Annotated in this window: 56 protein-coding genes (1 of these 56 cut by a window edge); 31 read left to right on the top strand and 25 right to left on the bottom strand. The window is 59.3% G+C overall.

Translation table 11 applies throughout. From position 1 onward, the window contains the following. From VWY60_RS00280 to VWY60_RS00245, 8 genes are all read left to right on the top strand, one after another. Window positions 1–728: the 3' portion of a LysR family transcriptional regulator gene (locus tag VWY60_RS00280; RefSeq protein WP_416539575.1), read on the top strand. 163 nt of this gene lie to the left of the window's left edge; 728 of the gene's 891 nt are visible here — the last part of the coding sequence; its start codon lies beyond the left edge, outside the window; the stop codon is at window positions 726–728. Between the two features lie 186 nt (window positions 729–914). After that, window positions 915–1,607 (top strand): glutathione S-transferase family protein, encoded by a 693-nt coding sequence (locus tag VWY60_RS00275; RefSeq protein ID WP_416539574.1) that lies wholly within the window; start codon window positions 915–917, stop codon window positions 1,605–1,607. Between the two features lie 528 nt (window positions 1,608–2,135). Further along, on the top strand, window positions 2,136–2,738 hold the full coding sequence (locus VWY60_RS00270) for a prephenate dehydratase (protein ID WP_416535440.1): 603 nt from the start codon (window positions 2,136–2,138) through the stop codon (window positions 2,736–2,738). 36 nt (window positions 2,739–2,774) lie between these two features. Further along, on the top strand, window positions 2,775–3,191 hold the full coding sequence (locus VWY60_RS00265) for an acyl-CoA thioesterase (protein WP_416539573.1): 417 nt from the start codon (window positions 2,775–2,777) through the stop codon (window positions 3,189–3,191). Between the two features lie 23 nt (window positions 3,192–3,214). Continuing rightward, a complete protein-coding gene (locus VWY60_RS00260; protein ID WP_416539572.1) occupies window positions 3,215–4,408 on the top strand; it encodes an acyl-CoA dehydrogenase family protein in 1,194 nt (397 codons plus the stop codon). A 41-nt stretch (window positions 4,409–4,449) separates the two neighbouring features. Next, the gene (locus VWY60_RS00255; RefSeq protein WP_416539571.1) at window positions 4,450–5,031 is read left to right on the top strand and encodes a hypothetical protein; all 582 of its coding nucleotides are present in this window, start codon (window positions 4,450–4,452) and stop codon (window positions 5,029–5,031) included. Then, on the top strand, window positions 5,028–5,714 hold the full coding sequence (locus VWY60_RS00250) for a M23 family metallopeptidase (protein ID WP_416535437.1): 687 nt from the start codon (window positions 5,028–5,030) through the stop codon (window positions 5,712–5,714). Before VWY60_RS00255 ends, VWY60_RS00250 begins: the two co-directional genes overlap by 4 nt. Before the next feature lie 86 nt (window positions 5,715–5,800). Continuing rightward, on the top strand, window positions 5,801–6,358 hold the full coding sequence (locus VWY60_RS00245; protein WP_416539570.1) for a gamma-glutamylcyclotransferase: 558 nt from the start codon (window positions 5,801–5,803) through the stop codon (window positions 6,356–6,358). Here VWY60_RS00245 and VWY60_RS00240 read toward each other — a convergent pair. The 5 genes from VWY60_RS00240 to tsaA form a co-directional block, all read right to left on the bottom strand. Then, window positions 6,355–7,854: an ABC transporter ATP-binding protein gene (locus tag VWY60_RS00240; protein WP_416539569.1), complete on the bottom strand. Its 1,500-nt coding sequence runs from the start codon at window positions 7,852–7,854 to the stop codon at window positions 6,355–6,357. The two genes, VWY60_RS00245 and VWY60_RS00240, sit on opposite strands and share 4 nt — an antisense overlap. Next, on the bottom strand, window positions 7,851–8,660 hold the full coding sequence (locus VWY60_RS00235) for an ABC transporter permease (protein WP_416539568.1): 810 nt from the start codon (window positions 8,658–8,660) through the stop codon (window positions 7,851–7,853). Before VWY60_RS00235 ends, VWY60_RS00240 begins: the two co-directional genes overlap by 4 nt. Next, window positions 8,661–9,701, bottom strand: a complete 1,041-nt coding sequence (locus tag VWY60_RS00230; protein ID WP_416539567.1) for an ABC transporter permease — start codon at window positions 9,699–9,701, stop codon at window positions 8,661–8,663. Between the two features lie 4 nt (window positions 9,702–9,705). Next, the gene (locus VWY60_RS00225) at window positions 9,706–11,136 is read right to left on the bottom strand and encodes an ABC transporter substrate-binding protein (protein ID WP_416539566.1); all 1,431 of its coding nucleotides are present in this window, start codon (window positions 11,134–11,136) and stop codon (window positions 9,706–9,708) included. A 207-nt stretch (window positions 11,137–11,343) separates the two neighbouring features. Continuing rightward, complete coding sequence (gene tsaA, locus VWY60_RS00220) at window positions 11,344–12,009, bottom strand: tRNA (N6-threonylcarbamoyladenosine(37)-N6)-methyltransferase TrmO (protein ID WP_416539565.1); 666 nt, start codon at window positions 12,007–12,009, stop codon at window positions 11,344–11,346. A 90-nt stretch (window positions 12,010–12,099) separates the two neighbouring features. On the opposite strand from tsaA, the gene VWY60_RS00215 reads away from it, so the two are divergent. The 4 genes from VWY60_RS00215 to VWY60_RS00200 all read left to right on the top strand — a co-directional run bounded on the left by VWY60_RS00215 (window position 12,100) and on the right by VWY60_RS00200 (window position 16,615). Next, window positions 12,100–13,557 (top strand): SLC13 family permease, encoded by a 1,458-nt coding sequence (locus VWY60_RS00215; RefSeq protein ID WP_416539564.1) that lies wholly within the window; start codon window positions 12,100–12,102, stop codon window positions 13,555–13,557. Between the two features lie 265 nt (window positions 13,558–13,822). Then, complete coding sequence (locus tag VWY60_RS00210) at window positions 13,823–15,016, top strand: vanadium-dependent haloperoxidase (RefSeq protein ID WP_416539563.1); 1,194 nt, start codon at window positions 13,823–13,825, stop codon at window positions 15,014–15,016. A 93-nt stretch (window positions 15,017–15,109) separates the two neighbouring features. Continuing rightward, window positions 15,110–16,168 carry a hypothetical protein gene (locus VWY60_RS00205; RefSeq protein WP_416539562.1) on the top strand — a complete coding sequence of 353 codons (1,059 nt, stop codon included), beginning with the start codon at window positions 15,110–15,112 and terminating at the stop codon, window positions 16,166–16,168. Window positions 16,169–16,174: 6 nt separating this feature from the next. Beyond that, on the top strand, window positions 16,175–16,615 hold the full coding sequence (locus tag VWY60_RS00200; protein WP_416539561.1) for a hypothetical protein: 441 nt from the start codon (window positions 16,175–16,177) through the stop codon (window positions 16,613–16,615). Between the two features lie 59 nt (window positions 16,616–16,674). On the opposite strand, the gene VWY60_RS00195 is transcribed toward VWY60_RS00200, so the two are convergent. Together VWY60_RS00195 and paaZ are read right to left on the bottom strand one after the other, a co-directional pair. After that, on the bottom strand, window positions 16,675–17,256 hold the full coding sequence (locus VWY60_RS00195; protein WP_416539560.1) for a flavoprotein: 582 nt from the start codon (window positions 17,254–17,256) through the stop codon (window positions 16,675–16,677). A 31-nt stretch (window positions 17,257–17,287) separates the two neighbouring features. Next, window positions 17,288–19,411, bottom strand: a complete 2,124-nt coding sequence (gene paaZ / locus VWY60_RS00190) for a phenylacetic acid degradation bifunctional protein PaaZ (protein ID WP_416539559.1) — start codon at window positions 19,409–19,411, stop codon at window positions 17,288–17,290. A 330-nt stretch (window positions 19,412–19,741) separates the two neighbouring features. Between paaZ and VWY60_RS00185 the strand changes: the two genes are divergently transcribed. Next, window positions 19,742–20,851, top strand: a complete 1,110-nt coding sequence (locus tag VWY60_RS00185) for an NAD-dependent epimerase/dehydratase family protein (protein ID WP_416539558.1) — start codon at window positions 19,742–19,744, stop codon at window positions 20,849–20,851. A gap of 6 nt (window positions 20,852–20,857) precedes the next feature. Here VWY60_RS00185 and VWY60_RS00180 read toward each other — a convergent pair whose 3' ends face one another. Then, window positions 20,858–22,099 carry a lytic murein transglycosylase gene (locus VWY60_RS00180; protein ID WP_416539557.1) on the bottom strand — a complete coding sequence of 414 codons (1,242 nt, stop codon included), beginning with the start codon at window positions 22,097–22,099 and terminating at the stop codon, window positions 20,858–20,860. Between the two features lie 94 nt (window positions 22,100–22,193). Further along, the gene (locus tag VWY60_RS00175; protein ID WP_340547613.1) at window positions 22,194–22,667 is read right to left on the bottom strand and encodes an Lrp/AsnC family transcriptional regulator; all 474 of its coding nucleotides are present in this window, start codon (window positions 22,665–22,667) and stop codon (window positions 22,194–22,196) included. Window positions 22,668–22,751: 84 nt separating this feature from the next. On the opposite strand from VWY60_RS00175, the gene VWY60_RS00170 reads away from it, so the two are divergent. Together VWY60_RS00170 and VWY60_RS00165 are read left to right on the top strand one after the other, a co-directional pair. Further along, the gene (locus tag VWY60_RS00170; protein ID WP_416539556.1) at window positions 22,752–23,777 is read left to right on the top strand and encodes a pyridoxal-phosphate dependent enzyme; all 1,026 of its coding nucleotides are present in this window, start codon (window positions 22,752–22,754) and stop codon (window positions 23,775–23,777) included. After that, on the top strand, window positions 23,770–24,897 hold the full coding sequence (locus tag VWY60_RS00165) for an amidohydrolase (RefSeq protein ID WP_416537960.1): 1,128 nt from the start codon (window positions 23,770–23,772) through the stop codon (window positions 24,895–24,897). Before VWY60_RS00170 ends, VWY60_RS00165 begins: the two co-directional genes overlap by 8 nt. Here the strand turns inward: VWY60_RS00165 and VWY60_RS00160 are convergent. The 5 genes from VWY60_RS00160 to VWY60_RS00140 are packed head-to-tail and all read right to left on the bottom strand — an operon-like array spanning window position 24,889 to window position 28,710. Next, complete coding sequence (locus VWY60_RS00160; RefSeq protein ID WP_416539555.1) at window positions 24,889–26,052, bottom strand: sensor histidine kinase; 1,164 nt, start codon at window positions 26,050–26,052, stop codon at window positions 24,889–24,891. The two genes, VWY60_RS00165 and VWY60_RS00160, sit on opposite strands and share 9 nt — an antisense overlap. Window positions 26,053–26,056: 4 nt before the next feature. Then, a complete protein-coding gene (locus VWY60_RS00155) occupies window positions 26,057–27,070 on the bottom strand; it encodes an ATP-binding protein (protein ID WP_340547609.1) in 1,014 nt (337 codons plus the stop codon). Beyond that, entirely contained in the window at window positions 27,067–27,474 is a 408-nt protein-coding gene (locus VWY60_RS00150; protein ID WP_416539554.1) for an ATP-binding protein, read from the bottom strand. The genes VWY60_RS00155 and VWY60_RS00150 overlap by 4 nt, the downstream gene beginning before the upstream one ends. Then, entirely contained in the window at window positions 27,471–27,833 is a 363-nt protein-coding gene (locus VWY60_RS00145) for an STAS domain-containing protein (protein WP_416535420.1), read from the bottom strand. Before VWY60_RS00145 ends, VWY60_RS00150 begins: the two co-directional genes overlap by 4 nt. Before the next feature lies 1 nt (window position 27,834). Then, window positions 27,835–28,710: an STAS domain-containing protein gene (locus VWY60_RS00140; protein ID WP_340547606.1), complete on the bottom strand. Its 876-nt coding sequence runs from the start codon at window positions 28,708–28,710 to the stop codon at window positions 27,835–27,837. Between the two features lie 216 nt (window positions 28,711–28,926). Between VWY60_RS00140 and VWY60_RS00135 the strand changes: the two genes are divergently transcribed. The 4 genes from VWY60_RS00135 to VWY60_RS00120 all read left to right on the top strand — a co-directional run bounded on the left by VWY60_RS00135 (window position 28,927) and on the right by VWY60_RS00120 (window position 32,981). Further along, window positions 28,927–29,424 (top strand): MgtC/SapB family protein, encoded by a 498-nt coding sequence (locus VWY60_RS00135; RefSeq protein ID WP_416539553.1) that lies wholly within the window; start codon window positions 28,927–28,929, stop codon window positions 29,422–29,424. Window positions 29,425–29,539: 115 nt separating this feature from the next. After that, the gene (locus VWY60_RS00130; protein ID WP_416539552.1) at window positions 29,540–30,910 is read left to right on the top strand and encodes a hypothetical protein; all 1,371 of its coding nucleotides are present in this window, start codon (window positions 29,540–29,542) and stop codon (window positions 30,908–30,910) included. Window positions 30,911–30,956: 46 nt separating this feature from the next. Then, window positions 30,957–31,724, top strand: coding sequence for an ATP-dependent Clp protease proteolytic subunit (locus VWY60_RS00125; protein WP_416539551.1), 768 nt, complete (start codon window positions 30,957–30,959; stop codon window positions 31,722–31,724). A gap of 108 nt (window positions 31,725–31,832) precedes the next feature. Next, window positions 31,833–32,981, top strand: a complete 1,149-nt coding sequence (locus tag VWY60_RS00120; RefSeq protein WP_416539550.1) for a lytic murein transglycosylase — start codon at window positions 31,833–31,835, stop codon at window positions 32,979–32,981. A gap of 87 nt (window positions 32,982–33,068) precedes the next feature. Here VWY60_RS00120 and VWY60_RS00115 read toward each other — a convergent pair whose 3' ends face one another. After that, complete coding sequence (locus tag VWY60_RS00115) at window positions 33,069–34,148, bottom strand: calcium-binding protein (protein WP_416535416.1); 1,080 nt, start codon at window positions 34,146–34,148, stop codon at window positions 33,069–33,071. A gap of 330 nt (window positions 34,149–34,478) precedes the next feature. Here VWY60_RS00115 and VWY60_RS00110 point away from each other — a divergent pair, with 330 nt between their 5' ends. After that, the gene (locus tag VWY60_RS00110; RefSeq protein WP_416592400.1) at window positions 34,479–35,528 is read left to right on the top strand and encodes a DUF418 domain-containing protein; all 1,050 of its coding nucleotides are present in this window, start codon (window positions 34,479–34,481) and stop codon (window positions 35,526–35,528) included. Window positions 35,529–35,563: 35 nt separating this feature from the next. Here the strand turns inward: VWY60_RS00110 and VWY60_RS00105 are convergent, their stop codons facing one another. The 3 genes from VWY60_RS00105 to VWY60_RS00095 form a co-directional block, all read right to left on the bottom strand. Beyond that, the gene (locus VWY60_RS00105) at window positions 35,564–36,217 is read right to left on the bottom strand and encodes an aspartate-semialdehyde dehydrogenase (RefSeq protein ID WP_416539548.1); all 654 of its coding nucleotides are present in this window, start codon (window positions 36,215–36,217) and stop codon (window positions 35,564–35,566) included. A gap of 14 nt (window positions 36,218–36,231) precedes the next feature. Continuing rightward, window positions 36,232–36,579, bottom strand: a complete 348-nt coding sequence (locus tag VWY60_RS00100; RefSeq protein WP_416539547.1) for a DUF3140 domain-containing protein — start codon at window positions 36,577–36,579, stop codon at window positions 36,232–36,234. A 75-nt stretch (window positions 36,580–36,654) separates the two neighbouring features. Beyond that, window positions 36,655–37,575: a metallophosphoesterase gene (locus VWY60_RS00095; protein ID WP_416539546.1), complete on the bottom strand. Its 921-nt coding sequence runs from the start codon at window positions 37,573–37,575 to the stop codon at window positions 36,655–36,657. On the opposite strand from VWY60_RS00095, the gene VWY60_RS00090 reads away from it, so the two are divergent. From VWY60_RS00090 to VWY60_RS00075, 4 genes are read left to right on the top strand one after another with little or no spacing between them, the layout of a single operon-like run. After that, a complete protein-coding gene (locus VWY60_RS00090; protein WP_416539545.1) occupies window positions 37,511–39,640 on the top strand; it encodes a YjbH domain-containing protein in 2,130 nt (709 codons plus the stop codon). The genes VWY60_RS00095 and VWY60_RS00090 overlap by 65 nt on opposite strands. Continuing rightward, entirely contained in the window at window positions 39,637–40,296 is a 660-nt protein-coding gene (locus VWY60_RS00085; protein WP_416536895.1) for a YjbF family lipoprotein, read from the top strand. Before VWY60_RS00090 ends, VWY60_RS00085 begins: the two co-directional genes overlap by 4 nt. A gap of 58 nt (window positions 40,297–40,354) precedes the next feature. Beyond that, window positions 40,355–41,728, top strand: coding sequence for a polysaccharide biosynthesis/export family protein (locus tag VWY60_RS00080; RefSeq protein ID WP_416539544.1), 1,374 nt, complete (start codon window positions 40,355–40,357; stop codon window positions 41,726–41,728). Window positions 41,729–41,763: 35 nt separating this feature from the next. Next, on the top strand, window positions 41,764–42,012 hold the full coding sequence (locus VWY60_RS00075; protein ID WP_416539414.1) for a hypothetical protein: 249 nt from the start codon (window positions 41,764–41,766) through the stop codon (window positions 42,010–42,012). On the opposite strand, the gene VWY60_RS00070 is transcribed toward VWY60_RS00075, so the two are convergent. Both VWY60_RS00070 and VWY60_RS00065 read right to left on the bottom strand, forming a co-directional pair. After that, entirely contained in the window at window positions 42,009–43,457 is a 1,449-nt protein-coding gene (locus tag VWY60_RS00070) for a UdgX family uracil-DNA binding protein (protein WP_416539543.1), read from the bottom strand. The genes VWY60_RS00075 and VWY60_RS00070 overlap by 4 nt on opposite strands. Then, entirely contained in the window at window positions 43,457–44,692 is a 1,236-nt protein-coding gene (locus VWY60_RS00065) for a putative DNA modification/repair radical SAM protein (RefSeq protein WP_416539542.1), read from the bottom strand. Before VWY60_RS00065 ends, VWY60_RS00070 begins: the two co-directional genes overlap by 1 nt. A gap of 188 nt (window positions 44,693–44,880) precedes the next feature. On the opposite strand from VWY60_RS00065, the gene VWY60_RS00060 reads away from it, so the two are divergent. Then, window positions 44,881–46,260, top strand: coding sequence for an NAD-dependent succinate-semialdehyde dehydrogenase (locus VWY60_RS00060; protein ID WP_416539541.1), 1,380 nt, complete (start codon window positions 44,881–44,883; stop codon window positions 46,258–46,260). A 76-nt stretch (window positions 46,261–46,336) separates the two neighbouring features. Further along, window positions 46,337–47,314, top strand: a complete 978-nt coding sequence (locus VWY60_RS00055) for a DNA topoisomerase IB (RefSeq protein ID WP_416539540.1) — start codon at window positions 46,337–46,339, stop codon at window positions 47,312–47,314. Between the two features lie 11 nt (window positions 47,315–47,325). Here the strand turns inward: VWY60_RS00055 and VWY60_RS00050 are convergent, their stop codons facing one another. Next, entirely contained in the window at window positions 47,326–48,660 is a 1,335-nt protein-coding gene (locus VWY60_RS00050) for an MATE family efflux transporter (protein WP_416539539.1), read from the bottom strand. 203 nt (window positions 48,661–48,863) lie between these two features. On the opposite strand from VWY60_RS00050, the gene VWY60_RS00045 reads away from it, so the two are divergent. From VWY60_RS00045 to VWY60_RS00025, 5 genes are all read left to right on the top strand, one after another. Next, window positions 48,864–49,877, top strand: coding sequence for a ligase-associated DNA damage response exonuclease (locus VWY60_RS00045; protein WP_416539538.1), 1,014 nt, complete (start codon window positions 48,864–48,866; stop codon window positions 49,875–49,877). Beyond that, complete coding sequence (locus VWY60_RS00040; protein WP_416539537.1) at window positions 49,877–51,433, top strand: cisplatin damage response ATP-dependent DNA ligase; 1,557 nt, start codon at window positions 49,877–49,879, stop codon at window positions 51,431–51,433. The genes VWY60_RS00045 and VWY60_RS00040 overlap by 1 nt, the downstream gene beginning before the upstream one ends. Window positions 51,434–51,509: 76 nt before the next feature. Then, a complete protein-coding gene (locus VWY60_RS00035; RefSeq protein WP_416592399.1) occupies window positions 51,510–52,232 on the top strand; it encodes a tryptophan-rich sensory protein in 723 nt (240 codons plus the stop codon). A gap of 41 nt (window positions 52,233–52,273) precedes the next feature. Continuing rightward, a complete protein-coding gene (locus VWY60_RS00030) occupies window positions 52,274–52,549 on the top strand; it encodes a ribbon-helix-helix domain-containing protein (protein ID WP_416539535.1) in 276 nt (91 codons plus the stop codon). Beyond that, window positions 52,533–52,901 carry a type II toxin-antitoxin system RelE/ParE family toxin gene (locus tag VWY60_RS00025; RefSeq protein ID WP_416535400.1) on the top strand — a complete coding sequence of 123 codons (369 nt, stop codon included), beginning with the start codon at window positions 52,533–52,535 and terminating at the stop codon, window positions 52,899–52,901. Before VWY60_RS00030 ends, VWY60_RS00025 begins: the two co-directional genes overlap by 17 nt. Here VWY60_RS00025 and VWY60_RS00020 read toward each other — a convergent pair whose 3' ends face one another. The 4 genes from VWY60_RS00020 to xylF form a co-directional block, all read right to left on the bottom strand. Continuing rightward, a complete protein-coding gene (locus tag VWY60_RS00020) occupies window positions 52,902–53,330 on the bottom strand; it encodes a MerR family transcriptional regulator (protein WP_416535399.1) in 429 nt (142 codons plus the stop codon). A gap of 123 nt (window positions 53,331–53,453) precedes the next feature. Then, window positions 53,454–54,236, bottom strand: coding sequence for an ATP-binding cassette domain-containing protein (locus VWY60_RS00015; RefSeq protein ID WP_416539534.1), 783 nt, complete (start codon window positions 54,234–54,236; stop codon window positions 53,454–53,456). Further along, window positions 54,233–55,534 carry a sugar ABC transporter permease gene (locus tag VWY60_RS00010; protein ID WP_416539533.1) on the bottom strand — a complete coding sequence of 434 codons (1,302 nt, stop codon included), beginning with the start codon at window positions 55,532–55,534 and terminating at the stop codon, window positions 54,233–54,235. Before VWY60_RS00010 ends, VWY60_RS00015 begins: the two co-directional genes overlap by 4 nt. Before the next feature lie 117 nt (window positions 55,535–55,651). Beyond that, window positions 55,652–56,677 (bottom strand): D-xylose ABC transporter substrate-binding protein, encoded by a 1,026-nt coding sequence (xylF, locus tag VWY60_RS00005; protein ID WP_340547579.1) that lies wholly within the window; start codon window positions 56,675–56,677, stop codon window positions 55,652–55,654. Window positions 56,678–56,770 lie beyond the last annotated feature (93 nt).

Here is a 56,770-nt window from a genome sequence, read left to right as displayed (position 1 = left end):
TGAGTGTCACCACCGACGGACAGCGGCTTCTGGTAGAGGCCAGGCAGCTGCTTGATAATCATCAGAAATTTCTGGAAGAGGCCTCCCGGTTGCGTGGGCGTTTGGCCGGCCAGCTGCGAGTCGGCGCCGGGCGCAACCTGGGGTCGACCGAGGTGAGCCGCCTGCTCGCTGATCTTTCAAAGAACTTTCCAGATCTCGAAGTTGCCCTGCAACATGGCACATCTTCAAGTGTGTTGGACGATATCCGCAATGGTCGCCTGGATGCAGGTTTCTTTATCGACCCTGACGAAGCCCAGAATGACCTTGAAACCCTCGAAATATCGCGTTTCAGCGTCTACCTTGCGGCCGCTCCTGATCTGGTCCCGCCGGGTCCGGACCTTGACTGGGACAAGCTGGAGGCTATGCCTTGGATCTACCCCACTTATAGTTCGTGTTGTGGACGCATCGCGGAGCGCCTGTTTAAGGAAAACCGCATTCAACCCGCCCGGATCATCAATGTCGATGATGAGACTATTACACGCGCCTTGATCGCAAGCGGTGCTGGCATCGGTCTGGTTCACGTCAGCAGCGCAGGAACCGAACCCCCGACTGGAGAGATCGCTCTGCTGCGAGAAGTCCGCAAATCGACACGCGTTCTCTTCGCTCATCTCGCCAACCGCACTCAAGACCCCATCATCAGCGCCGTTCGCGATCTGCTGGATACAGATAGGATGGCCATCTCGGCCTGACCAGCTCTATTGCCAGCCAAATGGTTTCACCCGTTGAGCCAGCATCACAAATAGAAGCCATGTTATTTCATCAAAATACTATATTGATGAAACCATAATGAGACGTAAGGTTTCATTATATATAGCAGCGCGATTCTAAATCAGCCGAAAATGTTAGATGCTAACTTCCCAGACAGGAGAACCCCAGTGGACCGCAAACTCTATAGCCTTTGTAGCGAAGATCGTAAACGTCACTACTCGCCACATGTCTGGAAAGTCATCATGGCTTTAGAGCACAAGAATTTGAAATATAATCTTGTCCCTGTTTCATTTGGCGACATCACTGCTATTGAGGATGGTCGCTTTACCAGTGTGCCCGTCTTGCGTGATGGAGAAACGGTGCTGGGAGAAAGTTTTGATATCGCTCGGTATCTGGATGAAACCTATACCGATACTCCCAATCTTTTTGATGGCAAGGGAGCGATCGCCCTGACCCGTTTTGTCGAAAGCTACTGCAAAACGGTCCTTCATCCCAGCCTTGCCACGATTGCTGTCATGGATATGCACAACCTGATGTCGCCCGATGACCAAGCCTATTTCCGCGCTGCCCGTGAGCGCAGGTTTGGCATGCCACTGGAAGCCATGGCCGAAGGCGCCGACGGCGAACGCGCAGCGCTGCCAGAGAAACTAGCGCCTGTCCGTGACTTGCTCGGCACGCAGGATTGGTTGTCAGGCACAACGCCTGCCTACGCCGACTACACGCTCTTTGGAACACTGCAATGGTGTAACGTCTGCACATCTAACCCGTTGCTCGAGCGTGATGATATCGTTGGCAGCTGGTTTGAGCGCTGTCTCGACCTCTTCGGCGGGATTGGTCGCGACCCGACCCGGTCCAGCTGAGACCGCAACCGGCTGTCGGCTTCCTCTCATCGACGACCGTCACCGCTATGATACCGCCTGCACGTCGGGAAGCTCGCCCGGCGTGCGAGATATGGCGCGCAGCTACAGCCTGTTTCCAGACCGTGGGATGGAGGCGGGCTGCTTCGGTTTTTATGCACCACCTTACTGGTCAGGCCTGTCTGGAAGATTTCCGCCTGTAGGTGATCGAGCCTCAGCTATAACCGCGTGAGCTGAGCGACCAGTTTCCTGCTTTTCATGTCATTATTCGAGTTATGGACTGTTCCTCACCATAGCTGAGGAACAGCATCAGTTTTTTCGAATTGTTCGGCGAAGCCATTGCCGCTTCGATGATGTCAGTGAAATGAGATTCGGCGAGCGCATATGAAGTAGAGTTGCCGCGATAAAAGGCAAAAATCAAAGTCACATATAAAATATAGTTCGAGTAGATGTTCAAATACTTATTTGAGCAAATGGATGAAATTTGGTCATTGCAAAGTTAGCATCGACACATAGCGGAAAAGATACGCAATGGATCTCCAAATCGAAAATAGCGTTAACGCTGATTATATTCCGCAATCTGAAACCTTTGGTTGGGTTAAACAGATCCATACGCTTGGCCCTACCGGAACGAATTGTGAGCGAGCAGCTATTTCCTGGGCATTACGTCGGTGTCACGGCGCCTCGGTTAAATTGCACCGGACGATGGAACAGGCCGCTGAGAGTGTAGCCTGCCAGGACGGAGCTGTATTGGTCGGGGTTGTCGCCTACCCCCATCTCCACTCCATCATCTACGCACACATCCAGAAAATGAAATTGCTGGATGTATTTATCATGAATACCGACAACATGGTTCTGGCCTCCCGCACCGGGGCTGAGCCAATGACCTGCGCGACCCATCCTGCGCCCGAAAAACTGCTCCCGGCCACGGTTGAGCGACGCTTCGTCTCCAGCAATGTCATCGCGGCACGCGACTGCGCGGCGGGCAATGTCGACGGCTGCATCACCACGCTTTGCGCGGCCGAGAAATTCGGCCTTTCCATCCTGCGGAAATTCGGCCCCGTCCCGATGGGCTTCACAATCCACGGACCGCTGGAAAAGCGGGCCTGCCAGGATTGCACCCAACACGCCTGAACCCTCGCTACATCGAACCCCAATAGGAGAGACCCCATGTCCAACAAAGCCTTCGAAACACCCGTAGAAATTCGTTACCGCGATACCGACTCGATGGGTCACGTCAGCAGCCCCGTCTATTATGACTACATGCAGTCGGCATATCTGGAATACATGCACGACCTCCTAGAGCTGCCCAAATCCGAAAAGCTGCCGCATATCATGGTCAAGACATCCTGCGATTACATCTCGCAGGCGCTCTACGGTGACAATCTGGTGGTTTGCAGCCGTGTGGTCAGCTTCGGCGGCAAGAGTTTCGAGATGGAGCATGTGATGCACATTGATGATGCAGATCGTCGCGTGGTCGCCAATGCCAAGTCTGTTCATGTCATGTTCGACTACGACAAGCAGGCCACCTACCCCGTGCCGGATGCTTTCAAAGAAGCTGTTGCTACGTTTCAGGAAAGCGCCTGACCCCCTGTATTGAGGACGATGATATGAATTTGGAATGGACAGCCGAACAGCAGCAGACCCGAACTGCCTTTGCCGCGATCGGCAAAATGGCCGACCGGGACGAACTGCACCTTGGCCGCCGTGCGTTTGACCAGCGGACCTGGGATCGGCTGACCGCCGCAGGTCTGTGGCGGATGATCGTACCACGCGAATATGGTGGCGATGGCCGGGACTGGTGGGGCTTCACCGCTGCGTTGGAGGGGCTTGCCGCCACTCTGCGCACCCCTGGCATGTTGCTTTCGGTGATCGCCCAGGCAGGCATGGTCCGGGCGCTCGATCTTTACGGCAGCGACAGCCAGAAGCGCGAATATCTGGGCCGTATCCTCAATGGAGAGCTGAGCGCTACCGCGATTGCTGATCCGGATACTGGCACCGATGTACGTGCGACTTCCTCCTTGCTGACCCCCGGCCCGAATGAGACATTCCGTCTGAGTGGGGCAAAATACAATATCGCACATGCGCCGGTCGCAAGTTTCATTCTTGTGGTCTGCAAGCTGAGTGATCACGGCCGTGAAGGTATCTCATTGGTCCTGCTGGATGCCGACAGCCCCGGCCTCAAAATTGGCGCACAGGATCGCAAGCTTGGCAATCTGGACCTGCCGACCGGTCAGATGACTTTTGACGATGTTCCGCTGCACTACGGCCATCTTCTGGGAGAACCGGGAGCCGGGCTTCGCAATCTGGTCAGTATCGTCTCGATGGGGCGCCTCTACTACGGGTTGGTGGCGGCCTGGCTCATCGAACCGATGCTTGCCGAAGCCTTTGATTTCTCTAAGAAACGCAAGACCTTCGACGTGCCGATTATCGAACATCAATACATCCAGAAGAAGCTGACGGATATCCGTATCGGCACGGAAAGTGCAAAATGGGTGTCCTACGCTGCCCTGCACCAGCTGCTGAGCGGTGCGCCTGAGGCCGCGATGACCTGCTCGATCTCGAAACTGGTCGGTGCAGATACGATCGTGGAAGGCGCAATGGAGTTGATGAAGCTCTATGGCAGCAAAGGCTACCACGAGGGCCAGGTGACCACATTCCTGCGGGACGCACTGGCCTTTTGCAGCGTTGGCGGCACCGAGGAAATGCACCGTCGCAACATATTTGGCCAGATGACGCGGCTGCATGCAAAAGCCCGGAAAGTCGCAGAGTCTACGACGTCGAAAACTCTAGAGCCCGCATAGCTGCGGGTGACTATTCAATGCACACTACTTGGAGAGAGATGATGCCCTCATCCACCTGCGCGACCGGCCTGCGCGTGTTCCCGTCTGCCGCCCTTGCCCTGGTCCTGATGTCTCTACCAGCCTTAGCGGTTGATAAACCGCAGGAGCAGGCCGTAAACCGCGTCGTCAATACCATTGATTGGGGCGCGGCCAATACCGCGCAAGCGGAAGGAAGCAAGAGCGACCAGCGATTGATCGCCGCATTTATCGACACCGCTCCTGCCGGACTGGACGATGTGACCTTGCCCGTCCTTATCCTCGGTACCGATGCAAAGGTTGAACTGCCCGCGTTTCGCGGCCAGGAAAATGCCTATAGCGCCTACTATCGGCTGGATGGCGCCCAGCTCAGTGTGATGGGCGCTCGTACACTTCTGGCAGAGGTTCCGGGCCTGTCATTCAAACATGAGGCCCGTACATATGAGTCCACCGGCGACGGTGCAGATCATATGTTCAGCCGATTTGGCGGTTTCTATACCTTGCGGATCACCTGTGATGCCCCAACCGAAGATGTACGCTGTATTGAACCCGGTTATCTCGCCGAACTGGCGCAGACCGTCACTGTCGTGAAGGGGGCGGTACAATGATGCTTCGCGCAAATAGGCTGGCGGCTGCCGCCTTCGCCATTGCAATGCTTGCCGCCGTTTCACAGGCACAGGCGGACGATCGGTTCAAGGCGCCGGGCGACCTGATCAAAGATACCGGGGTTGGCCTGTCAATTGGTGCCGTTCTTTATCCAGAGATGCGTTTCCCGCTGGAGGATGGCCCGGCCTATGCCAACTCCCATGTCTACGCACCCGGTGGTTTCAAGGGCAACGGCGGAAGCCAGTGCGACACTGTCAACTACAGCTATCCCTGGCGCGACAATTTCTGTGAACTGCGCCGGTCAAATCTGCCGGTCTGTGCGTCAGGCGGTCATCAGGGCCAGGACATTCGTCCTGCCAGCTGTCAGGCCGACACCCATTGGGCTGTTGCGGTTGAAGATGGTGTGATCGCCCATGTCGGGCGGTTTGCCCTGACCCTGCAAACCCCATCCGGCACTCTCTATCGCTATGTCCACATGAATATGGACGATCTTGCCGTGGCCCCGCTGGACAAAGTTTCCAAAGGAGATCGCCTTGGAAAAGTGTCGAATGCCTGGATTTCGGATTTGCCGATCCACCTGCATTTCGACGTCAAGGACACCGTAAAGATCGGCGATGAAACGCGTTCAGTCTTTGTCCCCCCTTACAGCAGTCTGGTGACCTCGTATCGCCAGCTGACAGACTGATCTGCCTGGCGGAAGAGGGGGCCCCTGACCTCTTCCGCCGTTTCCAATTCAGGGGTCTCAGCGCGACCGCTTCAAGGAATAAGAAAATGTCCGATACACTTTGGGTCTTTGCCTATGGATCGCTGATCTGGGACCCCGGATTTGAACCTGCCGAGCAACTGCCGGCACAGCTGGCCGGATATCAAAGACGGTTCTGCCTGAACTCTCTGAGATATCGCGGGACTTTTGCACGACCGGGTCTGGTCCTCGCATTGGATGCAGCGGATGATGCGATCTGCAACGGCGTCGCTCTCGCTGTGCAATCCGGCCAGGAAGCCGAGGTTCTGAAGGACCTTCGCGCACGTGAGCTGTTCAACCCCGCGTATCGCGAGATTACGGTCCCGCTGACACTCGTCGACGGCCGCGTGGTTGAAGCGCTCACCTATGTCGTCAATCGTGACCACGAGCAATATGACAATCACAGCCTGGCCCGCCAGGCCGAAATCATTGCTGAGGCAGCCGGGGAACGCGGCCCCAACTGCGACTACCTGTGGAACACTGCCGATCATTTGCGCGCGCTTGGTATTGCCGATGAACACCTCGACTGGCTGTCAGCCGAGGTCAAAACCCTGCAAGCACAGGGCGCCGGCAGCCACCTGCCCTAAGCCACCGCTCCCATAGGGCTGATCCGCAGCTGACCCTCCGATAGAAACCGAATGTCGTGACCCAGGGCTGCCGCCACCTTGGGATCATGCGTAAACACGACCAACGCAAGCCTTTCGGTCACCATCAGACTTCGAAACAGGCGCACGATAGTGTCGCGGCTACCGCTGTCCAAGGAGGCAGTAGGTTCATCGGCAATCAGACAGAGCGGCCGCGCCAAAAGCGCGCGTGCAATGACCAGGCGCTGTGCCTCACCTCCGGACAAATCCGCCGCGCGCTGCGACAGAAATCGATCGCTGTGCGGAAGGCCGACCTTATCGAGCAGAGCCTGCACATCGTACCGGTCGCCAACAGGTCTGGTCCGCAGATAGAGCCGGACAGCGTCTTGCATGACCTGATCAACAGTCATGTGGCGGGCCAGCGCCCGATGGGGATGCTGCGACACCAACGCCAGTTCACACATCCGGCACGCTCTGGGCTGCGCGGCGTTTGCCTCGCGCCACATGACGCGACCCGCCTGCAGCGGCTCATAGCCAGAAATCAGACGCGCCAATGTGGATTTGCCACAACCGCTCGGACCTGAGACAGCCAGACAATGACCCGGTCTGACCAGAGTAGAGATGCCGCGCAACAGGGGCGTTCCGTTGCGCCAGTAGGACAGGTCCTGCACGACCAAGCCCGATGGATCCGCTGGAAGCGCCTGAGGACGTGGGACCAACGGAGCAACTCCTCGACCCTCAGGCCGTCGTGGAACGGAGGCCAGATTACGCCGCCGTCCGCCGACCCTGGATCCAATAATCACCCTGTCCTGATCACGCAATTTGCCATTTTGCAGCGTCACCGTCCGGTCTGCCATTCTTTCGGCCAGATACAGGTCATGGGTTATGAGCAATTGGCTTCGTCGCGGTCTGCCCTGCTCCAGCGCGGCTACGGCCAACCCCATATTGCCATGATCCAAGGCCGCTGTAGGCTCATCGAGTATCAGAACCGATGGATCGCGGGCCAGCGCAAGCACTGTCAGCACGCGCTGAATCTCTCCGCCGCTGAGATTGGCCGGATAACGATGCAAGAGACGCTGAGGAATATTGAATCGCTTACAAAACCTTATCGCCAGCGATCTCCGATCGCGAGAACGCGGCAGCAGCTCCGCAACATGTTGCAAAACTGTCTGATGAGGGTTCAGCGCGTCAGACAGCGCCTGCACAATGAGGCCTATGTCTGTCTGGCGCAGCCGACGCCGCTCGGCCACCGTCGCTCGCAGCATATCGACGCCCAGGACTTCAGCCCGTCCCGACCAACGAAATCCGTTGCTGTTGCGGACGGCCTGCTCGACGTGACACCCGGGAAGGATCCCCACCAGCAGCCGCGCCAGACAGGTCTTGCCGCTGCCAGAAGCCCCCAGAAGCGCAAGCGTACGTCCGCGTGGCACCTCAAAGGAGATACCCTTGAGGATTTCCCGACCATCGTGCCAGAGGCAGAGATTTTCGACCCGTATCACAAGGAAAACTCCGGCACAGCAGCGGAGCGTAGACTCCTGTCGCCCATGGTCAGCGTGACATGCAGCAGCAGCGACAGGAGTGCGGCCGGCGGCAACAGAAGCCAGACCCAGGCGCCACTATAAAGTTGGTCCATAGCCGATTGCATCATGCTGCCCCAGGTTAACAATCGCGGATCCGTGAGACCGAGGAACGCCAACCCGGACGATTTTAGTGCCGCCTGCCTTATGTTCTGGACCATCAATACCCCGCATAAGGGACGCAGCGCGGCAAACAGATGCCAGCGCCAGCAATAGAGCCACCCTGCCCCCATAGCGCGCGCATATTGAATGTTTTCGCGCTGTCGCTCCCTGCGCAAGAGTGCAGCGGCGACACGCACGTCATCGCTCCAGCCCGTTATAACCAAAAGCAAAAAAAGAGATGAAAACCCAGGGTTTAACAAGGCTGCGAAGAGCAGAAGAACCAGCATTGTCGGCACGACCTGCACCGCATCAACGATCCGTAGCACCATTCCAGACAGAAACTGCCCGGAAAACACCACAAGGCTTGCTGCACCAATCGCAACAGTGGAGGTAGCCATGGCTGTTGCCACAGCTAGAACGAGAGTCGTTGGTGTGGCGAGTATCAGCCCGGTCAGTACATCCTGCCCGAGCTCGTTCGTACCCAGCCAATGCGCTGATCCGGGAGCAATCAGAACATCACGGCTGCTGCGATAATCAAGAAGTCCTGCCTGCCCAGCAAACCAGATGCCAAGGCAAACCACCATGACGCTGGCGGGTAACCACCATTGCCGAAGGACCAACGGCATTCAGCCACGCCTCGCGAGATGGATCACCAGACCATCGACAATCCAATTCGCCAGAAGCACGAAAGCCGCCATGAAAACAACTGCGCCCTGCAGCAGATCATAGTCACGGTCCAGGATCGCACTGTAGATGAGATAACCTGTACCAGGATAGGAGAAGACGATTTCCACAAAAAACACAGCTGTGATCAACCCGGTCAGCGTGTCGCTCAACCGTGAGAGACACGCCGGTATCAGGCTGAGGCCAATATAGGCCCATCTCAGCCTCCATGGTGAAATGCCCCGCGCACGCGCATTCAGCACGAAATCCCGTTGCGCCAGCGTCAGCGTTTCGGCCCGAGCTAAGAAATAGAACCGTGCCAGTTCATGCAGGGCCAGCGCAAGCGTCGGAAGGATGGCGTGGCGCATAATGTCCAGAGCGTGGCCCACAGGTCCGGCAGCAGGAAGCAGCGGCTCAGCCCCGGCGGTTGGCAGAACCGGCCAGAGGATGCCAAAGGCCAGGAGGAGCAGGACCGCACCGGTGAACGGCGGCAGGCTCGCCAATAGCGTGACCACCGGTGTGACCCACCGATCAACAGTACCACCCGGCAACCGACCCGCTTCGATCCCCGTCAGGACACCCCCGATAACGAAGATCGGAGTTGCTCCGAGGATCAGCAATCCGGTCCAGGGCAGTGCCGTGAGCAGAAGTTGCAGAACCGGAGCCGCATGGGGCATTGAGTAGCCCAGATCACCAGCCCAAAGGCCCTTTGCATAACGCCAGACCTGGGAGGCGATATCTCCGGTCAGGCCCATACGCCCCTGCAACCGGTCCAGTTCGCCCGACCCAAGACCGCGTGCCAGATCCGTTGACAGCATGACCTCCAGCGTATCGCCGGGCATCATCCGCGCCAGGATCGCGCATAGTACCAAGACAACGCAGAAAATCAGAAATCGCAGCAGAAGCCCGCTCAGAAGCCGCGTGATTATTCCAGCGGCCGACGGTCCGGCATCCAACGACTCTGCCGGTGCCAACTCCAGCGGCATGGAAAAGACATTGGCCACCTGATCACTCCAGGAATATGGACTTATGCAAAGCCGACGGAATCCCGATTGCCACACCGCCGGGCATGAATGGCGCAGACAGTTTGTCATTAAAAACAGTTGCCATCAGCGGGTTCACCAGCATGTAAGAGGGAAGATTATCGGCGTAGAGTTGCTGGAACTTAGCCAGCACTTCGCGGCGTTCATCCTGACTCTGTGCTACGGCTTGCGCCTTGATCAATGCCGCCATTTCAGGATCCGCCGCAAAGCGGTCGCTGTTCCAGCCCCGGCCAAAGACGCGGCGCTTGATATTGCCCGGATCTCCCAGCGTACTGGACGAGAACACCGTCAGGTCATAGTCCCCGTCAGCAACGAGGCTGTGCAAAGAGGCAACCTCCATAACCCGCAAATCGACTGAAAACCCAAAAGCTTCCAGCTGTTCGGCAATCACTCTGGCCGGTTTCACCTCGCGCCCATCAGTGATCAGTCGCAGGCGAATTTCATCCCCCTGAGCCAGCCACCTGCCTGCACCGTTACGGATCCATCCCGCCGCCGTCAGCATCTTGCGGGCCAGAGCCGAATCATAGGTGTAGGCAGCGGTGGTCTCATCGCTGTGCCACCTGGAGCCGGATTGGAAGTATCCCGTATCAGCAAGATCCGCGCCGCCCGGATATGCGATGGCGAGCAGCGCGTTACGGTCAAGCGCATAGGCAATCGCCTGACGCAGTTCCTTGGATGCAAACCGGCCGCGATGATTGAAACCCAGCCGCAACACATGATGGCTGGGTGCTGTTGCGACATGGAAGCCAGCAGTTTTCGTCTCGTCGACCCTCTCGGGAGGTAGGTATGAGATCACGTCAACTTCACCGGCACCCATCGCCTGCAGCGCGGCATCTGGCCCCATTCGGACGATCCGGATCTGCGAAAACCGGGGCTTACCAAGAGGATGCTCTTCGGTCGCCTCAAGCAGGTAACGCCCCTGCGCCTTGTCATAACCTGTCAGGCGATAGGGGCCGCTTCCGATCGCAGCCTCTGGCGCTGCAAACCGGAAAGGATCCGCGACACCTTCATAGATATGCTTGGGCAGGATCGGCACTGCGGAAAACAGGCCCTCAATCAGACCGTATTCTGCGCGTTTGACGTGCACCCGCAGGTCGTGCGGTCCGCTAACGTCGACCCGGTCAACGGATTTGACCGATCCAAATATATAAGGATGTTCAGCCATATAGCGGAAAGTAAACGCAACATCCTCAGCTGTGACCGTGGTGCCATCGTGCCATGCAGCATCCCGCTGGAGGTCGAAATGATAGCTTAATCCATCTTCGGATCGGCTCCAGGCTCTGGCGAGGCCCGGAGCCGGATTTCCGTCCGTGTCTTGCCCGATCAGCGTATCGAAGATGTAACTGGTATAGAGATAGCCGATGCCATTTTTGCGATGAACATAAGGCGCCAGCATACCGCGATCACCTTTACTGTCAGTGATGACCAGGTGCCCAAGCCGCTCCGGCTCCGCGGCCTTCAGCTCTCCCGCGACAAGGGTAGACCAACATGCGAGCGCGAGCCCGATCGCGGCAATACGAGCAGGGCAACGATGGCGTACAATTCGGTAGACTGAAAACATGGCATCACTTTCTTCGTTACCGAAACACTCGCAGGAGACGCGCTACCAGCCGATGGTCGCGTCTGGGCGGGCATCTTCTTCGGGAACAACAGGTTTCAGGTCGATAACCGGGGTTCCGTCAATGCAGTCCAGTCCGCTGATCGTCAGCACGCCATCGGACTGATCCAGCAGTTGCACCGCGCTCAATCCAATGGGATTTGGCCGGTTTGGCGCGCGGCTGGCAAAGATCCCCCTTGCGACCTGACTGCCTCGCGCCTGGCGTACCAAAGCGCTGCGGTCGGACTTATGCAGCCAGTAGAGAACCCAAAGATGAGAGGCGAGCTCGATGTTATGCAATGCAGCCTGATACTCGGGCGCCACTTCAATCCGGCTGGTTGCCGGGTTGCGACGTCCTGACATCGGGCATTCTTTGACCTCTGCAAATCCAGTGCGGATCACACCGATCGGTCTGATTTGAAACGTGTCGGATGGCACAGTCAGTAATTGCATCACATCAGTCATGGCGTCTCGCAATCGGTCTTGGGGAGGGAAAGGGCTGGCGGACCTGAGAGCACAGGTCTGGGCGGGCCACCATCGAACGGTTTCCTTCTGATATGACGCAGTCCGGGCATCGTAAAATCGAAAGACCGGATGCGTGACCTCCATTTTTCTGAGGTCACGCTCTAGTTGTTGAGGAACCTTGAGGTCAGCGGAGCCTTTGGAATTCATGAGACCCCGTCTCCGATAAAACGATTGGCTTCGCACCCTGATCCGGCGGCATATCGTGTCCTGATAAGCGACCAGAGGACCCTCAGACGCATGACCGATCAAAGCCACCCCGAAGCCCCGAAATCCACACCGCCAATGCCGCCGACAAGCCACACGCTACCGCAGCTGCTTCGTACGGGGCGATCACTGTGGACATTGCTGCTGATCTTCGCCTGTGCCGGACTCGCGGCGCTTGCGACCTGGGTCCACCTCGCCCCGGACCTGGCCATCGTCGCGGCACTCGCGGTGAGCGCAATCGGTTTGTGGGCGACTGGCCTCGTCCCTGAATATTGGACCGCTCTGGCGTTCTTTCTCGTCGCCGTCGTATTGGGAGTTGCTGCACCTGAGACGATATTCTCGGGCTTTCACTCTTCTACGTTCTGGTTGCTATTCAGTGGCCTGGTCCTCGGTGCCGCGATCAAGCACACGGCCCTCGACAAGCGGGCCGCCGGCGTGCTGGCCCTGTTGCCCCTGCGCAGCTATGGCGGCCTGCTGAGTGGCATTGTCGTCTTCTCGGTCGCGCTGGCCTTTGTCATGCCATCCTCGATTGGGCGGATCATGATCCTTCTTCCGATAATCTCCGCCTTGGCTGAGCGCGTGGGTTTTGGTCCGGCATCAAATGGCCGGACCGGGATGCTGGCGGTTGCTACATTCGGCACCTTTGCTCCGGCCTTCACCATCCTGCCTGCAAATGCTCCGAACATGATCCTCGTCGGGATGGCGGAAACCATTTACGGACTCAATATCTCCTATTTCGATTATCTCCTGCTGCATTTTCCGGTGCTTGGCGTTGTGAAATCGGCAGTCTTGGTCGGGCTTGCGCTGATGATGTTCCCCGACCGGATACCGCCCCATAGCGCCGCGCCGACAACCACATCTGAACCATTCAGCCGGCAGGAGAGGGCGCTGAGCCTGGTACTGGCGCTTTGCCTGTTGCTGTGGCTCACGGACCAGATCCATATGGTGTCACCCGCATGGGTGGGTATGGCAGCTGCACTGATCTGCCTGCTGCCTGGCGCGAATCTCACACGCAAGGGGTGCATCAACACCGATCTGAGCTATGGGGCCTTGCTGTTTGTCGCCGGCATCATGGGGCTGGGCGCCGTCATTTCGTCGGCGGGGCTGGGCGAAGCCGTGGTTGGTGCGGTCACTGGAACGGTTGCCTTTGCCGCGGATTGGCCGGTCTGGAACACATCTATCCTGATCGGGCTGTCGACACTGGTCGCGATGATTACCAATCTGCCCGGTGTCCCGGCCGTAATGACTCCGCTCGCCGGTGAGCTGTCAGAAGCCACCGGCCTGCCGTTGGAAACCGTTCTGATGACGCAGGTTGTGGCTTTCTCAAATGTCTTCCTACCCTTTCAGGCGCCGCCGCTGGTCGCTGCCATTCAGGCCGGAAACCTTCCAGCCAAAGCAATAATCCGTCTTTGTCTCAGCCTGTTCTTCATCAGCCTTCTGCTGCTTGCCCCGCTGGATCTTCTGTGGTGGCACCTATTGGGCATGCTCTGAGTTGCTGGCCACCTGACCGCGTAGAAGGCGCCCCCAGAAGAAAACCTGAGGGGCGCCTTCGGGACTTTCGATTTGTACGAGCGGCCAAAGCATTTCTACCTATAGCTGCACTTATCACGGACGAGGTACTCCGATGTTGACCCTGACCCCTTGGCGCCACCAGTTGCTCTCTCATGCCTCTATCGCAAGTTTGGCAACAGCCGCTCTTTTCTCTGTTAGCGGACCGGCGCAGGCTGAGCTGGCTGCCGATTGGCAAGAAACCGCGATGCGTTTCGTCGTTGAGGAAAAATGGCCCGGCGCGCAGCGCCAGCGCACGCTGGCGCTGCTGCATGCCGCCATGTTTGACGCTGCAAACGCCGTTGATGGCGCATACCATGCCTATGCCTACGACGGTGCGCAGGATCCGACTGCTGACAGACGCGCAGCGGTAACGCAAGCGGCCCTAACCATAATGCAGCAGCTGATGCCCGAGCGCGCAGCAGATCTGGCATTGGCGGCTGAGACTGTCCTCGCCGAGGTGACAGATGCAACCGCCCGCGCAGCGGGGATCCGGCTCGGTACCGCAGCTGCGCAGGCGGTGTTGGACAAACGCGCCGCCGACGGCGCTGATTTCGCAAACGACTTCACCCCCGGACCAGGCGAAAATGGCATCTATCAGCCGACCTCCGAACGTCCGATGGTTGCTCCGAAAATTCGACACATGCAGCCCTTTGCACTCACCTCCGCAAAGCAGTTTGATGTCCCGCCACCGCCACAGCTCGACAGCATGCAATTCCAGCGTGATCTGGCAGAAGTCGCGCAACTCGGCGGCTCCACCTCGCAAACCGATCCTGATCTTATCGCAATCGCGAAGCTTCACGCCGGGTCTGGATCAGGCGCCTGGAACCAGATCGCCCGTGACAGCAGCCGCGCCTGCGCCCTGCCACTGGTGGAGGAAGCGCGAACCCTGGCGCTGTTGAATATCGCATTGACCGACGCTCTGGTTGCCGGGTTCGATGCCAAATACACCTACCAGTTCTGGCGGCCGGAAACCGCGCTGGCCGCGGTTGGCAACGGGTACGATCATCCGCAGCTCGACACCATGGACGGCTGGGCGCCGCTGGTGGCGGCGCCGATGCACCCGGAATACCCCTGTCAGCATTGCACCAGTGGCAGCGCTGCCCAGCAAGTGATGGAAGCGGTATTCGGCGCCGATGAGTTCACCTTTAGCTTTGAAGGCAAGGATGGCTATAGCCGCAGCTATCAAACCTTTGCCCAATTTGCGGAGGAAGAAGCAGAATCACGGGTCATCGGAGGGGTTCATTATCGACGCTCCAACACGGTCGGCGACATGCTGGGTTATCAGATCGGCAGCTATATCAGCGCTGAGTTTCTGTCACCCGTAGCCTCCGCACAGGCCGTGAGCGGCGGGGGCGGTGCCGATTGCGCCGGTATCCTCTCAACCAAATTGTCGCAATAATCCCTCCCCCGCAGCAAGTAATCTGCCTGCTGCGGGGCTACGGCCGCGGTGCTTGATCCGGTCACCGCGTGTATCCAGCCAAGGAGCCAGACCATGGCGCAGCCTAATTCTGCACAGATGGCCGCTTTCTTGAGCCTTGGGCTGGTCCTGATCGGCGATCCAGCCATCGCCCATGAACCCTGGCTGCTTACGCCTGACGAAGTTCTCTCGCTTTCTCAAGCGACGGTACCGGACCTGTTTCGCAGTCCGATCCTGCTGATCGGCTTTGCGTGTCTTGCCGCAACCGCCATCTTTGCGATGGTCCTTGCCGGGCAAATCCTGCGCCCATGGGAGGACCGCATCTGTAAGCCCCTGCAGAAATGCAGCGCCGATTGGGGGACCTTATGTCTGCGGATCGGACTGGGAACGACGGTCGGTCTGAACGCGCTTGGAGGTTTGCCGCGCCACGGAACCGAGATGTGGAGCACGCCAACGCTCTTCGTGCCAGATATGCAGTTGGCTCTGATCCCAGGTTGGGACTGGCTGGCCCTGCCTGCACTGATTTCATCGGTCTTTCTGGTGCTCGGTCTAGGCACACGGTTCGCCGCCTTCGGAATCTTATGTCTTGTCGCCCTTGGCAGTCTCCTCTTCTCGCTCGATTTCATCGCCTACTACGGCTTCCATTTCGCCGCCCCCGCGCTGTTGCTGCTGCATTTTGGCGGCGGGTCACTTAGCGTCGATTATTACTTGCCGCCAGGTTTCCCTGCACTTCTTCCCAATGCCCCCGGTTTGGTCTGGTGTCTGGTTCAAGTCACCATGGGCGGAACTTTTGCAACGATTGCCATCCTAGTGAAATTCCTTCAACCGACGCTGCTGATCGCCATACTCGAGCACGGCAACATATGGTTCTTTGGACTGCCGCTGCCGTTTGTCGCGCTGATCATGATGGCAATCGAGCTGGTCGCCGGTGTGCTGTTGGCGCTGGGGCAGCTCATCCGGCCAATCGCAGTATTCCTGCTGTTCGCCTTCACCTTCTTTGCCGTCAGCCTGGCAGAATCTCCGCTGCTGCACGGCAATCTTTACGGCGTCTTCCTGTTTTTCCTGCTGCACGGTGGGGCGCCTGTCGACCTATTGAGACGGCCGCATCGCCTTGGTGCACCCCAGACGGTATGAGAATAGATGTTGAAATTCGTCTTCAGCGTCAGCATGCTCGCCTCGGCCCCGCTGATTGCCATTTGCGCCGGTCTGCCTCTTGTGGCGATGATCGACGAGCTGCCGGCAGCACTCTTCGCCACCCTGCCAGACGATCACCCGCTACCCGAGCTTGATGTTACAGCGAGCTACACGCCAGTCGATGGCTGGCATCTGAAAATCGAGGTTGAGAATTTCGTGTTTACCGATCTTTGCATCAGCGAGGCCAAGGCTTTGGCCCGCGGCCATGCCCATGTCCATCTGGGTGCTGAGAAGATCGTAACCGCCTACCAGCCTCATATCGTGATCGGGCATCTGCCAAGCGGGACGCATGAGATCACCGTCTCGCTGCGGGCGCAGGACCATCGCGTTCTAGGGCGACCGGGGGGAGGCATGTTTGTCAAAACGCTGTTGATCAAAGCTCCCTGACAGGCACCAAACGGCGCAGCAGGTGCTGCACCGTATCACCTCAGATTACATGCTGCGGGCTAACCAGCCGAAGGCAAACGGCTTTGCAGAATCTGCACCACCTGCTCCGGATCAGGGAGCGAATGATGCCCATGCTGGATCTTTAGCAAGGGATCGTAGTTCTCGCGCCATACCGGCTCAAAAACCTCATAACCGTCCTCGCGCAATTGCATCACGTTCCGGCGGACCGCAGGTTTTTCCCACATGGGGCCACCCATCACAGGAAAGAGCAGAACCGGGAAAGTCGCCGCAAGGACAACGGTGGTTAGCCGGTTCTGCGAGGACCCGTGCGCAATCGCCGAAAGCGTGTTCGCTGTAGTCGGCAGGATGGCGAGAATGTCATGATCCGCTACAATACGCCCTGGCTTGTCTGTCGGCCAGTCCTTCGGGTTATCGCCACTGATCACCCGATCAAGGAACAGTGCAACCGCGTCCATGTTTACAAATTTCGTCGCTGTCGGAGTGAACAGCGCGGTCAGTTCACAGTCGATCTCATTTTTGATTGCTCGCAGATAGAGCGGCAGCATTGTGGCATCTAGAGAGCCGGTAACGCCAATCAGAATGCGCGGGTGTGACGGGGTGTCGATCTCGGTGTTCGTCATCGAAAATATCCTATCTCAGTTGAATGTCTGACTATTCAGCGGGCTGTGTGACAGACGCCTCTGGCCTATCCGATGTGACAACAGCCACAGCCGCGGTGCCGGTCCTCTCCTGCGGAACAGGCGGCCAGGTCTTCATCACCAGCGTCAGCAGATCAAAGCGCGCCACGACCGCACCGCAGGCATTCAGCACACAGCAATCCCATCGCACATCGCCAAAAGGCGCAGAGGCACGCGGCGTGATCTCCTTGCAGGTCACGCGAACATGCAGGCAGTCGCCAAAATATACCGGCGCATGAAAGCGCAGATTGTCGGAACCAATATTGGCCAAGACCGGGCCCGGTGCCGGATCGACAAGCAGCCCATTCGCAAAGGAAACGACCAGCTGGCCATGCGCCACACGGTCGTCAAAAAACGGATGCGCACGCGCGGCCTCCCGGTCCATATGAGCGTAGAAGACATCACCGGTAAAATGGGCAAACTGCTCAACATCCTGTTCGGTGATCTTTCTTGTCTCGGTGATTAGCTGGTCGCCGATGCGCAGTGTTTCCAGTGACTTGCGGAACGGGTGACCATTGCGTCTGGTTTCAGCGCCCTCGACCCAGCGCCCCGTCAACGCCGTCAGCAACTGCGGCGGTGCGTGAATTTCTGTCCGCATCATATAGGCCGCAACTGTGCGGCGAATATCCTCGGCACCGCAGACCTGACTGTGATGCGTAGCGGAAAAGAGACGCGGAACGGTTGGATCGGTTGACAGCTCCAATGCCTGACGCGCCATTTCGCTGCCGCAAATTCTGACCTGGCCTTCTGCGGAGGTCAGACAGGCGGCAGCCTCCTGCGCCAGCGGACTGTCATTGGTGAAGACGGTCGAGAACCGCGAGCAGGGCGCCAGATTGGCCAGGGCAATCGCATCACATAGGCTGTCATAGGCCATCACGGTTGCAACCGGCCCCTGCACAAAGGTCTCGTGGATGACAGAGGACTGGGCAGGCTGGCGACAATGCAGCAGCACTGGTGCGAGAAATGCCCCCCCTTCCGGTGCCGCCGCGAGGATAGGACCGGATATCACATCGGCGGCGCGGCGCAGCTCGGCAAGCGCGTTCTGAGCCGTCTTCAGATGCGCCCGCGACACCAATGGGCCCATCTGCGTAGCGGGGTCATCCGGCTGTCCAATAGCGATCTCGGATAGGGTTTCGACCAAACGCTCCACCACTTCATCCTCGCGGTAGCGCGGCAGCAGAATGCGACGCACCGCGTGACGCCGTTGACCCGCCCGCAGGATCAATTCGCTGCGGATCTCGCGGAGGAAGAACTCAAATTCCGGGCTCCCGGGTGCGACATCACTGCCTAGAATCGCCGCAGACAGACCTGTCTCACAGGATTGAAAGCGTACCAGACCTGCGGCAATCCCTGGGTGTTGTCGCAACTTCCGGGCGACGTCGCGCCCTCCGGCAAAGTTGACCGCATCACCTGCGGCCAGATACTCCAACACCCCGAGGGGCGGACAATAGAGCAACTGCACTGCGCCAGTTGGCAGCGTTTGGCTCTGATGGATCAGTTTCACCAGACGTTCGCTCACACAGGCGGTGGCGGGATCAGGGCAGATGATGCACGGCACACCGGCGATCAGCGCGGGCGCGATCTGCTCCAGCAGCCCCGATACGGGGCTATCCAACGCGGTGATATGCACGGCAACGCCAGCAAGCGGGGCCAATATCTGTTGTCGACCGGTTGCGCCGGCCGGTCCGATAGCATCTTCAAGATGCAGCACAGGGGCATTGGGCAGGGATTTCAGCGCCTGACCTGCCAGCGCCGCAAGACGCGCAATGCCAGCGTCGACGTCCAGCAGGCAATCGTGCCGCGTCGCGCCGATCGTCAGGCTCTCACGATATAGCCCTGCGCGGCTGTCGTTCAGAACCCGTGCTAGAGACCGCAGCCGTTGCGCGCGATCGTGGAATCCCATGGCGCGCAGCGCCGGCCCGCCAATCGCACGTGCATAGTCGACCGCCTCTCGCCCGTCATCAGCACTGAAGGACAGGATCGCATTCGGTCGATCGGTCGCAGCATTGGCAAGGCTCAGTGTCTCACCCGGGCGATGCTCCCATTTATCCGCAACCAGACTTTGAAGAAAACGGGGTCGTTCTACATGATCTGTCAAGTCAAAGCCCTCTTGCTGCTGCATCGCGGGAGTTTCCGGCTACCTGACAGCAGGACGCCACATGGCTCATCCGATCTGCATCAGGAAAGTCCGGTCATTCCGTCCTAAGGTCTCAGCCAAAGCCGGTGCCACATCCAATCGAAAGTTTGAAAACAGCGCCTCAGGATTTCTGAGGCAGACCTGCGCAGCCGGCTTGATCAACGGGGTTCCAAAACGCGCCGAGGGGAAGCCTCAGGATTTTCGATGTGCAATTTCGACCGCCCGCTGCCAGCCTGCGCAGGCTTAAACAAGCGCCGCCATAATCTACCTATTAATCCGTGGGAACACGCAATGACCGGAACCGGAGCCTCTCGATACACGCAGGAGACAACCATCCCCAGCAGGCCGACAGGTCCCCGGCATATTTGTGTCGCAGGCGCCTCCGGTCTTGCAGGCGCGCATATTACCCGCGCAGCCCTTGCACTCGGTTGGCGCGTGACCGGTACACTGCGAGATGCGACGGACAGCTCAAAAACCATTCACCTGATGGCCCTGCCCGGTGCCAAGGAGCGGCTCCGACTAGTCTCAGCAAATACTGCTGATCCTGAGAGTTTTGCCCCCGCGCTTGATGGTGCCGACGCATTGGTGATCGCCTGCCTGCCCTCCATCCGCAAGGCGCCTGATGGGACTGCTGCGGGTGACCTGGATCGGGAAACGGGCCTGGAGCATTGCGTAATACCCGCACAATCAGCCTGTCACAATCTGATCGAAGCAGCACATCTGAGCGGTATTTCCGATATCGTCCTACTGTCGAGCACGGCATCCGCCGAGCCAGAGAACGCGCCCCAGATCAAAAATGAACTGCGACACCACTCCGATTTCGAGCTTCAAATCCAGCAACGGAAATTCATCGCCGCACAGAAAACGGCAATGGAAGTTGCGGCGGCGCGCCTTGCACAGGACCGGGATTTGCGTCTGATCATCTTGCTGTCAGGTATGATCGTCGGACCCGGTGTTCTGCCCTGCCATGATCAAGGGCATATTCTGGGGCGCCTCCGTGATATGGCGGTCGGGGCGCATCCTTGGCATCATCAGACGCCAAAGGGGTCCATGTCGCTGATCCATCCCTCCGATCTGGCGGCGCTCTGTCTGGCCGCCTTGCAAAAACCGGGGTCCGAGGGACGTTATTTCGCAGTCGCCAGAAGTTGGCAATGGACCGAAATCTACAGCGAAATCGCCAAATTTGTTCCAGCAGGTGCCTTGCCAACCGCTGTCCCCAAGGGGACAGATCCCGTGCTGCCGACGCAGTTTGACTTCACCAGACGCGACAGTCTTGCAGTGCCACGGCACGGGTTGGCAGCTATGATCGCCAGCTTCTTTCACTGGTTGGATCGTCATGGCCATCCAGACTTCGGCGAGATTACCGCCGGCGCGCATCCGACAGGGGCTATCAACCGGTAGCGGCTATCACCGGGCAAGATCAGACCGCATCGCTGAGGTCGGGAAACATGTGGCCCGCCGCCCAGCCGCCTCTTGCCAGCGGCCGATCGAGCGACGGGTCTTGAACCCCGCGAGCCCGTCGGCGCCGCCGACGTCATGGCCAAGTCGCTCCAGCCCGCGCTGCATCGCCGCGACGTCAGATCGCAACATGTTGTCGACCTGTCGCCATTGACCTTGGAAATCTCCGACACCAAACTGAATGCGGTCACCGACATGCCCCACAAATAGCGCATAGAGGTCGCTCTTGTTGTAGTCTTTCAGCACATAAAAGTTCGGGGTGACCAGAAACGCGGGACCATTCCGCCCAGCGGGCAGCATCAGAAAGGCAACGCCGTCTTGTTCATGCTGCGGAAAGGGCCGTCCAGAACTACGCAGGACACCCAGCGCTTCCCAGTCACGGATGGTTTGCCCCTGATCCGGGCCTTCTAGGGCACATGAAACCGCATCCGGTAGGGAAACCTCAAACCCCCAGTCTCGCGATTTGTCCCAGCCATGGCGCGCCAGATAACCACCGATAGACGCAATTGTATCTGCCTCGGAACGCCAAATATCAGCACGACCATCGCCGTCGCCGTCTTCGGCAAACTTGAGAAAACTGGAAGGCATGAACTGAGGCTGGCCCAATGCGCCAGCCCAGCTGCTCTTCATCACATTGCCCGGCGCATGCCCGGCCTCGGCGATCTGCAGGGCTGCAATCAATTCCTGGCGAAAATAGGGAGCGCGGCGGCTCATGAAGCCCTTGGTGCCCAACACCTCAAACACATTGTGAGGGATCTTCACCTGACCATAGCCGCTCTCGCGCCCCCAGATCGCCAGAATAATCCGCCCCGGTACCCCGGTACGGCGTTCGGTCTGTTGCAGGGCAGCTGCATGTCGCTTCGCCATCCGGCGTCCGACCGATGTCGCACCGTCAACAGAGCCGCGATTGAAGTAGCGCCCCGGCGCGCCAAATTCCGCCTGACGCTGGCGACGGGGAGGGTTGGCCTTAGTGCCCGGGGGGACCAGATCCGGCAGATCCCAGTTTAGTTTAACCCCGGAAAACGCAGTATCGAAGGTCGTCCGTCGAACGTCGGCAGCCTGTGCCTCGGGCCATATCTCCTGCAGCAGCCAGCGCTGAAACTGGCCCTCAACCTCTGCACGATCCATAGCCGATGCGGCCCCCAAGGGGAGCACGCAACAAAACAGAAAACACAGTAAACGAGCCACCACGCTCAACCCTCCCGCCAATCGCAAAATGAACGCGCAACAGGCTGCCCTATTGCCGTCGGAACTCGTCAGACGCCCGCAGCCGCCAGTGGTCATTTCATCCGGCGGAGACCGGAACTTCAAGGCTGACTTTCTTGCGCCCCATTACAACCGAGGTCCGGAACCGTCGCACATTTGAGTCTTCGAAAAACAATCGTTTGGTCAGTTCTTCAAAGGCCTCCATATCAGATGCGGTGCAAATCAAACAGAAGTCCGCTTCGCCGGTCAGATAGTAGCACTGCTGGACCATCGGTTCGGATCCGGCCCGGCGGGTGAACGCGTCGATCTGATCGAGGCGCTCACGCTCCAGCTCGACCATCACCACAAATGTCATGGGCATACCAACCTTGGCTGGATCGACAAGCGCGATCTCACCGGTGATCACCCTGCGCTCGCGCAGTGATTTCAGCCGCCGCTGAACCGAGGCCGCAGACAACCCTGCCTGAACCGCAAGTGATTCCAGCCCAAGCCGTGTATTGCGCTGCAGGAGTGTCAGCAGGGTCACATCAGCCTTGTCGAGTCTTTCCCCCATACTTGCCCCTCATGATGCAAGAATTTCTCGTAATGTACCCAAATTTGATCGGAATACAGCAACAACCTTTCCTAGACTGGCCCCATGAACAAGATCAATGTCACGCTCGACCCCGCCCAGCCCCAGCAGATGCTGACCGCCTGCCCGGCCTATCGCCCCTCGCCGCTTGTCCAGCACGAGGTCGACGGTCAGCAGGTGTGGATCAAGGATGAAACCAACAGAATGGGTCTTGGGGCCTTCAAGGCGATGGGCGGTGTCTATGCGGTAGCGCAGCTGCTGATACGCGAAACCGGTCTGACAGCGGCGGATCTGGCCAGTGATCGCGGGCGGGCCGCTGCTTCAGGGGTTACCTTCGTCTGCGCCAGTGCCGGGAACCATGGCATGGCCGTCGCCGCCGGGGCACGTCTTTTTGGCGCTAAATGCCGGATCCACCTGGCCAAGACTGTACCTGAGGATTTCGTGCAGCGGCTCCGAGCAAAAGGGTCTGAGGTGATACGCTCCGGCGCCACCTACGAAGAGAGCATTGCAGCGGCTATCAAGGATGCCGCAGAAAGTGGCGCAGTTCATCTCGCAGATGGTTCCTGGCCCGGCTACACCGAGCCACCCCGACTGGTGATGGAGGGCTATACGGTCATTGCACAGGAAATGCGCGACAGTTTTGCGCGCTCTGGTCAATGGCCGACCCATGTCTATTTGCAGGCCGGCGTCGGCGGTCTGGCCGGTGCTATGGCTTATATGATCCGTGCAAACTGGGAAGTTCAGCCTGAAATCATCGTTGTTGAGCCGGATGCCGCGCCCTGTCTTCAGCATAGCGCGCGGGCGGGCGAGATGGTGACGGTTGAGGGTCCGGTCTCCAATATGGGGCGGCTCGACTGCAAGACACCCTCAATGCTTGCCTATGAGATTCTGTCAAAGACCGCTGATCGCTATTCCACTATTTCCGATAGGGCCGCTCTCAGCGGCGTTGATGCCGCCGCAGACCTCGGAATCCCCAGCACCCCGTCGGGAACAGCAGGCCTAACCGCCCTATTGCATGACATCAAGGTTGGCACATACCCTGAGATGCGCCCATTGGTGATCCTATCAGAAGGCAGGGTCGAAGATGCCTGATCTGGATCTTGTCGCCTTTCGTCGCGATCTCCATATGCACCCGGAGACCGGGTTTGACCTGAACCGCACCTCCGATGCGATTGCGAAGGTCCTGGAAACGGCAGGATTGCAGGTCACTCGCGGGATCGGCGGGACGGGGGTTGTCGCCACGCTCCGACGCGGCGGGGACACCACGGGGGTTGCACTGCGTGCTGATATGGATGCGCTCCCGATTGAGGAAGCCACGAACCTCTCCTATCGCTCGCGAACGCCCGGGCGATTTCATGGCTGCGGTCATGACGGGCATAGCACGATGCTCCTGGGCGCTGCCCTTCGCCTTGCAGCTGACCCAACATTCGACCGCACCGTCCATTTTCTGTTTCAACCAGATGAGGAGAACGGCACAGGCGCGGCCGCGATGATTGCCGATGGTCTATTCGACCGCTTTGACATCAGCCGGATCTACGGACTGCACAATATGCCGGGGCTGCCAATCGGCCAGTTCGCAACCCAGGCCGGTCCGTTCTGTGCCTTTGAAGATAACTTTGAAATTAGGATTACTGGGCGCGGCGGCCACGCCTCGATGCCTGAAAAAGCGATTGATCCGATTGTGACCGGGGCCGCAATCGTGACCCAGCTGCAGACCATTACTTCGCGCTCCGTTTCTGCCCGGGATCATTGCGTTGTCTCCGTCACGGATTTTGAAACCGATGGTGCGCGTAATATTCTGGCGAGTAACGTCGTAATATCAGGGGATTGTCGTGGTTTTGAGGCAGATGTCTCTGCCAGGATCGAAGAGAGGATGCGGGCCATTGCCAATGGGATCTCCATGGCACATGGGGCCGTCTGCGAAGTGGACTACTCCACGTCGTTTCAGCCTCTGGTCAATGAGCCGGAGGGCACAGCGCGTGCCGTGGCTGCGGCTGGACGGGTCGGCAGCGTTGACCCCGCTTACGGGCGTGTCGGGTTTTCGGAGGATTTCGCCGCGTTCCTACAACATCGGCCCGGGGCATTTCTCCTGATGGGCAATGGCACAGAGGGTCCGCACGCCATGCCGTTGCACAATCCCGGGTATGATTTCAACGATGATGCCATCGACGGGGGCGTCTCCTATTGGTGCGACTTGGCCCGCTCAGGATAATCCGCTGCTATTGCTCGGCTCAAACGGCAAGGTAAACACAACCCGCATGCCATTGGAGCCATCCACCTCCGTCGTGCCCGCATATTTCCCAACCATGCTGCGGATCATCCGCCAACCGAGCGACCCGGACCGCTCGGGTCTGGCATCACCCTCAGCCAAACCATGCCCATCATCAGCAATCACCAGCCGCAATGCCTCGTCCTGCTCTGTCAGTTCGATCAGGATTTCCCCATGATCCCGCCCGACAAAAGCGTGCTTGTAGGCATTTGTCAGCAACTCGCCCGCCAGAAGGCCCAGGTCAATCGCCATCGAGCTCGGGATTTCGATGTCATCGCCGAGAACTGCGACCGCCACCTTCAGGGCCTCTGAGTTGAACGCCCCTTCGGCATTGGCCGCAACCTCCCGCAGGAAAGGCAATGCCTGCAAGTGATCGACCCGCGCGGAGCGCTGCAACTGCTCATGCACCCGGATGACGGATTGAACACGTGCCTCCAGATCGGACAGCACAGAAATCGTCTCCTCAGACTCGGCCCCACGTCGACTCATTCGGATAAGGGCACCGATCAAGGCCAGATTGTTGCCGGTGCGGTGATGCACTTCCTTCATCAGGAGATCACGCTCCGTCAGTGCCTCAAGCAACATACGGTTCTGCTCCGCCAATTCTGCGGTCGGATCTGCGCCGCGTATCTTGCTGATGGCCTCTGTCGCGGCCTGCGTCGCCTCGCTCATCTCATTGCTTCTCAACGGGCTGAGAAACAGCAGCTCTATCTCCGTACCCTCCGGGTTGCTGCGCACCGAATGATGATCCGCGAGGCGTGACAGACCGCGCAACCCCAGCCCCAGACCCGCCCGGGCTGACGCTGCTGCGGCGCGCCGTCCGCGCATGATATCATCAAGTCCCTCTATCCCCGGCCCCTGATCCGTGATGGTGGCCCGTAGCGCCACCTTGTTGCTTTCGTCCCTCAGGCCGAGCCGAACCCGCCCGCCGCTGGCATGCTGCTGTGCGTTGCGCGCAGCCTCAAGCAGGGCCGTTACCGCCCGCGTTTGGGCAAACGTGCCGAAATGCAGCGCTTTGGTAATCGCCATCGCAATAAATCGCAGCCTCAGAACATCCTGTTCCGTGTCGATTTTCACCGTTATCAATGCCGTAGACACGAGGTTAGCTCTCTTTCGCGATTTTGATGACCGCCAGACCCGCGTCGTCGCGTCCACGGAAGTTCTCAGCCATAAGTTTCCCCGCAATCAGCAAGGCTGAACGCATCAGCAAAGCGGGTTTTTCGTGCAGGTCTCGTAAAGTCAGAAGACCGTCACTGTGCAAGATAACCGTATCACCGGGCAACAGGTCGATCTCGTCCGAAAACGGCGCAACCGGACCGGCACCAAGACGACCGTCACGGGTCGCAAATCGCTTTGTTTCGCCCAGTCGGGCGCGGATTGTCGCGATATTTCCAACGGCGGCGTAGGACATGCGCCGACCGTCCGCAGCCACGGCGACACAGGCCGCAACCGCCCCGCGTGTGGCGGCGATTTCATCTGAAATATCTGTCAGCGTTGTCGCAGGGGTCCGGCCTCGCCTCTGGGCAAACCCATGCACCACGGCATCGGCGGCGTCAGCAGCGCGATGTCCATGGCCTAGACCATCACAGAGGATCAGATCCAGCCGCCCGTCCGACCGCGCATTGTGACGTACACAGGCCAGATCCCAGCCGTCCCCGCAGCGCGTTTCCGCCGGATGCGTCACCAAAAGCCCCGCAACCTCCATCGCGGCAGGTCGATAGGGTGTCTGCCGGAACTCACAGGCGACCACCGTGCCTTCGTCGCGGGTCGAATAGATATCGAAATGGTCCGACAGGCGCTGCATGGCGCCAAGACCAAGCCCCGCCGAATCCTCGCTGCTGATACCGTCCCGCATCATCTTTTCCAGACTGTCGATCCCCGGCCCCTGATCGACAACGATCAGCGCCAGACGCGGGCCCTCGACCCCCGGCATGACCTGCATCAGGCAGCGACCGCGCTTGGCATAGCGCAAAACATTGGTCGCCGCCTCGCTGGCAACAATTGCGATTTCCTCAATTCTGGCGCGTGAAAACCCGGCCGTCTGCGCCAGCTGACGTGCTGTGCGACGACAGACCGAAACATCGCTTGGATCGGCAAGGGGCAGCCAGTGGGTCATATGCGAGCCATCATTGTCACGCGTGTTCCTTTACCATATTCGGTCACGACGTCGAACACATCAGTCAAACGCTGCGCACCGCCAAGACCGCGTCCCATACTGCCTGCGGTGCTGAACCCGTCCCTGAGCGCCGCGTCCAGATCAGCGATACCAGGTCCATTGTCGATGCACACCACACTGATTGCGGTGGGGTCACTGTGCATATAGATACGCGCTTCGCCGCCGCCACCGTGCATGATAACATTTCTTGCAATCTCGCTGACCGCTGTGACAAATCGGGTTTTCTGACCCGCGCGTGCACCGCGTCGTTCCATCTCTCGGCCAGCCATTCGGCGCACATGAATAACGTCACGGTCCCTAATCAGCGCACATACGCCAACCAGAACACCATCCGTGGGCATCATCCCCGGCTCTGCGCCCGCAGATCACGCAGGGCATGTGTGAGGCTCAGCGCGGTCTTGCTTTCAGAAAGATCCATACCCAGCTCAACCAGGGTCATCGCGACCGCCGGACGCATACCCACGACATAAGTCTGCGCATCCAGCAGCTTGGAGACACCGGCCAGCTGCGCCAGAATACGGCCAACAAATGTATCGACAATCTCCAATGCGCTGATGTCCATCACAACAGCCCGAGCCGCATCAGCCACCACACGTTCGGAAAGCGCTTCCTGCAGATCCAGAATATCGGTATCCGAAATATCTTCCTGGATTGCCACCAGCAGCACACCTTCGACAAAGTAGATGGCCGATGCCGCAGACATGTCAGTGGTCCTTCTTTTTGACGATCGCGTAGCCGACCCGATCCAACGCATCTGCCAACCCGTTGCGAATGGTCGAGCGGGTGGTCACTTCACCGACATCAACGCCCAGCTGCACCATCGTCTGGGCAATGGTCGGGCTGATGCCGCTGATAATACATTGCGCGCCCATCAGCCGCACAGCCGCTGCCATACGCAGCATATGCTGAGCCACCTGGGTATCGACGGTCTGCACGCCGGTCAGATCAACGATCACCACTTCCGCCTCACGACGTAAAATGGTTTCCAGCAGGTTCTCCATCACCTCCTGCGCGCGCGCTGAATCCATCGTCCCGATCAGAGGCAGCGTCAGCACCTTGTCCCATAGTTCGACCACAGGCGTGGACAGCTCCTGCATCTGGTCGCGCTGCTGTTCGATGATACGATCCCGCTCGGCGATGAACACTTCGGCGCAATAGACCGCAAAGGCATCAATCACCCGGCTGATGAACCAGATTTCTTCGACAAGCTGGCTGGGAAAATCGGCGAGTTTATCTTTCAACCGGTAAAAAATCGGCGCTTTGAGCGCCAGCACAAAGGAGGCCATATCACTGGGCGTCACACCCCGTGAACTGCGCTCCTGGGTGACTTCGACCAGCACGCTGCGCAGCTCTGCCCAGGCGTCGCTGGAGAGATCAAATCGATCACCGGTCGCACCGTTTTCGATCCCCGAGATCAACGCGCGCATCAGGCCACTGGTCTGCTCGCGCCCCTCTTTATGGCTGAATAGATCGGTCCGCTGCACACCTTCATCGCTCTGGGTCGTGATCCAGGCGCTGACAATCTCTTCAAAATCATGCTGCAAGATTGTGAGTACAGTTTCAGTAGCGGTTTCGGTCATCTCTACCTCGTTTGGGCTGGGGACCCGGTATCTGACGACCCGGAAGCTCCGCTGGATTGGTCGATTGATAGCGCTCCCTTCCCCGGTCTGTAAACATAGATATTTTGCAATAACTGAGACGGCAGTGGAAATTTTCCTTTTTTTCTGTGAGGATAGAAGACTATGATCATATCCCGACACACCCGATGATCTGTCGCTCCACAAAAAAGGCAAAACATGTCCGCGCCGCAAACAGCCGCTATGATCGCCTTCGACAGCTTTCTTCTGCGCTGTTGTCTTGCCGTCGCTCTGGGGCTGCTGGTCGGACTGGACCGCGAGATAAAGCACAAACCTCTGGGCGCGCGAGCCTATATGCTGATCTGCCTGGGCTGCTGTGCCTTGACCATACTGACGCTTAACCTCGCCGCAGCCGCTGAAGAGGGGACCGCAGCCATTGATCCGTCACGAACCATTCAGGGTATCGTCGGCGGCATCGGGTTTCTTGGTGCTGGTGCCGTTATGTCTACGACAGAAGCGGGCAGACTTCGCGGTGTAGGGAGCGGTGCCGCAATATGGGTTGTCGGCGTGGTGGGGATTGCGGTTGGTTTTGGCTTCCTTGCCGAAGCCACAGCGGTTGCGGTGCTGTCGTTTCTCATCCTGACGATCGTGGATTGGGCGCAACAGCACCGGCCAGATCTCGACAATGCCAAGGATGACTCGCAGGACGACAACTGACCACCGCCGACCGGGCTGGCGCAAATACTGCACCAAATCACCGATCTGACGCGAGCGGCAATTGCATCTTCTCCCCTGCACCATATCTTGAAGCAAGCAAAAGGGAGCACTGCGAATGACCACTCGGCACCCCGGTCAGCCCTCGGACCGCACAAGCGGCCATACCTCCGGGCTGAGCCGCAGCGAGGCACGCGCCGCGCAAAATGCTCGCGATCTCGAAAATCACCTCAGCTGGCTCGACAGCATCACCGGCACCGCTCTTGGCGTGCTGGCTGTCGCCTCGGGTATCTACACCTATCTTGGGGTTTCTTCGTTGCTGGATGATACCGGCGCGTTCTCGGTGATTGCGGCGCTCGCCTATTCGGTTGCGGTCTCGGTCGGGATTTTCGTGTTCTGGTCCTACATGATGCGGCTGGTTCCAACCGTACGCACGGCGGCCGCCCGCATTGGCCTTGTGCTGTCAATGGCGCTCGGTTCGCTCGCGATAATCGCCATGTCGTCCTGGCTCAACGCCGCAGCGCTCGCCGGTGCAGCCGCGGTTGAACAGCATCTGGCAGTAACTGTTCAGGACTACCAGACAGCCCTGGAACGTGCGGATGAAATCACCCAAAGCGGCCAGAGCCTTGCCCGGGACGTCGCGCGGGTGCGCCAGACCTTCGTCGACCTTTCCGAGCAGGAAGCAACCGGTCAATTGTCCGGTTTTGCCGGTCAGGGCGCGGTCTTCCGATTGCTCCGTCAGAAATCAGATGAGCTTGCAGCGCTAGAAACCCAGATCACCAGCCAGCAACCGCTGGTCGAATCCGCCTTTGATGAAGGCAACGCGATCCTGTCTCGTATGCGCGCCCTGACGGTGGAACAGGGGCCGGTCGCGCAACGGTCGGTGCAGTTTTCCGAGGAAGCGGTTCGTCTGGCAAATGTGATCACCCAGTTGCGACAGCTATCGGTTGCCCCTCTGGTGCAGCGCGCGGCGCGGGATCTCTCCGATAGCGTCGTCACCCCCGAGCTGGACGGATCGGATGCCGCCACGCGGCAGGGCCAGCAAGCCACCATCGACAGCGTCCGACGTGTGCTGGCGCAGCGCGCCGACGGGCTGGGCGCGGCTGCTGCCGCCGTATTGGGCATGACGCCCCCGCGCGATACCACATATACGCCGGTCTCCGCAGCTGATGCGGTTATCTTATATGCGGGGAACTTTGTGCCTTCCTGGGCCGGCGCTATCGCGATTGATCTGCTTCCGGCCGTCCTGGTTCTGATTATCGCCATCACACAGGCTGCTATCCGCGCCGGACGCGAAGGCGCAGCAACCGAAGACACTATGACGCTGGCCGAGTTGCGGGCCGCCGTTGCAGCCATCCGCGATATCGACACCTCTCTCGACCGGGCTGCATCAATCACCCCTGCCCACCCCACTCCGGCCCCAGATGTGACCTCTGGCAGCTCGGCATCGGATATAGCCAATCTGGACGATAAACGCCGTGCCGACTGACCGGGCAGACCATCAGCAGGACCTGGCAGCGACAAGGCGCAGACGGTTGCCGGAAACCTGGCGTGTGCTGCGCTGGGTGCTGGCGGCGCAATTTGGGTTCGCTGCCGTATTGCTGGGCACAGATCTCGCAAAGATCGTCCCGCAGCTGGCGTGGCCATCATCGGCACCCGCCCTGACAGCACCGATTGGTCCGGGCGACCAAACCCGGCGGTATACGCCCGATCAACTGCCGGATCGCGCCCCAGCGCCGGGCAGCAGACCGCTACCCGACACCCGGGACATGCCGGACCGATTGGACATCGCAACCCCAGAATGGGAGGGTGAGCCGGTATTGACACTTACAGGGCGGATCGCCGAAGGCGACGCCGCACGGGTCGTTGCCTATCTCGACGCTCTGGAACGCCTCCCGACAGAGACGTACCTCAACAGCCCCGGCGGGTCAGTTTACGACGCGCTTGAAATCGGTCGCGCATTGCGGGCGCGCGAGATCGCCACCGTGATGACCGCCAGCGACATATGCCTCTCGGCCTGCCCCTATATTCTGGCCGCAGGTGTCACGCGACATGCTGATCCGGATGCGATGATCGGTGTACATCAGCATTATTTTGGGCAGAACACGGTGCTCCCGGCGTTTGTCGCGGTGGAGCAGATCCAGCGCGGCCAAGGCGAGGTCATGGAGTACCTTCAGGACATGGGGGTGGATCCATTGATCATGCGCCATGCGCTGGTGACGCCATGGGATGAAATCTATTTGCTGACCCCCGCCGAGCGCGCGACCTACCGGCTCGCGAGCGAGCCTGAAAGCCAAGGGTAGGCATGCCTTTTTCCAGCGGTTGGGCTGGCAAATTATCGCCGTCGAAACCTTGCAGGGCGTCGATGATCCGCTAGTGTTGTCCCAAATGAATAACCAGCAGGCAGGCAGATGAGCATTTCACGACGCGGTTTCGGAATTGGACTTATGGCGCTTGGCCTCGGGGCTTGCAGCGGTGGCACGACCAGTAGCGGGACGTCAGGCAGGGCCAGCGGTCTGCCTGACGATCTTCGCCCGGTACCAAACGCAGCCTACGACGCCTGGGTCGCAGAGTTCCGCCAACGCGCTGCGGCTTCAGGGATCAGCAACAGCACGCTCAGCACCGCCTTTCGCAGCGCAGGCTATCTGCCAGGTGTCATCAAACGCGACCGCAACCAGACCGAGTTCAAGCGCAGCCTCGAAGACTATCTCTCGATTGCCGCCTCGGACGAACGGGTGAACAAAGGACGCGCGGCCTATGCACGCCACCGCAATACGCTCAACGCGCTGGAGCAGACCTATGGCGTCGATGCCGAAATCATTGCCGCAATCTGGGGTCTGGAGAGCTTCTTCGGAGAGCGCCGGGGCGACGTGCCGGTCATCTCAGCAACATCAACCCTGGCATTCGACGGTCGGCGCGGAGCGTTTTTTGAGAAACAGCTGATCGCTGCCCTGAGAATCTTGCAGAATGGTGACATCTCGGCAGCCCGCATGACCGGCAGCTGGGCCGGTGCCATGGGGCATACACAGTTCATTCCCACATCCTATCAGGCCTTTGCCGTCGATTTCACCGGCGACGGCCGCCGCGACATCTGGTCGGATGACCCCAGCGATGCTCTGGCCTCAACAGCGGCCTATCTGGCCCGCAACGGCTGGACACGGGGTCAGCGTTGGGGCCGGGAGGTGGTCGGTTCTGCGCCAACCAGTGGCACAATCATCCAGCCGCAGGCAGGCGGTCCAAGATTTGCCGTCACCAGCAACTTCCGCGCGATCAAGCGCTATAACAACTCTGACGCCTACGCGATTGGCGTCGGCCACCTCGCTGATCGTATCGGCGGTGCGGGGCCGTTGCGCAGCAGCTTTCCGCCCGATGCCAATGGTCTAACCAAGGATGATCGCATCCAGCTGCAGAAGCGCCTCACGGCAAAGGGCTTTGACACAGGCGGTGCAGATGGTGTCATCGGACCGAACAGCGAAGACGCCATTCGTGCCTACCAACGCAGCCGCGGCCTGCCAGCGGACGGCACCCCATCCCAGGCACTGCTGCGCGATTTGGGTTAGGATATCGCCAGCTCGCAGGCATGTGCGCAGCCAGTCGGGATGTGCTTCGGCGGCAGAACGTAGATGCACCGCCGAAGCCGCATATTGTCAGAATATAAAATCACCGGCATCGAGGTCGCCGATATCGACCCCGAGAAGGGTGATCGTGTTCCCAAGACCATCCGCAATCACGGCGTTATTGCCGTCCTGCGTCAGATGGTTGTCACGAAGATCCGAGAGATCCAAAATTTCGACGACAGCTCGCAGATCAATTTTTTCTGCATCACTTCCCGCAGCAAAATCACGGACCGTATCATCGCCAAAATTACCACGGAAAATGAAGTAATCCGCTTGCGCGCCACCGATCAAAAGATCGTTTCCATTGCCGCCGAACAACCGATCGATACCTGCTCCACCCAATATGGTATCATGGCCAGAACCGCCTACCAGCCGATCGTTACCCGATCCACCATCCAGCCTGTCGGCACCGCCTTCACCGTATATCGTATCATGGCCTTGCGCACCGTTCAGAACATCCGCCTGACGTCCGCCCTTAAGCAGGTCCGACCCCCAACCACCGCGCAGCAGATCTGCTCCGCTACCACCGAATAGAACATCCTGGCCGGATCCTCCGTTGATCGTATCATCACCGGACCCGCCACGGATAGTGTCGTCACCGATATCTCCCTGCCCCGCGATGAAGACATCATCGCCAGCCGACAGAGCGACCTCATCGCTGCCGATAGTACCGGTGAGGATATCATCGGCTTCAGTTCCAACGGGCGTTTCACCGCCCGCGATATTCATAGCATCTACAACAAGAGTCCCGCTATTGATGCCTGCGAACTCGGCGCGCAACAGGTCAAACCCCTCGGTAATATCCGAGGGTTCAATCATCGCCACAGCGTCAAGAATGGCCTGTTTTTCTGCGGCCGTAAGCTGGTCAGAGATAAATGGCGTGTTTAGCAGCTCCGCGATCTGATTGATCAGATCCTGCCAGTTGATCGACAAAATCGCCTGCTCGGCCGCGTCGATGATAATCAGAAATTCTCCAACAGTCAGCTGCGTCACATTGCTTGCGTTGAATGCTGCAAGCAAATCGGCATTACCACTATAGGCGAGCGTACCACCAACGTACTCGAGCCACTCTTCCAGTTCCAGAATATCATTCAATACTGCGTTCGGCATCTTTACTCATCACTCCAGTATCGCAAAAAAACGCGACCCCAACCGGTCAATATATCGCAAACTCAGCATAAGTTCGCGATGGTTCACATGATAAGATGCCTCGAAAATTTTAGTCAAGGATCGATATACGCGCGTTTCACCCGTATCGCGCTCATCGTATCCTTTCGGGCATCGCATCTATCCGGCCTACCGCCTGTGGTGACCGATCCCGGGCGAAGCAATTCTGATACCTCATCTGAGCTAATCAGTGAAGAATTGCCTGCCGGGGTTGAAAGCTTGGCTCGCACGGCCCAGTTAGTGAACGTACGTTCATTCAATTACGGACTTGGAATGCAGCCTTCATACACCGCCCGTCTGCAAGGCCTAGATCTTGCGCGCTATTTTGCCTTCGTCGGAATGGTCATCGTGAATTTCAAGATTGCCATGGGGGCTGAGGGGGGCAGCGGCCTCGTTGCGCTGCTCAGTACGGCGCTTGAAGGGCGCGCGGCGGCCTGCTTTGTCGTTCTTGCCGGTGTCGGGCTTGGTCTGGCGGCAAGGAGAGCAACCGCCAGCATCACTGCGACGACGTTAAAGCGTGCTGCATTTCTGCTTAGCTTGGGGATGGTGAACATGCTGATCTTTGAGGCAGATATCCTGCACTATTATGCTGTATATTTCTTTTTCGGAGCGGTCTTACTCGGTGCGTCCACAGTGCGCCTCGTCTGGCTCATCGTGATGCTGATCCTGATGTTTCCGGCAATGATCCTCGTCCTAGACTACGACACCGGCTGGGACTGGCAGCTCTACTCCTATTCCGATCTCTGGACGATCCGTGGTTTCCTGCGCCATTTGTTTTTCAACGGCTGGCACCCCGTCGTGCCGTGGCTGGCGTTTCTCCTGGCTGGCGTTCTTCTGTCCAGAATGCCGCTGCAAAACCGGCGGTTCCAGATCTATCTGGTCTTCTTCGGAGCCATCACCTACGCCGCAGTTGAAAAGGCGAGCGCCATCGCCGTCCAAAGCCTGCGCCAAGTCGACCCTGACCTGGCCGATTTGGCGACGACACTGCCAATTCCTCCTATGCCGCTCTATATGGTTGCTGGTCTTTCCACCGCATGTGTGGTGATCGGTGGCTGTCTCCTGCTTGCACCAATTCTGACCCGCATTGGCGTGATGCAGGCGCTCGCGCCCGCTGGGCGCCAGACACTGACGCTCTATCTGGCTCATATTCTGATCGGTATGGGCATATTGGAAGAGATGGGGCTATTGGGCGGCCAATCCCCCGAAACGGCCGTGTCAGCAGCCCTTGTTTTTTGCGCTGCCGCGACGGTTTACGCTTATCTCTGGTCACGCTACACCAAACATGGCCCGGTCGAGATGGCTATGCGCAGATTGGCCGGGTAGCCGACGACACCAACAACGCCTGTCAGAAGCAGCGCCTACGATTTGGCAAGCGCATCGACCAGATCGGCTTTGGACATGTCGGAGCGCCCCGAGATCCCCTGATCCTGCGCCCGTTCATAAAGCTCCGCCTTCGTATGGGCGTTCAAGGCAGCCTTGCTGCCCTTGGCGCGCCCGTTCTCATCCGTTGCCACGCGGATCGCCATCATCAAGGCATCCTTGTCCATATCCGAGCGACCTGCGATATCAAGATCCTGTGCCCGCTCATAGAGCATGTCATAGGTTGGGCCACTTTCCTTGATACGCGCGACCTTCTCCTGCACATCCTCTGGTTGGTCGGAGAATTGTTCCTGGCCATCGCGGGTATCGCTCTGCTTCTTTCGGGTCGAGCGCCGGTATTCTTTTTCGGTCAGGATCATCCTCACCTCTTTTGGCAGATATCGCTCTCCGGTCTCGCTGCTATCGGCCCCGGATTTGGTCCCCCAGTCCTCCTCGCTCCATTGATTGAGGTCAGTATCTTCCTGATCGGGACCATCTTCGGCATAGGTACCACCACGGCGCTTGTATTCCTGGACGGCCAGCTGTGCCTTGCGGGCCGACCATTCCCCCGGTTCGCCGCCCTTGCCGCTTTTGGTGAGGTCTTCTTTCACTTCTTCCCAGAGTTCAGGGTCGTTTTTCTTCGCTGTGGTCATTGGCCTCTCCTATGTCAGGAACACCCATCGGATTTCAACGGATCATGCCCCCAGTTCATCAGCGAGTATCGCCACCGGCTGTTTTCAATGTCGTCCTCGGGTCCGCCCTGGGCGCAATGTCGTCTGACATAGCCAACAACCTTAGCCATGTGTTCATAGTCCTCCTGAGTCAGGTCATCCTTGTTCGTGCGTTTGATCTTGACGATCCGACGTCCAGACGCATGTCCCGTCGACTCGCCGTTGTCACTGTCGCCAACCGATTTGCTCTCTTCGGTCTCCAGCCAGCTCTCCAATTCAGCAGGCGCCATATTGACGGCTGTTTTCCACTGATCCCAGATTTCGGCTTTGCTTTTGGATGACATGACCCATTCTCCCAGATCCGCTCGATGAGAAACGCGCAAGAGCCGGTTTCGTTCCGATGGCCGGTACAGCCCGCCTCAGGTGGAGATAAACCTGACTGTGCCGAGATCGATTTCAGCAGCTGTCAGCCGCCCGGTTGCGAAGGCACCAGTATCCAAGGCGATCCGACCGTCGGCAACAGTAGGCTCAGTGACGATCCAATGGCCATGAACAACCCAGATATCATCCTTGCGGCGTACCTTGCGGGCATCTGGGCAACCCCATAGCAGCTGTTGCCGGAATTGTTCTGACACCGGAGCGCCCGGATCCGCACCGGCATGGGCCATGAATATATTACCGGATTGGCAACAGGTGGGCAGACCCTCTACCCAAGCGATCATCTCTGGACCCATCGCTGCGCGCAGCGCAGCCGCTCCCTGCTCCAAACTGGCGGCCGATGAATGTTCCGATATGCCGGTGACACCAAAACTCGCAAGCGTTTGCAGCCCGCCATTGCGCAGCCAGATTGCGGCATGTGCAACCGGGTCGATCAGAAAATCCAGCAGCATGGCTTCATGGTTTCCCATCAGGGCAGTTGTATCCGGCCGGTTCATGAGACGGCGCAGAACTGCGGCGCTCTGTTCGCCGCGGTCGATGTAATCGCCCAGGCAGACCAGAGGCAGCGCCGGATCAAGCTGCTCCAGAAGGCGGGCCAGCAGATCGTCGCATCCGTGAACATCGCCGATAACATAAAAACGCAATTCTGGATTGAGAGCTGCAAAATCTTGTGGTTTTCGCCGAATTCCGGTAATTAACCTTTTGAACATAATCGCTGCTCCCTGGGGGCCTGATGCTGTCATAACCGGCAAATCTGCTGGTCTAGTGTTAGGCGGGGTTGGGAGCAGTGTGAAGAAGCACCGCCGAAAAAGGTGGGCACGACGAGGCTGGGTGGGAATGCGGGGACACGCAATTCTTATGATTGGCTGCCTGGGTACGCTCAGCGGCCCGCTGGGTGCCATTCAGGCTCCGGCCCAGACACTATCGACATATGGAACGCCCGGATTGGTCGATATGCCGACCGCAGAGGTTCTGCCCGACGGAACCATCGCGCTGACCACCTCAAACTTCGAGAACACCAGCCGCAACACCCTGACGTTTCAGATGTTGCCGAATATCTACGGCAGTTTTCGCTATAGCTTTCTGCGCGGTTTCGACGCCGGCGTCGACCTTAGCCGGTATGACCGCAGCTTTGATATCCATTTTCAACTGCGCGATGAAACAGCGGCGGGACCGGCTATCGCCCTTGGCCTGCGGGATTTCGGCGGGACCGGCGTCTACGCCAGCGAATACCTCGTGGCCACAAAACATGTCACTCCCGATCTGACCGTCACCGGCGGGATTGGCTGGGGTCGGCTTGCCGGGCGCGGCGGGCAGCGCAATCCACTGACGGCACTCGATGGGCGGTTTGATACACGACAAGATTCAAACGCCGGCGGCATATCCACAACCGGACAACTGGACTTTGGCAATTGGTTCCGCGGCGACGCCGCATTGTTTGGCGGTCTGCGCTGGGATGTAACTCCGCATTGGTCGCTTACCGCCGAATATTCCTCCGACACCTATTCAGCCGAAGCTCAACGTGGGCTGAATGACATCCGTTCACCTGTCAACATCGGCGCATCCTACCGCTTCGACAACGGAGTCACTTTGGGCGGCTCTTATCTCAACGGATCGGCCCTCGCCGTTCAGCTGAGCTATGCGTTTGATCCGCGCCGCGCCGCTGCTCCCGGCGGTCAGGGAGCCGCCGCGCCTGCGCTGAAACCGGAAGAACAGGTCGCCCTGGCCAGCTGGAACCTCGCCCAGGGCGAAACCGGATCCGCCGAGCCTGCCCGACTCTACGGCGTGCTGCAATCCCAGCTTGAGTCCGAGGGCATCCGGCTGCTCAGCTTCGAACGCGTGGGCAGCCAAGCGCGGATCACGGTGGAGAACATGCGCTACGGCGCCTCCGCGCAGGCTGTCGGTCGGACCAATCGCGTTATGGCAAATACCCTGCCTCCGCATCTGCAACAGTTTGAGGTCACGCTGGCCGAGAACGGCCTGCCCACGACCCGCGTCACCACGCAGCGGAACGACCTCTACGAGCTGGAAGGCGATCTGGATGGCGCCTGGCGCAGCCTTGCCCGTGCAGATATCGAAGACGCCCCAGAGCCGATCCCCAACAGCGCTGGCATCGACGCCTTCCCTCGGTTCACCTATCGCTTCGGGCCTTACACGCAGCTGTCTTTCTTTGATCCAGATGAGCCGCTGCGCTACGAAGTCGGGGCGGAACTGCGAGCCGCCTATCAACCTGCGCCCGGCCTGACCTTTGCCGGACAGCTGCGCCAACCAGTGATCGGCAATCTCGACGCCTCCGCCCGCCCGTCAAATTCGGTCTTGCCGCGGGTCCGCTCGGACTGGGCCCGCTATGCGTCGGAATCCGATCTGCGCCTCAGCCATCTGACAGCCGATTACGTCTGGCGCCCGCATCAGGATCTGTTTGCGCGCGTCACTGCAGGCTATCTCGAGCAGATGTTTGGCGGCATATCGGCAGAGGTGTTGTGGTTCCCCGTTGGCAGCAGCCTGGCGTTAGGAGCCGAGCTTAATTATGTCCGGCAACGCGATTTCGACGTCCAGTTCGGATTTCAGGACTACGACGTCGTGACCGGTCATGCCTCGGTCTATTACAAAACGCGCGGCGACTATCATGTTCAGGTCGATATGGGCCGGTATCTGGCTGGTGACTGGGGCACCACCGTCACCATCGACCGTGAATTCAACAACGGTTTCAAGGTTGGGGCCTTTGCAACGCTGACCGATACATCTTCCGAGGATTTCGGCGAAGGCTCCTTTGACAAGGGCATCCATGTTGAGGTGCCCGTTGCCTGGCTCACCGGCAAACCGTCGCGACAGAGTATCACGCAGGTTATCCGCCCCGTGCTGCGCGATGGCGGCGCGCGGCTCAACCTGCAGACACGTCTCTATGAAAAAGTGCGCGACAGCCGTGGGCGCGCGCTTGCCGCACAATGGGGGCGTTACTCCAGATGACGATCACCCGACAGCTCCACCACCTGGTCATCAGCAGCGCTGCTATTGGCTGCCTGATCCTCGCAGCCTGCACAAATGACGAGCGTGAGATCCTGACCCTTCAGCAGCTGCGGCAGGGCGGTCTCTCCTCTGCCATACCTCACGTCGCGGAGCTGGCCGAGGCTGGCGCAGAACAGATGCAGGTTGGATTTCTCCAGACAGGAAGAAGCGGCGTGATGCTTCGGGAGACGGAGCGGGCGGGTCTGGTGACCTGGCTGTCCTCGGACGGTGCCAGCCTGCAAACCGACCGGGGTCTGCTGCACGCAACCCGTGGCTTCGGTATCGGTCTTATGGCCGTTGAACAGGATCAATCCCGTGGGCGGATTTTTACACATGCAGAAGGCCCGGCGCTGCGCTTTCACAGCTATCTGACCGGAAACGACCAGATTGAGACCCGGACATATCACTGCGAAATCAAGGATCGCGGCCCCCGCACCCTGACCATTGGCGACCAGCAGATTGCGAGCCGTCTGATGGTCGAAAACTGCCAAAACCCTGAGCAGCGGTTCCTGAACCTCTATTGGCTGCGGTCATCAGACAACAGGTTGATCCAAAGCCGCCAGTGGACCGGGCCGTTTATCGGCAATATGACAACGCGACTGCGAGTGACGCCATGATCCGCACACCCCTATCGCATCCGACCAACACTACCCCACCCCGACCGGAGGAAAGACCTTGCGCCTGATTTCTATGATCTGCTGCGCCACAATTGCGCTGGCAGGATGCTCGACCATCTACCGCAGCTCTGACGTCATCCCCGGCGCCGGGGATGGCACGCAGGTGCGTGTGGTTCCGCTGAATGGCGAAACCGTGATCCAGGCCAACCGCGCGCCTTATGCGCCGCAATCCCTTCCGGATGCCTATGCACGATCAGCGGGAACCGGCGCGGGCCTGGTTGGCCGCGGGGCGGGCCGCCTGCCTGAGGCACCCTCAACTCAGGAAGGTGCGCGCAATCAACGCCTCGCCCTGAAGCCCCCCCCTTCCGTACCGCAGATGCCCTATCAGATCGGGGTTGGTGATGTCGTGATGCTGGCGACACCGTCCACGCGCAACACGCTTGAGCAGCTCACCGGCCTGCTTGCCGCGCAAAACAGCCGCAACGGCTATACCGTGCAGGATGATGGCTCTGTCAATATACCCGACGTCGGCCGCATCCGCATCGGCGGGCTGACCATCGAAGATGCCGAAGAGCTGCTGTTTCAGAAACTGGTCGAAGCGCAATTCGATCCGACATTCAGCCTTGAGATCGCCGAGTTCAATTCACGCCGCGTTTCGGTTGGCGGTGCCGTCGGTAAACCTGGCGTGCTGCCGATCACATTGACGCCGCTCTACCTCAGCGAAGCCCTTGCCGCCGCAGGCAGCGTGTCCGTCCCAGATATTGATGTCAGCTCGGTGAGGATTTACCGCGACGGCGACCTCTACCAGATCCCGCTGACGGATTTCTATGCCAGCCCCGACCTGCAGAACACGCGTCTTGTCTCCGGCGATGCGGTATTTGTCGACACGGACTTCAACCTAAACCGGGCCGAACGCTTCTTTGAACAGCAAATTCGCCTGAAGCAGACAACTCTGGCTGCCCGCGCGCAGGAGCTGAGCGAGCTGAACACCGCGATCACCCTCCGCCGCAGTGATAATGCTGAGCAACGCAGCACCTTCGAAGCCCGCGAGGCGCTGGGTGCCAATGGTCGCGATTACGTCTATCTGGCCGGGGAGGTCGACAATCAGACACGATACCCCCTGCCGTATGAGCGTCAGGCCACGCTGGCCGATGCACTCTATGATGCGGGCGGTGGAATAGCCCGCGAAACTGGTGACGTCTCGCAGGTCTATGTGCTGCGCGCCTCCAGCGATCCGCGCGAATTCGGCGCGGTTACCGCCTGGCATCTGAATGCCAGCAGCGCCGCCAATCTGACACTCGCGACGAAATTTCAGCTGCGCCCCGATGACGTGATCTTTGTGGCCGAAAACCCGGTCACAAAATGGGGTCGCACCCTGCGCCAGATCACCCCGTCGCTGATCACCACACCTGTTGCGGCAGCAGTCAATTGACCGGCCTGACATCGACAGGACCGGTCACCCGCCTCATGATCATCACTTTGATGGTCCTGTCTTTGCTCGGGGCACCCGGTGCTGCTCAGACCGTTAAGCAGGACGATGATCAGCTGAAGTGCGAGGATGAACGGGATGCGGAAGAGGACGAATGTCTGCTGCTCGTTGAGCCGGTCGTGGGCCAGTTTGCCCCAATGATTGCACCTGCTATGGGCCTGCTGGGGCTTGCCCTGGTGGCGGGACTTGCGGCCTCCGGCTCGACCAGCACGACCAGTACAGATTAGTCGCGCCGATGCTTCACCGTATCCATGCGCAACCAATCGGCAGCCAGGCGAAGGTCCGCGCGTAGGCTCTCGGTGTCACGGCTGCGCTGCTCAGGATCTGGGCTCCGCAACAGATACGATGGATGCAAGGTGATCAATACCGGCGTGCCGTCGGCGCGATGTTCGATGGTGCCACGCCGCCGCAGAATGTCCGCACCTGATCCCAACAAAGCCTGCGTCGCGGTGGCACCAAGCGCAAGGACCAACCGCGGCCGGACCTGTTCCAGCTCGGCCCGGAGCCAGATCTTGCAGTGCTGGATCTCCGATCCATCGGGCCGCTGATGTATCCGCCTGCGCCCTCTTGGCGTGAATTTGAAATGTTTGACCGCATTGGTGACGTAGGCTGCCTGTCGCGGCAGGCCGGCCTCCGCGGCCAATTGGTCGAACAGTTGCCCGGCGGCGCCAACAAATGGACGCCCCGCCAGATCCTCGTGATCACCGGGCTGTTCGCCGACGATCATCAACGCGGCATCTGTCGGCCCTTCACCGGGCACCGCCTGCGTGGCCGACCGGTGGAGCGGGCAGCGCGTGCAGCTGTTGATGGCCTCCGGCAGACCCCCAGCTGCTCCTTGCCAGACAGGGTTGGCCGCAGGTAGTCGGGCCTGTACCCGCACAGCCCGCAACGGTGGCAGAGTTGGCGCCGCCTCAGCCATCGCGCGCGCCCGCTCCGGGGCCGAGGCGATCAGGTCAGGAATAGCGACGGCCTCCGGCATGTTCTGCCAATACTTCTTGGGCATTTCCGATTGCATCGCCTGCACCTTCAACCGCGCCGGATTGAATATATTGCGGAAATAAGTGATCCACAGCGCCTCGCTCGCATCCTCCGGCAGGTCGGGCCTTGGCTGCCCCGGTTCAAACCTGAGTTGCCCACCCTCGAATATGGCCGACACGTCAGGTGTCAGAATACGCCAGTCCATATCGGCAAAGCGGCGGGCAAAGAATGTAGCGGTCGGCTCCACCGTGTGATGTGTCGGCTCAAACCACGCCGCAAAAGATCGGCGCGGCGCGTCAGCGGCACCCAACTCCCGAAACCGCACAAAGGCCTTCATCTTGTGCTGACAGCGCGACACCGATTTTTCCATCTGGCGCAATCGCGCCAGATCCGCGTCAGCCCGATCGCTCATCAACCCGCGTTCACTGCGCAGGCGCCAGAGAAACCCGTAGAGCCGGGCAAAACGGTTCGGATCACTATGCCAGACGACCTTATCGGCGAGGGTAACAAAGCTGCGCGGGACCTGGACCTCTCCGCCTGGAGCCGATCGCGCCTCTGAGGCGAATAGATCCGGCGCGGCGCATTCATTGTTCCACAGGATGGCGTCAGGTGGGATATTCTGCGCCAGAAACCCTCGCGCTGCCCGACGCCAGGCCTCTGCCGTCCCGATCAGGGGCATCTCGGCATGATACATCAAAACAGGGCCAATTGTTCCGGCGGCGGCAGAAACCGAGCCCGCAAATCCGCGCTGTCGGTCAAATCGCCCGGTGTCCACCCGCCAGCAACGACAAAGGCACGCGCCTTCTTCATCGAGGCCCCGATACGAACCAGATCTTCGTATCGCAGCATCCGATGCCGTCGCGTGCTGAGGATCCGCGTGACCGTTTTGACCCCGAACCCCGGAACCCGCAGCAGCAGTTCCCGGCTGGCCCGGTTCACATCCACCGGAAAGATCTCGCGATGTGCCAGCGCCCAGGCCAGCTTGGGATCGACCTGCAAATCCAGATTTCCATCCGGCGTGACCGATGTGATCTCATCGAGCTGAAAATCATAAAACCGCAGCAGCCAATCGGCCTGATACAGCCGGTGTTCACGCTGCAACGGTGGCGAGATCAGCGGCAGCTTGGCCGAACTGTCGGGGATGGGCGAAAACGCGGAATAATACACGCGCTTCAATTTGTAGCTTGCATAAAGCCGGGTCGATTGCCCCAGCACCATCGCATCATTTGACCCATCCGCCCCTATGATCATCTGCGTCGACTGACCTGCGGGCGCAAATCGCGGCGGACGCCTGCCCGTATAGCTCGCCTCCCTGGCTGCATCAGCGCGCATCCGGACGTCTCCCATCGCCTTGCGGATCTGACCGGGATCTTTCTCCGGCGCATGTTCACGCACGGCGGCATCGCTTGGCATCTCGACATTGATCGACAGCCGATCCGCCAGAAGCCCAGCTTCGGCAATCAATTCAGGGGCAGCATCGGGAATGGTCTTGAGATGAATATATCCGCGAAAATTCTCCTCATGCCGCAGCTTTCGCGCGATCTGCACCATATCTGACATCGTCGCATCCGGGGACCGGATGATACCGGAGGACAGAAACAGACCTTCTATATAGTTGCGTCGGTAGAATTCTATCGTCAGCTTTACAACCTCATCGACAGAAAACCGCGCGCGCGGCACATTGGACGACACCCGGTTCACGCAGTAGGTGCAGTCGTAAATGCAAAAGTTGGTCATCAGGATCTTCAGCAGGCTGATGCAGCGACCATCCGGCGTGTAGGCATGGCAGATGCCCGTACCCTCATTCGAGCCCAAGCCCTTCCCATCGCGGGAGTCACGTTTTGTCGATCCCGAAGACGCACAGGACGCATCATATTTTGCGGCGTCGCTGAGGATAGCGAGCTTTTGATCCAGCGTTTGTCGAGTCATATGTTCTATATATGTTCCCGTCTCAAAGAAGGCAATCCAACCAGCAGCGCACCTTAGGTCAAACCAGCAAAAGACAACCGCGACCTCACGTCCTGGCGATTGACGGGAACCCAAACCACCAAGCCACGTTGATCTTGCAAGCCATAGGCAAAGAACTCCCCTCCTGCCGTCAGAGAGAAAGGTCAACCATGTCCGACACCATTCAGACCGTGAACCCAACCACTGGAGAAACCCTCAACAGCTATTCCCTGCTGAGCGACGAGGCGATGGAAACTGCAGTACAAAGCTGCCATGAGGCCTTTCTCAGCTGGCGCCAGACCCCGGTAGAAGAGCGCGCGAAGGTCATCAAAGCCATCGGGGCCGCCCTGAGTGAGCGCAAGGATGAGCTTGCCGAACTGATGACAAAAGAAATGGGCAAGCTGCTGAAACAGAGCCATCAGGAAGTCGAGCTCTGCGCGGCCATCTGCGACTACAGTGCAGGAGAGGCCCCCTCGGCATTCGCCCCCGAAGAGCGCGATATCCAAGGTGGCAAGACAGGGCATATCTTCTATTCCCCCATTGGTGTCGTCTACGGCATCCAGCCCTGGAATTTTCCAGCCTACCAGGTGGTGCGCTACTCAATCGCGAGCTTGATCGCCGGTAACGGCGTACTTCTGAAACACGCCTCCAACGTAACCGGCTCGGGCCAGATGCTGCAGGAGATCTACGAAAGCGCGGGCCTGCCAAAGGGCCTGTTCCAGGCTCTGGTGATTTCCCACGATCAGTCGGACGCCCTGATCAGCCACAACCTGGTGCGCGGCGTGACACTGACCGGCAGCGATGGCGCCGGCCGCAAAGTGGGCGCAAAGGCGGCCGAAGCGGTGAAAAAGACCGTGCTGGAACTGGGATCCAACGATGCCTACATCGTCCTGGAAGATGCGGACATCGACGCAGCTGTCCAGACCTGCGTGCAGGGGCGGACCTATAACAATGGCGAAACCTGTATTGCTGCCAAGCGCTTCGTCGTCGTCGACGCAATTTACGATGAATTCCGCGACGCCTATGTTGCCTCCATGAAAGACGTGACCCCGGGCGACCCGATGGGTGACGATGCCGACATTGGACCGATGGCACGGAAAGATCTGCGCGATGACCTCCATCAGCAGGTCACGGACAGTGTCGCAGGCGGTGCCAAGATCCTCTGCGGCGGCGAAATGCCAGAGGGCAAGGGTTTCTACTATCCGGCGACCGTTCTGGAAAACGTGACCCCGGGCCAGCCTGCCTATGACGACGAACTCTTCGGCCCGGTGGCCGCACTGATCCGCGCCAAGGACGCAGAGGATGCGATGCGCATTGCCAACGACAGCCGATTTGGTCTCGGCGGTGGCATCATGACCAAAGATACCGACAAGGCGATTGCCCTCGCCCGCGATCATTTCGACACCGGCATGATCTTCATCAACGGATTTGGCCTGGCAATCCCCAACATGCCTTTCGGCGGCGTCAAGGACTCCGGCTATGGCCGCGAACATGGAGGCTTTGGCATGAAGGAATTTGTGAATGTAAAATCCGTCATGGTGATGAGCTGACGCCATTCGGGCCGCCTGCTCGACAGGCGGCCCGCACATTGCGGGTCCGAAGTCCCGCCAAACGTGGATCGACCTGATGAAACTGGTCTATTGCAAGGATGATCAGCCCGGGATCTCGCGCCGACGTCGCGGTCGCGGGTTTTCCTATCATATGCCTGATGGCAGCCACATCGGGGACCGTACCGAAGTGGACCGGCTCAACCGGCTTGGCGTGCCCCCTGCTTATACGGATGTCTGGCTCTGCCCATTGGCAAATGGTCACCTGCAGGCCACCGGGCGCGACGCGCGCAATCGCAAGCAATATCGCTACCATCCCGCGTGGCAGTTGTTGCGGGCAGAACAGAAATTCGACAATTTGGTCAGTTTCGCCGAGAGCCTGCCGCAGTTGCGCAGGTGGATCAGCGACAGGCTGAGCGGCACCATAGGCGAAGAGGAAACGGCGGTCGCTGCTGTCCTTGCCCTGATGGATCGCGGCTCGCTCAGGATTGGGAACCCGCAGTACACAGAGGACAACGGCAGTTACGGCGCCACGACCCTGCGCCAACGGCACATCGAGTTCTCCGGTCAGTCGATACATCTGCGCTATACCGCAAAAGGCGGCAAGACAGTTGAGAAGTCGATCCGGGGCGCGGCCCTGCAACGCATATTGGAGCGTTCACAGGACCTGCCCGGACGCGAACTCATCTCTTGGCTCGATGATGGCGGCAGCGTACGCGCCGTCCGGTCAGAGCAGGTACAGGAGGTTCTGACCAACCTTTGCGGTGACGGCGTCTCCGCCAAAACGCTGCGCACTTGGAACGGGACCCATGCGGCCTTTCGCACGGCGCTGCATGCCCCCAAGCTCACGATTTCAGCCATGGCGGAGGCAGCGGCGGAGCGGCTGCACAATACACCGACCATGGCGCGCAACAGCTACATTCACCCGAAGGTCATCGCATTGGCCGAACTGCCCGACGACACGCGCACCGCACGGCTCAAATCGCTCACCCGGTATAGTATCGACGGACTTCGCATGGGTGAAGGCAGACTACTCGAACTACTGACGACAAACTGATCGGGCTGCCCTCACTGACCCACCAGCCCCGTCTTGCGGCCGACATAATAAGCGCCCGCCACAGCCGCCAGATTCGCAATGACCGCAGCGCCCAGAATTCCGGCATAGCCGAACAGCCAGACCCCCAGCCAGGCCAGCGGCACATAGACCGCAAAGATCCGCATCAAGCTCAGCCCCATGGACCAGAGCGCCTTGGACCGGGCATTCATCGCGGCATTTGCTGTCACCAGGACGCCGTAGCCCAGAAAACTCCAGCTGACGACGCGGAGATATTGCGCGGTCTTCTGCGCCGCTCCATCGTCCGAGGCGATCAGCCCGGCGATTGAAGGCGCCAGAACCGTCAGGAGAAGCGCGACAGCCAAGCCGTAACCGATACAGAATTGCCAGGACCGCCAGACCGCCAGCCGCGCACGATCCCGTTCATCTGCACCCCAGTTCTGACCGACGACCGGTCCGATGCCCGCAGAAAGGGCCAGTAGGGGTACCAGCGCGACCGACTGCACACGCTGAGCCGCCCCCAGCCCAGCCACAACCGTATCGCCCAGCGTGGCAGCAGCTGCGGTGACCATCGCCATACCGGCGGGGTTGATCGCATTGGAGAAGGCCGCCGGCAGTCCGACCCTGACGACTTCGCGTATTGAGCTGACAATGCCATCGGCGAATTCCTGCGGAGGACGAATAACGCCAATCCGCAGCGCATAAGTGAAGGCTCCCACCAAGGTCAGGACGCGCGCCAGAGCCGTCGCAAGCGCCGCGCCTGCCGTGGACATCTCAGGCACAGGACCGAGCCCGTAGATCAGGATCGGGTCCAGCGCGATATTGAGCACCGCAGCAACCAGCATGATCACCGCCGAGGTTGCCCCGTCGCCATGGGCCCGAAACACCGCATTCAACAGCGCCATGCCGACCAGAAAAGGAAACGACAGGGCCCAGAATGGCACATAGGATTGCGCCTCGTCCAAGACGGCGCCCCCTGCTCCCATGAGAGAGAACAGCGAGGCAGCACCTAGATAAAACAGGATCGCGACCAGCACCGCCACAACCATACCCAGAACAATCGCATGCACCGAGAGCCTGTTGGTCTCTGCCTCGCTGTCGCCCCGGCCCAGGCTCTGGGAAATCGCCGCATTGGCTCCAGCGGACAGGCCGATGGACAAAGACGTCACCGCCGTGGTCACCGGGTAAATGAACCCGACGGCCGCCAGCGGAGCCTCCCCCAGCTGCCCGAGGAAATACGCGTCTGCCAGTCCAACGCTCAACACGCCCAAAATCCCCAAGGACATTGGAGCGGAGACCGCAGCAAGAGCGCGCGAAACAGTGCCCTGTGTTAAATCCTTCTGCGCCACGGGCCTTCTCCTCGGGTTGGGTAATAGCGGCAGCGCAGGAAACTGCGCCATAGCAGGCAAAACGCCTGAGCCTCTTGATGGTTCCACACTGGATGGCAAGACGTCGGCTCGCTAGCGGCGGCACGGTCTCCCCTTGCCCAAACCCCTGTTTGGCTTAACTTTCCTGGAACACCGCCTAGAAGTAATATGAAGGATCCTGCGCCGTGAATGCACCACGCCTACCGGAAGAGCTGCTGCATCCGCGCCCCGATGGGCTTTATTGTCCTGCTGGTGATTTCTACATTGATCCGGTCCGCCCGGTGCCCCGCGCGCTGATCACCCACGGCCATGCTGACCATGCCCGCGCGGGGCATGGCACGGTCTGGGCCAGCCCGCAGACATTGGACATCATGGCGATCCGCTATGGCGACGCGTTTTGCGACACATCGGTTCCAGTCGATGATCGCACGACGATCGCGGGTGTCGGCGCGACATTCACACCGGCCGGCCATGTCCTTGGCTCCTGTCAAATTACCGTGGAGGACGGCAACACGGCCATTACCGTCTCCGGCGACTACGCGCGGGTCGATAACCCTGCCTGTGCACCGTTTCAGCTCGCGCCATGCGATGTTTTCGTGACCGAAGCCACCTTTGGGCTGCCAGTGTTCAATCACCCGGACCCCCGGTCCGAGATCGAAAAACTGCTCCGCTCCGTTGCTACTCAGCCGGAGCGATGCCATCTTGTGGGTGCCTATGCGCTCGGCAAAGCACAGCGTGTCATCGCGTTGTTGCGCCAGGCAGGCTGGGATCGGCCGATCTATATCCATGGCTCACTTCAGCGCCTGTGCGACTACCACATCGCCCAGGGTATTGATCTCGGCGAATTGCGCCCGGCCACCACCAAGGAGGGCAGGGCCGCCTTTAAGGGGCAGATAATCCTCGGCCCTCCTTCTGCCTTTGCCGCGGCCTGGGCGCAGCGGTTTCCTGATCCGGTGATCTGCTTTGCCAGTGGCTGGATGCAGGTCCGCGCCCGCGCGCGGCAGCGCGGCGTGGAGCTGCCATTGATACTGAGCGACCATGTCGACTGGCCGGATCTCACCCGAACCATCAGGGAACTCGCCCCGAAACAGGTCTGGGTGACCCATGGCCGCGAGGATGCTTTGGTTCGCTGGTGTGAGCTGAACCAGATTGCCGCCCGTCCCCTGCGGCTGGTCGGCTATGAGGAGGAGGCAGATTGATGCAAGCCTTCGCAGACCTTCTGGAGCAGCTCGCCTTTACCCCGTCTCGCAACGGTAAGACGGCGCATCTGCTCCATGCCTTTCAAGCCATGCCGGACCCTGAACGCGGATATGCGCTCGCAGCGATTACGGGTGATCTATCACTCCGCAATGTGACGCCTTCGCTGTTGCGCGGTCTGGTGGCGCAAGAGACTGACCCAGAACTGTTCCGCCTCTCCTATGATTTCGTGGGCGATCTGGCGGAGACCGTCGCCCTGATTTGGCCGCGCTCAGACGGCGAGGCATATCTGTCCTTGACCGAGGCGGTGACGGAGCTGTCCGAAACCGCAAAGGCCCAGCTTCCGGCACTGATCATCCGCCGCCTGTCGCAGATGACACCGTCGCAGCGCTATGCCTACCTGAAGCTGGCCACCGGCGGGCTGCGCGTTGGCGTGTCCGCCCGACTGGCCCGCAACGCCCTGGCACAATATGGCGAGGTCGATGTCGCGGAAATCGAGGAGCTCTGGCATGGGCTGAGGCCGCCCTACCTGCCACTGTTTTCCTGGCTCGAAGGGGGTGACAAACCAAAAAGCCTTGCCGCCGCGCCGTTCCGACCGGTTATGCTGTCCACAGGTACAGATCTGAACGACCTTTCCAGCCTCTCTCCCGGCGACTTCATTGCAGAATGGAAATGGGACGGTATCCGCGTGCAGGCCGTGAATGACGGCGGCACCCGGCGGCTCTATTCACGCACCGGAGAGGATATCTCAGGCGCTTTTCCCGACGTCATTGAAGCGCTGAACTTCAACGGCACGCTCGATGGCGAATTGCTGGTTAAGCGCGACACCATCATCGCGCCCTTTGGTGATTTACAGAAACGGCTTGGTCGCAAGAAGGTGGGCAAAACCATGCTGGCAAGCCATCCCGCCGCGCTGCGCGCCTATGACCTGCTGTTCTGGGAGGGTGAAGATCTGCGATCTTGGACATTGGATGAACGCCAGGCCCGGCTGCATCGCTGTGTTGCGGACCTGAACGATCCGCGTATCGACATCTCTCACCCGCTCACCTTTGGCACATGGGAGGATCTGGCAGTTCTTCGCGCCAACCCACCCGAAGGCGTAATCGAAGGCGTCATCATCAAACGGCGCGACAGCGCCTACATCGCGGGGCGCAAACGCGGAAACTGGTTCAAATGGAAACGCGATCCTATGCTGGTCGATGCCGTCATGCTCTATGCGCAGCGCGGCCACGGCAAACGCTCAGGCTACTATTCCGATTTCACCTTCGGCGTCTGGGACGGCGATAAGCTGGTGCCCGTCGGCAAAGCCTATTTCGGGTTCACCGATTCCGAGCTGAAGGAACTGGACCGCTTCGTGCGCAACAACACGACAGACCGGTTCGGCCCAGTCCGCGCGGTGAAGCCCGAATTGGTCCTGGAAGTGGCCTTTGAAGGTCTGAATGAATCCAGCCGTCACAAAAGTGGTCTGGCCATGCGGTTTCCCCGTATCAATCGCATTCGGACCGATAAACCAGCGTTAGAAGCGGGAACATTGGAGGAGCTTCGGAGCTTTCTTTAAGACTAGATAAGCAAATCGGAATAGCCACAGATGCCGCCCTCAGTTGGCGCCTACATACGAAAGCGAGTTCGATATCATGAGCAAGCAGTCCATGGCCTATCTTACACTGGCCCTTGCCCTAGCCTTTGCCGCCGCGCCGCTGATAACCGACCCGTTTACCGGCTATACAGCTGATCAACTGCCCTATCCACAGCCCGACCCGGTCATTCAACCCATCGGTCCGGCCTTTTCAATCTGGATCGTGATCTACATCTGGCTGATCGTTGGGGCCGGATTTGGCGTGTTTCGCGCGCCGGAGGGCTCAACATGGCATGAGATGCGAAAACCCCTCTCTATCAGCCTGGCCATCGGGGTGTGCTGGCTTTGGGTTGCGAACAGCTCACCCATCCTAGCCACAATCCTGATCATCGCGATGACAGTTACCGCGATCCTGGCTATGCGCCGCGCAGGCCGCAACAAACGGGTCTGGAAACGCGGTCCTGTAGGGCTCTATGCCGGATGGCTGACCGCGGCATCGGCGGTGTCCATCAGTATCATTCTTCCAGGATATGGGTTGATGAACCCGCAATTGGCCGGCGTAATCTGCCTGACGGCGGCGCTGGCGGTCGGGCTTTTGGTCCAGGCAGACAGCCCCTCAGCCTGGACTTACACCGTCGCAATCTGCTGGGCCATCGGCGGGATTATCATTAACCAATGGGGAAGCGATAATTGGCTCATTATTGCTTTGGCAGGTCTCGGCTGGATCGCTCTTGCACTGCGCGGCCTGTCCGGTGCCGGGTTGATAAATACTACTGAGTAGTATAATCTCCATAGTCACCCACAAGAGCCTCAGGTGCGCAAATGAGTGTAAAAGCCTCCATCTCCCTGACCGAAGCACAGGACGACTTTGCCCGCACATTGGTGGCAGAAGGGCGATATGCAAGCCTCAGCGCGGTGTTGCAGCAGGGTCTGGAACTGCTGCGCGAAAAAACGGAAGCCCGCCGCGCCGAGACATCCGCCCTGCGTGCATTGATCGCCGAGCGCCGCGGCGGCTCCTTTGTCAGCGGTACTGAGGGGCGTCGAAGGACAGCCGATCTTCTGGCGCGCAAACGGGCAGAACATGGTCTTTCGGGTTGATCGCGCCGAGGCGATTGATCAGGATCTTGATGCCATATTCGACTTTCTCTTTGATGCGGCAATCGGCTTTGGCGAGGATCCGGACACCGCATTCAGCAGGGCAGCGGCCCGCCTGAACGAGATTGACGCGGCCATTGAGGCACTGGGCAACGCTCCGCACCAGGGCACCCTGCGCAGCGATATCGCTCCGGGACTGCGCAGCGTGACAAAGGGGCGCGCCATCCTCTATTTCGACCTGAACGAAGCCGAACAGCAGCTACGTGTATTGGCGGTGTTCTTTGGGGGTCAGGATCATCAACGCCGGATGTTGCTCCGTGCGCTCGGCCACGAGCAAACGAACCCGATGCCCTGATCAGGCGCCAATCTGATCATGATTTGTCAGGCACTCGGAATGATCCCGCAAAACCTCCAGCACCCGGCACTCGGCAACGGTTCCCCCGGCACACTCACGGATCATGCGCTGTAATTCAGTCTGCAAGGCCTCCAGCCGGGCAATCCGATCAGCGACGTCTTTCAGCTGTCTCTGCGCGATGGAATCTGCATGAGAACAGGACTGACCCGGATGATCCGCGAGGTTCAGTAACTCCCGGATTGCCTCCAGACCAAAGCCAAGTTGTCGCGCGTGACGGATGAACGAAAGCCGGTCCAGATCACTCTCGCCATAGCGACGCTGCCCGCCTGCTGTGCGCCCCGCTTCCGGCATAAGGCCAATCTCTTCGTAGTAGCGAATGGTCTGCACCTTCGTGCCTGTCCGCTTGCCCAATGTCCCAATTGTCAGCATCTATCACCCTTCTAAAATCTACATCTTATGTAGGTTTTTGCGATAGGCTGGGCAACCATTCTGATATGGAAAAGGGGCCACCAATGGCAGCCCCTTCCAGACCGATATTATCGACGTCGCGACTTAGGCCGCCACTTCGCCGGGCCGCTTGCCCAGAATGATCATACTCAGCAGGTCATCATCGGTGACATCATCAATATCGACGGTGCCAACCAGCTGACCGTTCTTCATGACCGAAGCCCGGTCGCAAAGCTCCATCACCGCATTCACATCGTGATCAATGAGGAAAATACCGATACCCTGCGCCTTCAGCTGCTGGATCAACTCGGCAACCATCTGCGTTTCATGCGGCCCAAGGGCGGCAGTCGGTTCATCCATGATCAGGATCTTGGCGTTGAAATAGACCGCCCGCGCGATGGCAACCGACTGACGCTGACCGCCCGAGAGAGCCGAAACCGGTTCCGAGAATTTTTGAAAATTCGGGTTCAACCGGTTCATGATCTTGCGACATTCGGCCTCCATGGCGGAATCGTCCACCAGACCAAACGGGGTAACCAGCTCGCGACCCAGGAACAGGTTGGAGGCCGCATCCAGATTATCCGCCAGCGCCAATGTTTGATAGATCGTCTCGATGTTATGCGACCGCGCATCACGCGGATTGGTGATCTCAACCTTATCGCCATTGACCCGGATTTCGCCGGAATCCATCTGGTAGGCACCCGACAGCACTTTGATCAAGGTGGATTTCCCGGCACCATTATGGCCGAGCAATCCAACAACTTCGCCGGGATAGAGATCAACGCTGACGTGATCCACAGCCTTGATCCCGCCAAAGGAGATCGAAATATCTTTCATCTCGACCAGCGGCGTGGCGCCTGCGGCGCGCAACTCTTTTGCAGTGCTCATATCCGGGCCCCCACGCGTTTGCGGTAAAGAATATCGATCCAGACGGCTGCAACCAGCACGGTGCCCACGACGATGTTCTGGAACGGTGCGTCGACACCGACCATGGCCATCCCCGACTGCAGGCTCTGCATAATCAACGCCCCGAGGATGGCGCCATAAATCGTGCCAAACCCACCGGACAGTGCAGTGCCGCCAATCACGGCCGCCGCAATAACGCGCAACTCATCCAAAGTCCCGATATCATTGGAGTGATTGGCAAGACGGGCCGAGGCCACAACCGCTGAAAGCGCACAGAGAAATCCCATCAGGGCAAAGATCTTGACCGTCAGCAGACGGGTGTTGATGCCGGACAGCTCGGCGGCATCCGGGTTGCCACCGGTGGCAAAGATATAGCGGCCAAACCGGGTGCGGCGGGCGATAATCGTCATAATCACGGCAGTTGCAATCAGGATCAGCACCGAGATTGGCAAGCCATAACCGACAACCAGCCCCTCAGGCATGGTTTCGCCTTCTGCTTCCATCATTCGCGCCAGACGGCGCGCCGGGATCTGATAGGCATTCAGCACGGCCACCAAGCCAAGGATCGACGCCGCAATCGCACCTGCAATCACCGCTTCCGCCCAGGCGGGTTTCACCGGGAAACCATGGCCTTGTTTGCCGCGGCGGCTGTTCCACAGGGCAACCAACGCCAGAGCCGTGGCTACGATTCCGACAGCCCAGCTGAGCGTGGTGCCCAGCGTGCCCGAGGTGCCCCCGAAGATCAGGAACCTGCTGTCAAGCGGGCCAATGGTCTGCCCGTCGGTCAGATACCAGGCAACGTTACGCCAGACCAGAAAACCACCCAGGGTCACGATAAAGGCGGGAATGGTCAGGAAACCTACCATCCATCCCTGAAAAGCCCCGATCAGGGTGCCGATCGTCAGGCCAACCACCACGGTTATGATCCAGGTTGCCGGGTGGTTGAGTCCAAGCCCCAGCATATCCGGCAGCACATCGGTCTGCACGACAGCCATCACGGCCGAGCAGGTCGCCAGCAACGCACCGACGCTCAGGTCGATGTGGCGTGTCACGATCACAAAGACCATGCCCGTGGCCATGATCGCCACAGAGACCGTCTGGATGGTGAGGTTGAAAATATTGCGCGGCGTTAGAAAACGCCCATCCGTCAGGATGTTGAATCCAATGCACAAGATGACAAAGGCACCGATCATTCCCAATAGGCGGACGTCCAGTTCCAATTGCTGGAACAGGCCACGCTTGTTTTGTTCGGGGATCGGCTGAGACGTGGTTTCGGTCATATCCGAACTCCAGTGATCAGCGGTAGTGAAAGGGGGACGCGCGCCCGATCCAATCGGGACCTTCTGAGGGCGCGCGCCGGTTTAGAAAGAAGTAGCCGAGAAACTCTCAGCAGCTGCTTAGTTGCAGGGCGCAGGACCGTTGGTCACACCCTGGCACAGCGCCTCCTTGGTGATCCAGCCGGCATCGACAACAACCGACAGGTTGTCAGCGGTCACCGGGATAGGCTCCAGGAACCGCGCCGTCAGCTCGGTGCCCGCTGGGGACGTCCAGGCGGCACCGCCCGCGACATCACCCATGGCAGCGCCTTCGGCCATTTCGACCGCGATTTCAGCGGCGGCCTTGCCCAGATCACGAGCGTCTTTCCAGACGGAAACGGTCTGCGTGCCTTTGGCAACACGGTTCAGCGCAGCGTGGTCGCCATCCTGACCGGACACCGCGATACCTTCCATGCCCTGCGCGGTCAGCGCGGCGACAACACCACCGGCGGTGCCGTCATTGGAGGCAACAACGGCATCGACCTTGTTGTCATTGGCGGTCAGGATCTGTTCCATATTGCGCTGAGCGTTGGCCGGCAGCCAGCCATCGGTATAGGCTTCGCCAACGATCTTGATATCGCCGCTATCAATTGCCGCCTGAATGACCTCTTGCTGGCCACCGCGCAGGAAATCCGCGTTGGGATCGGTGGGCGAGCCCTTGATCATCACATAGTTGCCGCTCGGCTGGGCCTCAAGCACGGCCCTGGCCTGCATCCGCCCCACTTCGACATTGTCGAAGGTGAGATAGAAGGCACGGCTGTCTTCAATCAGGCGATCATAGGCAACAACGGGGATACCTTCGTCCGCCGCCGCCTGAACAGCCGGGCCAATCGCCTGAGCGTCCTGGGCCAGAACGATCAGCGCATCCACGCCCTGTGCAATCAGGCTTTCAATGTCAGCAAGCTGCTTGGCCGACGACGACTGTGCATCTGCCGATACATAGGTCGCACCTTTCGCTTCCAGCGCAGCCTTGATCGCCGCTTCGTCGGTTTTCCAGCGCTCTTCCTGGAAGTTCGACCAGCTGACGCCAACGGTCACATCTTCGGCAAGGGCCATGCTCGCGGTGGCGGCAAAGGCAAGTGCGGAGACTCCACTCAAGAATTTCATTGTTTTCCTCCCTCGGGTCGTTGCGGGCTGCTGCGGCAATCGGGCTCCCCCACGCCACATGCCCGTCCTGATATCCCTAACATTATTTTTTTT

The sequence above is a fragment of the Phaeobacter sp. JH20_26 genome, from assembly GCF_048056275.1.
Taxonomy (GTDB): domain Bacteria; phylum Pseudomonadota; class Alphaproteobacteria; order Rhodobacterales; family Rhodobacteraceae; genus Phaeobacter; species Phaeobacter bryozoorum.
This window is presented reverse-complemented; position numbering and strand designations above follow the sequence as displayed.

Bases quoted from the DNA above. Each gene is read 5' to 3' on its own strand.
- VWY60_RS00270 (WP_416535440.1), top strand. From the start codon at position 2,136: ATGGATCTCCAAATCGAAAATAGCGTTAACGCTGATTATATTCCGCAA.
- VWY60_RS00265 (WP_416539573.1), top strand. From the start codon at position 2,775: ATGTCCAACAAAGCCTTCGAAACACCCGTAGAAATTCGTTACCGCGAT.
- VWY60_RS00260 (WP_416539572.1), top strand. From the start codon at position 3,215: ATGAATTTGGAATGGACAGCCGAACAGCAGCAGACCCGAACTGCCTTT.
- VWY60_RS00255 (WP_416539571.1), top strand. From the start codon at position 4,450: ATGCCCTCATCCACCTGCGCGACCGGCCTGCGCGTGTTCCCGTCTGCC.
- VWY60_RS00250 (WP_416535437.1), top strand. From the start codon at position 5,028: ATGATGCTTCGCGCAAATAGGCTGGCGGCTGCCGCCTTCGCCATTGCA.
- VWY60_RS00245 (WP_416539570.1), top strand. From the start codon at position 5,801: ATGTCCGATACACTTTGGGTCTTTGCCTATGGATCGCTGATCTGGGAC.
- VWY60_RS00235 (WP_416539568.1), bottom strand. From the start codon at position 8,660: ATGCCGTTGGTCCTTCGGCAATGGTGGTTACCCGCCAGCGTCATGGTG.
- VWY60_RS00225 (WP_416539566.1), bottom strand. From the start codon at position 11,136: ATGCTGGCGCCTTATGTTCATCGCAAAAATGGCATCGGCTATCTCTAT.
- tsaA (WP_416539565.1), bottom strand. From the start codon at position 12,009: ATGAATTCCAAAGGCTCCGCTGACCTCAAGGTTCCTCAACAACTAGAG.
- VWY60_RS00215 (WP_416539564.1), top strand. From the start codon at position 12,100: ATGACCGATCAAAGCCACCCCGAAGCCCCGAAATCCACACCGCCAATG.
- VWY60_RS00210 (WP_416539563.1), top strand. From the start codon at position 13,823: ATGCGTTTCGTCGTTGAGGAAAAATGGCCCGGCGCGCAGCGCCAGCGC.
- VWY60_RS00205 (WP_416539562.1), top strand. From the start codon at position 15,110: ATGGCGCAGCCTAATTCTGCACAGATGGCCGCTTTCTTGAGCCTTGGG.
- VWY60_RS00200 (WP_416539561.1), top strand. From the start codon at position 16,175: ATGTTGAAATTCGTCTTCAGCGTCAGCATGCTCGCCTCGGCCCCGCTG.
- VWY60_RS00195 (WP_416539560.1), bottom strand. From the start codon at position 17,256: ATGACGAACACCGAGATCGACACCCCGTCACACCCGCGCATTCTGATT.
- VWY60_RS00185 (WP_416539558.1), top strand. From the start codon at position 19,742: ATGACCGGAACCGGAGCCTCTCGATACACGCAGGAGACAACCATCCCC.
- VWY60_RS00175 (WP_340547613.1), bottom strand. From the start codon at position 22,667: ATGGGGGAAAGACTCGACAAGGCTGATGTGACCCTGCTGACACTCCTG.
- VWY60_RS00170 (WP_416539556.1), top strand. From the start codon at position 22,752: ATGAACAAGATCAATGTCACGCTCGACCCCGCCCAGCCCCAGCAGATG.
- VWY60_RS00165 (WP_416537960.1), top strand. From the start codon at position 23,770: ATGCCTGATCTGGATCTTGTCGCCTTTCGTCGCGATCTCCATATGCAC.
- VWY60_RS00155 (WP_340547609.1), bottom strand. From the start codon at position 27,070: ATGACCCACTGGCTGCCCCTTGCCGATCCAAGCGATGTTTCGGTCTGT.
- VWY60_RS00150 (WP_416539554.1), bottom strand. From the start codon at position 27,474: ATGATGCCCACGGATGGTGTTCTGGTTGGCGTATGTGCGCTGATTAGG.
- VWY60_RS00145 (WP_416535420.1), bottom strand. From the start codon at position 27,833: ATGTCTGCGGCATCGGCCATCTACTTTGTCGAAGGTGTGCTGCTGGTG.
- VWY60_RS00140 (WP_340547606.1), bottom strand. From the start codon at position 28,710: ATGACCGAAACCGCTACTGAAACTGTACTCACAATCTTGCAGCATGAT.
- VWY60_RS00135 (WP_416539553.1), top strand. From the start codon at position 28,927: ATGTCCGCGCCGCAAACAGCCGCTATGATCGCCTTCGACAGCTTTCTT.
- VWY60_RS00130 (WP_416539552.1), top strand. From the start codon at position 29,540: ATGACCACTCGGCACCCCGGTCAGCCCTCGGACCGCACAAGCGGCCAT.
- VWY60_RS00120 (WP_416539550.1), top strand. From the start codon at position 31,833: ATGAGCATTTCACGACGCGGTTTCGGAATTGGACTTATGGCGCTTGGC.
- VWY60_RS00115 (WP_416535416.1), bottom strand. From the start codon at position 34,148: ATGCCGAACGCAGTATTGAATGATATTCTGGAACTGGAAGAGTGGCTC.
- VWY60_RS00110 (WP_416592400.1), top strand. From the start codon at position 34,479: ATGCAGCCTTCATACACCGCCCGTCTGCAAGGCCTAGATCTTGCGCGC.
- VWY60_RS00105 (WP_416539548.1), bottom strand. From the start codon at position 36,217: ATGACCACAGCGAAGAAAAACGACCCTGAACTCTGGGAAGAAGTGAAA.
- VWY60_RS00100 (WP_416539547.1), bottom strand. From the start codon at position 36,579: ATGTCATCCAAAAGCAAAGCCGAAATCTGGGATCAGTGGAAAACAGCC.
- VWY60_RS00090 (WP_416539545.1), top strand. From the start codon at position 37,511: ATGCGGGGACACGCAATTCTTATGATTGGCTGCCTGGGTACGCTCAGC.
- VWY60_RS00095 (WP_416539546.1), bottom strand. From the start codon at position 37,575: ATGGCACCCAGCGGGCCGCTGAGCGTACCCAGGCAGCCAATCATAAGA.
- VWY60_RS00085 (WP_416536895.1), top strand. From the start codon at position 39,637: ATGACGATCACCCGACAGCTCCACCACCTGGTCATCAGCAGCGCTGCT.
- VWY60_RS00075 (WP_416539414.1), top strand. From the start codon at position 41,764: ATGATCATCACTTTGATGGTCCTGTCTTTGCTCGGGGCACCCGGTGCT.
- VWY60_RS00070 (WP_416539543.1), bottom strand. From the start codon at position 43,457: ATGTATCATGCCGAGATGCCCCTGATCGGGACGGCAGAGGCCTGGCGT.
- VWY60_RS00065 (WP_416539542.1), bottom strand. From the start codon at position 44,692: ATGACTCGACAAACGCTGGATCAAAAGCTCGCTATCCTCAGCGACGCC.
- VWY60_RS00060 (WP_416539541.1), top strand. From the start codon at position 44,881: ATGTCCGACACCATTCAGACCGTGAACCCAACCACTGGAGAAACCCTC.
- VWY60_RS00055 (WP_416539540.1), top strand. From the start codon at position 46,337: ATGAAACTGGTCTATTGCAAGGATGATCAGCCCGGGATCTCGCGCCGA.
- VWY60_RS00040 (WP_416539537.1), top strand. From the start codon at position 49,877: ATGCAAGCCTTCGCAGACCTTCTGGAGCAGCTCGCCTTTACCCCGTCT.
- VWY60_RS00035 (WP_416592399.1), top strand. From the start codon at position 51,510: ATGAGCAAGCAGTCCATGGCCTATCTTACACTGGCCCTTGCCCTAGCC.
- VWY60_RS00030 (WP_416539535.1), top strand. From the start codon at position 52,274: ATGAGTGTAAAAGCCTCCATCTCCCTGACCGAAGCACAGGACGACTTT.
- VWY60_RS00025 (WP_416535400.1), top strand. From the start codon at position 52,533: ATGGTCTTTCGGGTTGATCGCGCCGAGGCGATTGATCAGGATCTTGAT.
- VWY60_RS00020 (WP_416535399.1), bottom strand. From the start codon at position 53,330: ATGCTGACAATTGGGACATTGGGCAAGCGGACAGGCACGAAGGTGCAG.
- VWY60_RS00015 (WP_416539534.1), bottom strand. From the start codon at position 54,236: ATGAGCACTGCAAAAGAGTTGCGCGCCGCAGGCGCCACGCCGCTGGTC.
- VWY60_RS00010 (WP_416539533.1), bottom strand. From the start codon at position 55,534: ATGACCGAAACCACGTCTCAGCCGATCCCCGAACAAAACAAGCGTGGC.
- xylF (WP_340547579.1), bottom strand. From the start codon at position 56,677: ATGAAATTCTTGAGTGGAGTCTCCGCACTTGCCTTTGCCGCCACCGCG.